This window comes from Pseudoalteromonas sp. G4, from assembly GCF_028875915.1.
GTDB lineage: Bacteria > Pseudomonadota > Gammaproteobacteria > Enterobacterales > Alteromonadaceae > Pseudoalteromonas.
Genome location: NZ_JAPEHW010000022.1, coordinates 1 through 46,738 on the forward strand (window position 1 = coordinate 1; position 46,738 = coordinate 46,738).

The following is a 46,738-nucleotide window of genomic DNA, read 5'->3' on the forward strand; positions in this document are numbered from 1 at the left end:
GCCATTTCTCTGTCGCAATAAATGACCAGCTAATTAATGCAATTGGTATCAATCTGCCAGTTAGCTTGGCATAGCCGTTCAATAAACCATTGAAAGGCTTTGCCTTGATTATCTTTATGCCACGCAATGTATAAGTCTTGTTTTGGTCTTGGAATGGTGCACTCTTTTTGTACTAGCTCGCCATTTGCAAGATACGGTTTAGCAATATGACTTGGCAAAAATCCCACACCAATGCCGGCAAGTTGGGCTGCGAGTTTTGCCTGCATTGAATTAACATTGATTACTTGCTTGGCACTAAATAGCCCTGTACTTCGCTCTGGCAGCAAAGTGGAAGTGTCTGATACCACAATCGCGGGGTAGTGTTTTAAGTTATCGTCGTCCAGTGGCGTAGTAACCTTTGCCAATGGGTGCGATGCTGCCACAGCAAATATAAAGCTTAGCTCTGCGATTTTGTGGGTGCGATACACGCCTTTTGGCAATTCGCCTGTTGCACCAATAACAATATCGGCACGCTTACTATGTAAGGCATCCCAGCCGCCACCTAAAGCCTCTACGCTTAGTTGAATATCAACTTGCTCAGGCCGTTTGGTGAACTCTTTTAATAACTCAAAAATGACATCTTCTGGGATCACGGTATCACGGGCGATGCGCAGCCGTTTTTCCCAGCCCGATTCTAATTGGCTTACAGCATCGAGCATTTTGCTGGTGGAATGCAAAATTTGCCTGCCATGTTCTAACACCAGCTTACCCGCGGGGGTAAGTACAGCACGCTGCTTTGAACGGTCAAACAGTGGCGTGCCAATGTCTTCTTCAAGTTTTTTGATAGTGTAGCTTAGCGCCGAAGGCACTTTATAAAGTGACTCGGCTGCGGCGGCAAAACTGCCTTTTTTATCGATAGCATCGAGTGCTTTTAGGGCGTCAATAGTGATGGCTTGATACATATTTTTCTATTCAAAAAATTTGAACTAAGGGTTCAAAATGTTCCGGTTTTTTATTGAGTTTAGCATGCTTATACTTAATTTCATCAGTTAAGCAGATGCTTTAACAAATTAGATAAGTTTAAAATTTTTGAGGAATAAATTATGAAAACACTATTAACAACACTTACATCAAGCCAAGCAGGTTACGCAGCACTGGCGTTAAGATTACCTATCGGCATTATTTTTATGGCACATGGTGCGCAAAAATTATTTGCTTGGTTTGGTGGTTATGGCCTTGAGGGCACGGGTGCATGGATGGAGTCTATTGGCTTAGCACCAGGCTATTTAATGGCGCTAATGGCAGGCAGTGCAGAGTTTTTTGGCGGTTTATTTATTTTACTTGGCTTATTAACTCGCCCTGCGGCATTGGCACTTGCAGGCACTATGATTGTTGCAATCTTTACTGTGCACTTTGAAAACGGACTGTTTATGTCTAACAATGGCTATGAGTTTGGCTTAGCATTATTGGCGGCAAGTATTTCTTTGGTGTTCTCGGGTGCGGGTAAAACCTCACTGGATGCGCTTATTTCAGATAAATTGACACAACACGCTTAATTAGGGAGAAAGTACGATGATCACACTTAGAAAAGCAAATGAGCGCGGCGGCGCTGACTATGGCTGGCTTAAGAGCAAACATACTTTCTCTTTTGCAAATTACTACGACCCAAAACACATGGGCTTTTCAGCCCTTCGTGTTATCAATGATGATGTTGTGGCACCGGGCGCTGGGTTTGATACCCATGGCCACCGCGATATGGAAATTATTAGCTATGTATTGTCAGGCATCATTGAACATAAAGACAGTGCGGGCAATATCAAAACGCTTCCAGCGGGTGAATTTCAGTTAATGTCGGCAGGCAAAGGTATTTTTCACAGTGAATACAATGCATCAAATGAAGAAGAGCTTAGATTTTTACAAATCTGGATTGAGCCGAATAGCTTTGGCGACAAACCAGGCTATCAACAAAAAGATTTTGGTAAAGATGTTGGTTTAACGACGATTGTGACGCCAAATGGCGAAAATGGCACGCTTGCGATAAAACAGGATGCAAAGCTACATCAACTGATCCTTGAGCCAAAACAGCAGTATCTATTTGAATCAAATAATGCACCTGTGTATGTACATCAGGTTTCAGGCAGCAGTCTAGTGAATGCTATTCAAATTGAAAGTGGTGATGGTGCAAAAGTGTTAGATGAAACTGAATTAGTATTTGAAAACGTATCTAACACCCCAGCAACATTAATTATTTTTGAATTACCAAAGGTTTAAGGAGCAGAACATGGGATTATTAGTGGAAGGTAAATGGCACGATAAGTGGTACGACACCAAAAACAGTAAAGGTAAGTTTGAACGTGAAGCTGCGCAATTGCGTAACTGGGTAACAAAAGACGGTGAAGCGGGACCTTCAGGTACAAGTGGGTTTGTCGCAGAGTCTGGCCGATACCATTTATATGTGTCACTGGCATGCCCTTGGGCGCACCGCACCCTTATTTTTCGCGCATTAAAAGGGCTAGAACAGCATATTTCTGTATCAGTTGTAAGCCCAGACATGTTAGAGCATGGTTGGACATTTGATAAAACACAGCACAGCACGGGCGATGCATTATTTGATTTTGATTATATGCATCAAATATATACGCGTAATAACGCAAACTACAGCGGCCGTGTTACTGTGCCGGTGCTGTGGGATAAAAAACAAAACTGTATCGTCAGCAATGAGTCATCAGAGATTATTCGCATGTTTAATACCGCCTTTAATCATTTAACAGGCAACGAGCATGACTATTACCCTGAACATTTACGTGCTGAAATTGATGAAATTAACGAATTTGTTTATCACAATATTAATAATGGGGTATACAAAGCAGGTTTTGCGACCACACAAGACGCATATGAAGGGGCTTATAATGCGCTTTTTAATGCCCTTGATAAAGTTGAAGCTATTTTGGCTAAACAACGCTACTTGGTGGGTACACAAATTACCGAGGCAGACTGGCGTTTGTTCACTACCTTAATTCGATTTGATGCGGTTTATTTCTCACACTTTAAATGTAATCAACGTATGCTTGAGTCGTATCCGAACATAGCAAATTATATCCGCGAGCTATATCAAGTTAAGGGCGTGGCTGAAACGGTCGATTTTTATCATATTAAACGCCATTACTATTTTAGCCATACCATGATTAACCCAACGCAAGTGGTACCCGTTGGGCCAAAAGTGGATTACAGCAGCGCACATAATCGTTCATCACTTTAAAAAATTACAGGCAATAAAAAAGGCAGCGAAAGCTGCCTTTTTTAATTAATAACGAATTTGTTATTAAACAACACCGCGCGGAAGACGTGTGTCATGCTCACGCTCAGCAAGCTCTTTAATCCAGAACTCTTCAGCAGTGAAGCCTTCTGGGTTTGGCTTAGTAACTGTGTATTCTTTTTCTTTAGTTGCAGTTACTGGAGCTGCTTTTTTAGTAGCTGCTTTCTTAGCCGGTGCTTTTTTAGCAGCAGGCTTAGCTGGTGCTTCTTCTTTTGCTGCTGGAGCAGAGCCAGATGAAAGTTCCTCTGCAAGCGTTACTAAATCAGCAAGGCGAACGTTTTTACCGCCATCTACACTGTACCAACCACTTTTAGCTGTGATCTCAGGTTTTTTACCATTTGCTGCTTCATACGCTTTTTCAAACGCAGCTAGCACTTCAGTTTTATCGAGTTTACTCATCGTATATCCCGTTTATTTGATACGAAGATTACTGTTAAAAATACATTTATACCTAGTTTCACGTCATTTTTCAATTTTTTGCGAATTTTCTTTATTTTTGACGGTAGGTTAAGGACAATTCAGTGATCAAAAACAACTTATAGGTAAGCATAATGCAACTTTCTAAATTACTCCAAGAATTAGATAGTTTACTAGCCCCCCATAAGGTAAAAGACTTTAGTCCAAACGGCCTTCAGGTAGAAGGAAAAGACACCGTTAGCAAAATTATTACTGGCGTAACAGCAAGCCAAGCGTTAATTGATGCGGCAATAGAAAAAAGTGCGGATGCCATTTTAGTTCACCATGGTTATTTTTGGAAAGGAGAGGCCTATCCAATTACGGGCATGAAAAAACGCCGTATCGGCGCGTTAATTAAAAATGACATCAGCTTAATTGGCTATCATTTGCCGATTGATGTGCATCCAACCCTTGGTAACAATGCAAAACTCGCAGAGCTATTAGATATTGACTATGAAGCAGGCCTTGATCCATTCAGTGAGCCAAGCATTGCGGTGAAAGGGCGCTTAAAAACACCACTGAGCGCCGAAGAGTTTGCCGCTAAAATAGAGCATGTACTTAATCGCAAACCGTTAGTTGAAAGTGTGCGCGGCAAAAAAATAGAAACCATTGCGTGGTGCACCGGCGGTGGTCAAGGTTATATTGATTTAGCTGCAAGCCAAGGCATTGATGCTTACCTTACCGGTGAAGCGTCAGAGCAAACTATTCACAGTGCCCGCGAGCAAAATATAGACTTTTTTGCAGCGGGGCATCACGCCACTGAGCGCTATGGTGTGAAAGCTGTTGGCGAGTATTTAGCTGAGCAATTCGGCTTAGATGTTGAGTTTATTGATATAGATAATCCAGTCTAAACAACAAATAAAAAAGCAGCGATTACGCTGCTTTTTTATTTGGATCTATTTACTGATCCCCATGTACTACTGAGAATGCAGTTTATGCGCTAGTAACCACCTTTTAAAATGGTAATTTGCTGGTCAATCACAGCAAGTTCGCATCGCTTGTATTTTAATGCAGCTTGCTGAGAGTTAGGTAACTCATTGAGATAACGCCATTGGCAGTTATCGGAAATATAGCTATCAAAACTGTTTTTACTGCGTTGAAAACTTAGAAATAATTGGGTATTACCCGTGTTATTTTGCTTTATTTCCACTTCTTTTTCTAATTTAGTGAGCCAAGTTTGACGTGTACGTTTGTGGTCAATAATGGCTTGATCTAAGCATTGTAGCTGTAACACCACTTTGCCTTTGCTACAGGGCTTTTCATCGTTTTGAGCAAATGCATTAATACTCAGCAGCATTAACACGATGTAAAAAAGAGTGTATTTATTCATAATCAAATACCAAAGTGAAAAGGGCGCCACCAAGATTACTGGTGCCAATTGTCATTGTGCCGTTATAGGCATCTACTAAATCACCAACAATGGCCATACCAACACCGTGTCCGTGTTCATAAGTATCTAAGCGTTTGCCACGAATTGTTAGCTCTTCTATTTTATCGGCAGGTATGCCAGGTCCATCATCAGCAATATCAATAATCAGTTTTTGGCCTGATTGCTTAACTTTTATTTCAATTAAAGCATCACACGCTTTACAGGCATTGTCGAGAATATTGCCAAGCAATTCCATTAAATCAGTTTTATCGCCCATAAACACACTTTCTGCATCAATTGACTGAATAAACTGAATATCTTTATCACGATACACTTTGCTCATGGCGTTTAAAATAGAATCGAGTACCGGTTTTACCTTGGTTTGCTTTTTCCATGTGTCAGTGCCACCTGAAGCGGCTTTTTTCAGCTGATGCTCAATCATGTTGCTAATGCGGTCGAGTTGTTCTTGTCCATCGCCATGGCTTGCAAGGTCGCTTGACTTTAAAACCGCAAGCGGCGTTTTGAGTGCATGAGCAAGATCACTTAAAGACGCGCGATATTTATCTTTTTGCCGTTGTTGGGTTGCTAATAATAAGTTGAGATCTTGCTGTATTTTTTCCAGTTCTTCTGGGTACTCACCTGTAATTTGGTCGGCTTTGCCACTTTCAATTGCAACAATTTCTTTATCAAGACGTTTAAGTGGGTGACTGCTCCATAAAAAGCCGAGCATAATCAGTAAGCCCATTACCAAGGCGATAATTGCTAACCAATAGCGCAAGGTTTCGCGGAAATCTTGCATCTGTGAGCGTATTGACTCTTCGTCTTTTAAAACAAGCACAGTGACTTGGTATTCAATGCCATCGGCATCCATAAAAAACAAAAAGCTGAGTTGCCGAAAATCCTTTTCGAGCTCTTCTATTTTTGAAAAGTCCATTACCCCTGGGGCACTGGCAGCATGTTTAGGAATGTATTGATAACCTAAAGTAGATTCAGATTGCCAAGCGATTTCTTTATTTAAATAAATGTACGCAAAGGTGTCGGAAACCGCACGGGTGAGTTCGGGGGCAATTAAATTAATTGGGGCAAGCTGCCCTTGTTCAATTTCAACTTTTGCCATTAACGAATAGAGGTGCGCTTCAAGGGTGCGTTCGGTGTTATCAACTAAGCTTGCGTAAAGAGCCTTACCAATTGAAAAAAACATGGCAGGCATTAGCACTAGAAGCAAAAAGACAAGGATAAATCCTTGCCTAATTTTGAGCGATATACGATGGATCACAATTTACCGCTTAAGCGATAGCCACGGCCACGCAAAGTTTCAATGGGCGCAATAGAGCCATCAGGATCAAGCTTTTTACGTAAGCGAAGCACAAACACTTCAATTACGTTTGAATCAAGGTCGAAATCTTGATCGTAAATATGCTCGGTTAATTCAGATTTTGAAATTACTTTCTCAGGGTTAACCATTAAGTATTCAAGTACTTTGTATTCGTATGCTGTAAGCATTAGCTCTTTTTCGTTTACCCATACTTGTTGCGAACGGGTATGAATACGAATAGGGCCTGCAGTAATGGTTGGGTCGGCTTTTCCGGCGCTGCGTCTAATTAGTGCATTACAACGGGCGATTAACTCTTCGTTATGAAACGGTTTGGTAAGGTAATCGTCAGCACCTGCATCTAAGCCTTCTACTTTATCTTGCCAGCGGTCGCGCGCAGTTAAAATAAGAATTGGAATATCAATGCCTGCCTTACGCGCCTGACTAATTACTTCAATACCATCCATTTTTGGTAAGCCAAGGTCAACAACGGCTAAATCGAGAGGGTATTCAGTTAAGTGAAAAAGGCCGGCTTCGCCATCGTTACACATATCAACACTGTAACGGGTTTTTTCAAGAGCATGTTTTAGGTTATCAGCAAGTTGAAGATCATCTTCAATTATTAAAATACGCATTAGTTTTTGCTTTCCTTTTTTATAGCGCCGTTAGATTTCAAGACTTTAAAATCAACGACCTTGCCTTGTGGTTGTAACATTCTCACTTTATAAAACTGCGAGTTTTCTTTTACGTTTAATACTTTGCCCGGATATTCTTGGGATACTTTTCTTGCAGCACTGCGCTTGTTAAGTCCTAAAGTATTTACATTTTTTAGGGCAGGATTATGCATTCGTTTATGCTGAGGCTGTTTTTGTGCAGGAATATTATTGGCAGCACCATGCGCGTTAAATAACGCCAAAAAACTAAAAAGGCCGATTAAATATTTCATTCTATACTCGCCACAACGTTGAATAAGCTCAATGTAGCAGCGCAACACTGAACTTATTCTGAACCAACTAGGGTAAAACCAATTTAAATGGTTTAACGATAGACTCTTTATAGATGCCTGCTTCAATATATGGGTCATCAGCAGCCCAGCTGCGTGCATCTTCTAACGAATCAAACTTAGCAATTACAAGTGAGCCTGTAAAACCAGCTTCTCCAGGATCTTCGCTATCAATCGCTGGCAATGGGCCGGCAGATAAAAGGCGTTCTTCTGCTTTAAGTGCTTCTAATCGCGCTAAGTGAGCAGGGCGTGCTTCTTTTCGCATTGCCAAGCTGTTTTCAACATCTATTGAGTAAATCATGTACCACATACAGCACCTGTTTGGTTATTTTATTGAATATAAAAATAATTCTATCAACAGAAAGGATAAAACTAAAAATCATTTTTCGCGAAAACTTGAAACAGTACGTTTAACACTGTTAGCATCCAGAACTGAAAATAATAATACTAAGGTTCAGCATGAGTGCATCGAGAGAGCATTTTAGCTCCAAACTCGGATTTATTTTAGCCGCTGCAGGTAGTGCAGTGGGCATTGGAAACCTCGTTGGTTTCCCTGTATCTGCAACCAAAAATGGCGGTGGTGCATTTTTAGTTGTTTATGCATTATTTGTAATTTTTGTTTGTTTACCTGTAATGATGGCCGAAATGGCTATGGGGCGCAGTGCGCAAAAAGACCCGCTAGGCGCATACAATAAATTATCGGGTAACAGCAGTAAGTGGCGATACCCTGGGTTTCTAGCGGTACTTACGCCATTTATGATTGGCGTGTTCTACATGGTGATCACAGTGTGGATCTTTGGTTACCTTGTGCAGGCAGCCATTGGTAATTTAGATGCACTTGCTGAACCCAGCAACTTTGGCCAGTTTATAAACCAAACCAGCGTGTTTTATTACATGGTAGGAGTGGGTGTGCTGGTTAATCTAATTCTACTTGGCGGTGTAAAGCAGGGCATTGAAAAAGCAGCAAAACTACTTATGCCAGCGCTATTTGTGCTGCTAATTGGCCTTGTTGTGTATGTACTGACATTAGATAATGCGATTGCTGGTCTTCGTTATTACGTTGTGCCAGATTTTAGTAAAGTGAATGCTAGTGTGTTAAACGGCGCACTGTCGCAAGCGTTTTTCTCACTGTCACTCGGTATGGGTATTTTAATGACTTACGCCTCGTATATTTCTAAGAAAGAAAATATTGTAGGCAGTGCAAAAATGGTTGCAGTTACAGACTCATTGGTTGCATTTATTGCGGGTTTAATGGTCCTACCAGCGATTTTCAGCTTTAACCCAAACACCAATCCTGCGGAGTTATCGGACTCATCTGTTTCGATGATTTTTGTTTATTTACCAAAAATCTTCCTCGCGATGCAACAAGATATCGGCTACGTAGGCGCAAGCGCGATCGCAGTTATTTTCTTTCTGTTAGTGTTTTTTGCGGCAATTACCTCCCTTGTTTCAATTATTGAAGTACCAACAGCGACCTTAATTGAAGAAAAGGGCGTATCACGTTTTAAAGCATTGCTATTACTTGCAGGTAGCATGGGTATTTTAACCATTTTATGTACCATGTCGTTTGGTATGAGTGAGTGGTTAAGCACAATGTTTAACTATGGTGACCATGACCCTGCAACTAAGAAGAGCCTGTTTGATTTCATTTATGATGTGTTTTACGACACCATCTTGCCGTTAAATGGTTTAATGGTGTGTTTATTCGTAATGTACCGTTGGAAGAAAGCAAAGCTTACAGAAGAGCTTAGCCAAGGCGCACCTGAGTACGCAGGTAGCTTTACCGAGAAGTATGTAAACTTCTCACTATCTACGTTCATTCCATTTATTTTAGCGCTGATTTTTATTAATACAGTTGCTAATAAGTTCTTTGCATATAACTTATTAGGGTTCTAAATAGTTATAAATAAAAGAATAAACTAAATCAGCGGAGCAATTGCTCCGCTTTTTTGTGTCTATCGGCAAAATAAGAGGATGGAAGGTCGAATTATAAAAGTCATAAAATGTAGAATAGTTAATAGAATTAGCTAGTTAGATAGAGTCGAAGAATGGTCAAAATTAATAGTGAACAAAGCAAGCGAAGTGCGCAATTTAAGTTGATTGCTTACACACTTTCTGTGGTTTTAATTACTGGTTGTCTACTTGCACTTACATTAAACAATACATTCAATTGGCTGCTTATTGTGATTGTGGCGCTGTGTATTATTGGCTTTCTAGTTGCTTCACAAGCAGTAGATAATCGCTTTTTGGTGTTGGGTAAAGCGCCTTTAATGCTCGATAGTAAAATTGTGATGTTAGGCGTTGAAACAAAAGGGCAAATAGTCATTAATCAGCCGCATTTTAAGAAGTTTAATACAGCGATACTTCAAATACTCGCCCCCGGTTATGAAAGCGGATTAAATGAAATTTGGTCAGATACCTTGCCGTTAAATCGTTCGTATGAGGGTGATACTACCTTACTTGATTTTACCTTTACATTCCCCACACAAATAAAGCTTCATTCAGGCACACGTTGTTACTTAGAAATAAGTTATGTTGAGAATATGCAAGAAGTGAAGCGTACCTATCGTTTAAACGTACGGGATCCGAAAGTAAGGATGTTGTAGGAGTGTGTTTCTTTTTTACGTATTGTCATTATTAATGATGCTTTATAAGAGTTGATTAAGTTAGAGGGAAATAAGTTAAATCTCAGCTAATGTAAATTAATTAAGATTGGTTTGTTGCGCTGGCGATGGCAGCGTCCGTGATTTTATCTAGCGCCATCCATCGCGCTCTCTTGTTCATTTTTATTACACGAAAAAAACGAACTACAAATTTATCTGGAATAAAAAAAGTCAATAACGCAATTAAATTTACAACCGTAAAACCAGCGTGTATGAAACTCCATTTTATGAGTAGCGCCATCGAAAACTAATGCCTCGTTAGTATTCTTTTAATTTGTTGATAGTTGAATCCAGAGCCTTTGACATGTGCTTTCCTCTTGGATCAGTATGCTCACCATATTCAAATTTCATGAGCTCTAAAACTGGAATACTGGCAAATGCAAACTTAGTAAATGCTTGTAATTGATAGATAGCAGCAATTTGTTGAACCATTTTTACTGTTTTACCATTTTCGTCTATACCAGATGCAATGAGTACCATTTTGTGAAATGCATCATAATGCTTTTGTTCTTGTTCACGGTTTCTTTGGTCTATCCACTTTACCAGCCCAATCATAAATGAAATTGCAGCACCACAAAGGGTAATTAATGATGCATACTTTAATAATTCTTCCACGATATATCCTTAACGTATAACAACTTATTAGCGAGATCTTTCAAGTTAGATGTCCATTAACCTTAAGTTTCGCTTTTTGATTATTAAAAACTCATATTAAATCAGATAGTAAGATAAATAAACTGGTTATGTGCGGGTGGTTGAGAGGGGCTATATATTTTTTATAAAAAAGGCGCTTATAAGCGCCCTTTAAATATTGTAGAAAGTTATAGTTGTTTAATGCGGGGTGCAATCAAACTTTTCATTGGTGTAAAAAGCGGCGTAGGCGATGCCACTAAGGGTAAAGTACATGGTGAGTACAAAGAGTAAGAAGGTGCCTACATTTAAGCCTGAATTATTAAATGCGCTCATCATAAATACGGCAAAGCCAATCCCTATAGGTAAGCACAGTAATGTTTTAAATAGGTTTTCGTTTTTAATTTCGTATTCTTTTTCTTGTTGGTTATCTGTGTTCATTAAAGCCTCGACTAAGATTTTTGTTGTAACCACTTAAGTGGCTGAGTTTTAGTTTTTCTTCGGGCCTGTTTATCTCGATATAATTCTTTGAGAAAACGCAACAGGTTATTAAACGTTCAATTTAATACTAGATCGATTTAAAAAATTTTCCTAATTATCAAAGTTCAAAGAGTTATATTTGTGGTTTTGCAGTGCATGAGCTGCTAACTAGAGGCGTCAATTAACCTTTGTTAGTGCAAATATAAGGTAAGTAAATCGTGAGTATTTCAGCATAAAATTAAATGGGCGAGGGAGAGCGTAACAAGGAAATTTAGGCGTAATGTTTTGACTTTTTGGGGTTGTAAAACAGCAATTTACTAAAAAAGGAGCGATTGTCGCTCCTTTTTATATTTAAACCATACTAACAATTATTATGGTTATTCGCTTTTTTGTTCTTCATCGTCAGGCAAATATTGATAAAGCATGGCGATGGTAACGATAAGTGCAATAAAAGTGGCAGCGGTAATACCAAACACTTTGAAATTAACCCAAAAATCGAGTGAAAATGCATAGGCAACGTAAATATTAACAGCTGCGATTAGGTATAAAAATAGGCTCCAAAATAGATTTATCCTGTCCCAAAGCGGTTCTGGAATTTCTATTTTTTGCTCGGAGTCATTTGCTGAAGCTAGAATTGAGCCCAACATTTTCGCTATCAGATTTTTTTGAAATAAGTAACGAGATACCAATAAAATGGTAGCAAAGCCCGCATAAACTACGGTGGCTTTCCACTTAATAAACTGCTCATCTTGGAAAAGAATAGTGAGTGAGCCAAGGCCAACCGCTAAACCAAACAATACCCAATGTTTTGTCGCCACTTTCTTTTCGATAAAGAAGTAATAGGCAATTTGTAAGATAGACGCACTGATAAGTACACCCGTTGCCCAAAAGATATCCATGGTTTTATAGAGAATGAAAAATAAAATCAGGGGAGCATATTCAAATAACGCGAGCATTGTTTACCTCATAACTGATGCTGAACATTTACCTTACACCAGAATTAATACGTAACACCAGAGTTTGGCTTTAAAAAAAGGGCGCTTAGCGCCCTTATTATTTAACTTAAACGTTATTTTTGTGTTGCAGCTTTCATATTGCGTACAAAGCTTTCAAGCTCGTTTAGCATGGTTTCAGGTGCATCAAGATTATTCTCGATGATCCTCACCACAGCAGAGCCTGAAATGGCACCTGCAGCACCTGAGGCAATTGCTGCTTGTACATCTTCCGGTGTTGAAATGCCAAAACCCAGTAATGCTGGTGCAGCATGGAAGTTTAATAACTTTTTGATCATAGAATCCGCAGGCATTTGCGCTTTGGTTTCAGTACCCGTAACACCTGCGCGCGATAGCAAATAGGTATAGCCACGGCCGTAAGATGCGCATTGGCGAAGTGTATCGTCATCGGCATTTGGCGTGGCAATAAAAATAGGCTCTATCTCAGCTTGCATAGCCGCTTGTCTAAACATTTTTGACTCATGTAGTGGCACATCAGCAACTAAAATTGAATCTACGCCCACTTCTTTTGCTGTGCGATAAAAGTTATCAATGCCTTGCGCTAACACTAGGTTTGAATAAAGCAGTAAACCAATTGGAATATCTGCGTTGTACTCACGTACTTTGCGAATGATTTCAAAGCTCTCAGCTGTAGTGATGTGATTTTCAAGGGCACGAATATTTGCCGCCTGAATCACCGAGCCATCAGCGATTGGATCAGAGAATGCAATACCAAGCTCGAGTGCATCAGCGCCGCCGTCAATTAGGCGTTTAATAATCTCAAAGCTTAACTCTTTGTTTGGGTCGCCAATGGTAACGAATGGTACAAACGCACCTTGGTTAACTTCATTTAATGCGTGAAATGCTTGTTGATAGCGGCTCATAGTTTGCCTCCTTGATTTAACACTGTATGCACGTGTGCTAAATCTTTGTCACCACGGCCACTTAAATTCACTACAATAATGGTTTCTTCACTTTGTTCTTCAGCCAGCTTTAATGCGTAAGCAAGGGCATGGCTTGATTCAAGCGCCGGAATAATCCCTTCGTTTTTCGCAAGTAGCTGGAATGCTTCTAACGCTTCATCATCGGTGATGCCAACGTATTGTGCTCGGCCTGTTTCTGCAAGATGTGCATGCTGAGGGCCAACCGCTGGGTAATCAAGACCTGCAGATACAGAGTAAGACTCTTCGATTTGGCCGTTGCTGTCTTGCATAATAAAGGTGTATGCACCGTGCAAAATGCCTTTTGTACCTTTACAAATTGCAGCACCATGCTCTTCTGTATCAAGGCCTTTACCTGCTGGCTCTACACCAACCAGTTTTACACTTTCTTCCTTGATAAAGTCATTAAACATACCAATTGCGTTAGAGCCACCACCAACACACGCAATCACGTAATCTGGTAGGCGGCCTTCTGTATCAAGCACTTGTTGTTTTGCCTCTTCACCGATCATTTTTTGGAAGTCGCGTACAAGTGTTGGGAATGGGTGCGGGCCTGCTGCTGTACCAAGTAAGTAGTGAGCCGTATCGTAGTTTGCTGACCAGTCACGCATTGCTTCGTTAACCGCATCTTTTAATGTGCCAGAACCTGCAGTTACAGGAATGACTTCTGCGCCCATTAGTTTCATTCTAAATACGTTTGGTTGCTGGCGTTCTACGTCTTTTGCACCCATGTAAACGCGGCATTTTAAGCCAAGTAGTGCGCAAGCTAGGGCTGTAGCTACACCGTGCTGACCAGCACCGGTTTCCGCAATAACTTCTTTTTTGCCCATACGTTTTGTTAGTAATGCCTGACCTAACACTTGGTTGGTTTTATGTGCGCCACCGTGCAGTAAATCTTCACGTTTTAGGTAAAGTTTTACTTTAGGGTTTTTCACTAAGTTGCGTGTAAGCGTCAGTGGCGTAGGGCGACCGGCATATTCATTAAGCAGCTTTTCAAACTCTGCATGAAAGCTTGAGTCGTTCTTTGCTTTATTAAATTCACTTTCAAGTTGTTTTAAGGCGGGTACCAGAAGTTCTGGTACGTACATGCCGCCAAAATCGCCGAAATAGGCTGGGTTTTTATTTTCCACCTCAAGATTCCTTTATCTTAGAAAACACAGAATTAATTTGTTGATGACATTTTTTACCTGGGCTTGTTTCAATGCCCGAATTTAAATCAAGGCCAATAGCTTGGGTTGCAAGTGCGTCTTGAATATTGTCGTTATTTAAACCGCCTGCAAGCATGTAGTTGCGCTCGTTAATCAGCACATCCCAATTAAAGGTTTGCCCCGTACCACCGCTTTGGTTGCCGACTTTGGTATCAAATAAATAGCGGTCAGCACCTTGGCTCTTATGTTCAATCACATCGCTTACCGCAACGGCTTTCCATACTTGCACGCTTGCTGGTAGCGCTTTTTTAAGCGCAGCAATGTACGCTTCGTCTTCATCGCCATGTAACTGTACTGCAACCAGTTTTAGCTCAACGGCAATATGTACGATGGTGTCGATTGTTTCGTTTACAAATACGCCAACAAAGCCTAAGTCGCAGCTATCGGCAATTGGTTTTGCGCAGTCAATATCAACATAACGCGGCGATTTTGCATAAAAAATTAGGCCACCAAATACCGCGCCCGCATTATATGCGGCAATCGCATCTTGCGAGCGCGTTAAGCCGCAAATTTTATTTTCACCTAAAATCAGCTTACGACAAGCTAAGTCAAGGTTCTGTTCAGCCATCAGTGAGCTGCCAACTAAAAAGCCGTTACACAGTGATTTTAAGCGTTTTACATCAGCGTGAGTGTAAATGCCTGACTCTGAAATAACCACTTTCCCTGCAGGGATTAACGCACGAAGAGCTTCTGTAGTGGCAAGATCGGTACTTAAGTCACGTAGGTTACGGTTATTAATACCAATAATCTCAGCGTCGAGTGCTAATGCGCGGTGTACTTCTTCTTCATTACTCACTTCGGTCAAAATTGCCATATTGAGCGATTTTGCCACTTTAGCAAGCGCGCAGTACTCTTCATCATTTAGCACACTTAGCATCAATAAAATTGCATCACCACCGTGCAGGCGCGCTAAATACACTTGGTATTCATCGATGAAGAAATCTTTACAAATAAGCGGTTGATTCACCAATGAGCGAACTTTAGTTAAGTAATCAAAACTGCCTTGAAAGTATTTCTCGTCAGTAAGTACGCTAATACACGCAGCGTAGTGCTTGTAAGCACCAGTAATTTCGTCAAGATTAAAATCATCGCGAATAAGCCCTTTTGAAGGTGAGGCTTTTTTACACTCTAAAATAAAGTTAGTGCCGGGTTTTGCCAGCTCGCCGTAAAAATCACGCTCGGTTGGTACCACCTCATCAATAAAGCTTTCAAGTGGCTTATTGGCTTTACGCGATTCAAGCTCAATTCGTTTATCAGCAACAATTTTTTCTAATACATTAGCCATGAGACACCTCGATAATGCGTGATAAGTGTGAAAATGCTGCGCCACTTGCCAAGTGGTTTTGTACCGCCTGTGTTGCGTCTTTAAAATTGCTGTAGTCGCCTTGCATTACCAGCACGGCTGCAACATTTGCGGCAATCGCTGCATTATGCGCAGGCTTGCCTTCACCTTTTAAAATCGCAAGGCTTGCCGCTGCATTATATTCTGGCTCGCCGCCTTCAATCTCTGATAGGGCATAGTTATCAAGACCAAAATCTTGCGGCTGTAAGGTGTACTCGGTAATTTCGCCGTCTTTTAGCTCGGCAACTTGTGTTTCACCGTGCAGGGCAATTTCATCGGTACCTGCGCCGTGTACTACCATAACACGCTCACAGCCAAGTAGTTTAAGCGTTTGCGCCATTGGGCGCAGTAATTCAGGGGTGTAAACACCAAGCAGTTGATGGCTTGGTTTTGCAGGGTTTGCCAAAGGCCCCAAAATATTAAATAAGGTGCGTGTTTTAAGTGCGGTACGCACTGGCATCGCATATTTCACACCAGCATGGTAAAGCGGTGCAAATAAAAAGGTAAAATGGGTTTTTGCGAGGCAGTTTTCTGCTTGTGCCACGCTCATATTAATATTGATACCAAGGGCATTAAGTAAGTCAGACGAGCCCGATTTACTTGAAACACTGCGGTTACCGTGTTTTACCATATTAACGCCCATACTTGCGGCAACAATGGCAGCGGTTGTTGATACGTTAATCGAATTGGCACCATCACCACCGGTGCCACATGAATCAAAACTAATGGCACTTGGGTTAGTAAATGTCACTGCATTATCGCGCATGGCTTTGGCAGCACCTGCAATTTCATTGTCGGTCTCGCCTTTAATTTTAAGCGCAGTCAATGCTGCTGCAAGCTCGATTTCGCTTACTTGGCCTGTCATTACAAGATTAAAAAACTCGCTGCTTTGCTCAAACGTTAAATCTTGTTGTTCGATTAAGAGATTAACAAGTGGTTGCATTATGCGCCCTCCACATTGGCTAAATAAGCTAGGCTTTGCTTTAACAGCTGTGAGCCATTTGGCGTTAAAATTGATTCAGGGTGAAACTGAAACCCAATAACTTTATCTTGCTCTTGAATAATTGCCATAGGAATTGTGTCGTAGCTGGCAATAACATCAAGGCTATCTGGTACTTCGGTTGCCATGAGTGAATGGTAACGCGCCACTGGTATTTGCGAATGTAAGCCACTAAATACTGCGTGCTCTTTAAGTTCTATAAGTGATGATTTGCCATGCACTGTTTCACCTGCATGACCAACCACACCACCGTAACACTCCACAATGGCTTGGTGGCCTAAACAAATACCCAGCATAGGGTAGTGGCCTTTCGCTTTATTGATTAGCTCAATTAAATTGCCCGCTTGTTTTGGCGTGCCAGGGCCAGGTGAAAGCACTAACGTTACAGGGCAAGTTTCCTCTGCCATTTTGCTTAAAATGGTGTCAGCCGGAACATGATTACGATAAACCACCAGTTCAAAGCCTAATTGCTCAAATTCATCCACCAAGTTGTAGCTAAACGAATCAAAATTATCGATAAAATAAATTTTTGCCTGCGCCATTAGGCTTCTCCTTGATAGATAGACTTAATTGCACGAATAACTGCTTGTGCTTTTTGGCGAGTTTCGTTTGCTTCGAGTTGCGGCACAGAGTCATATACGACGCCCGCACCAGCTTGTACGTATGCCATATTATCTTTAACAAAGGCACTACGAATAACAATGCAGCTGTCCATTGCACCATCACCAGTTAGATAACCCACAGCACCACCGTAGCTGCCTCGGCGTTTTTTTACTTTTGGTGAGCCAACCAAGGTGCCCATATTCATGCACGCTTGGTAGGCATGTAGTGCATCCAGCTCAGGTTTTAATTGGCCCACCACGCGCGACACTAGATGCATTACTTGTGAGTAGCGGTCAACTTTTAATAATTCTTTTACATAGCGCGACCCCGGCGTTGAAATACGGGCAATGTCGTTGCGCGCTAAATCAACTAGCATAATGTGTTCGGCGCGCTCTTTTTTATCATCGCGCAAATCCAGTTCAATTTTGCTATCAAGGTCAAAGTTAATGCTGCCATCTGCATTTTTACCACGGGCACGCGTACCGGCAATTGGATAGACCTCTACTTGATTGGTGCTTTGGCAATATTTAAGCGCAGATTCGGGTGATGCACCAAATAACACAAAGTTTTCATCTTTCATGTAGAACATGTAAGGGCTTGGGTTTTGTGTTTTAAGTTGGTGATATGCTGCAAGCGAGTCAGCACAGGGTAATGAAAAACAGCGAGACGGCACTACTTGGAAAATGTCGCCATCAACAATGTGCTTTTTAAGGGTTTCGACTTGCTGACAAAAGGTTTCGTCGTCAATATCTACAGACTCAGTGACATCACCCGGAAAGGTAGCGGCATTATAAGCGGGTAAATCGTCACACAGTTTATTAAGTGCTTCTAGCTTTTGGCCTACTTCAAAACAGTTGGCGTGTGCGTCGGGGCCGCTAAATACATTACCAATTAGTTCTGTGGTATTTGCTTGATGGTCGATAACAATCAGTGTTTCTGCTAAATAAAAAACAAAATCAGGGGTTGTGTTATCACCGTTTGGTACGTCTGGCAGTGACTCAAAATTCGCTACCATATCGTAGGCAAAAGTACCGCCTAAAAATACTGCAAAATGAGACTCTGTGGTGCTTTCAATATTATTGACACATTGTCTTAATGCGGTAAATGCATTGTCTGCCACTAATCGACTGGCTTCATCCATTAAGCTGGTATCGCGTTCAAATATAACACGTAGGCTTGAATCTGTAAGTTCAACGTTGTGTTCTTTAAAAAAGCCAGCTAAATGGGGTAGTAGCTGTTTGCCGTTATTGCTTTTTGCATCAAACGTTACCGTGTCACCATTACATTCAATACGAATAGCAGCATCAGCTAAAATTAAACTTTTTACATTATCTTTTGAATCAATTTCCGCTGATTCTAACAATAAGCTATTAAAGTTAGTCGGGTTGTTACATACCGCGCTGTAAAGTGCCAGTGGACTTTCAATGTAGTCCCGCGCCAGCGAAATGCTGGTAACTTTACCGACCTCGGTTGATATATGACTAAATATCACGCCTCATTCCTTATACAAAAAAGCCCGCTTAGAAGGCGGGCTGAATAATAGACAAACAGAATCCTCCCGCGTTAATTACAGGAACCACCACCATTGGATTAGTTGTTTGTTATTACTCATTATTCACCTCAAATTAGACATAAAAAAACCCGCACATTGTGCGGGTTTTAAGAATAGTTTAGATACAATTATTCCCACCCGCGATTACGAGTGCCACCACCATACTGTTTTGATTTGTGAAGTTACTAATTGCATTTAAACGATTCCTAAAATGTTTCAGCCATAGTAAACCCCAGATTGTATACATGAGTCAACACAAAACCGCCATTTTTTATAACTAATCGGATTTGTTAGTGTTTATTGGTTATAAGCAGTGTTTAAACAGTTATAAAATCAAGATTTTAGTGGCTTTTTACCGAGTACAACTAGCAAAATTCCGATTAGAATAATAGCTCCAGAAATTGCGAGGCGTTCACTGATAGGTTCGGATAAAAACAAAAAGCCACCAATACCGGCAATAATGGGTACCGAGAGCTGTGATACAGCTGCTTGCACTGAAGTTAAATGTTTTAGTGCAACATACCAAATGGCGTAACCAATACCTGACGTCACACTGCCGGCTATCACGGCGAGTAAAACCCCTGTGGTTGAGGCAGTAATTGAGTTGAGTGTCATCAGGCTTAGTAACGTTATAAAAGGTAAGGTGCGCATAAAATTAAAGGCGGTATCGGCAAGGGGATTAGATGATTTTTTGCCAACTAAGGTATAGCCCGCCCACGCCATACCCGAGAGCACCATAAGCACAAAACCAATCAGTGAAGGTGATGAAATATCTGGCAGCACTAAATAGCTAAAACCAATAAACGCAATTAGCGCGCCGCACCATTCGATAGGATAAATTTTGGTACCAGAAAAAAAGGTATAAGCAAACATGCTAAATTGTACCGATGAAAAAAGCACAAGCGCGCCAATAGCGGTTTCAAGTGAAATATAGGCATAGGAAAAGGTTACGGCGTAAATAAACAAATAAACAGCGCCAAGCCATGAACCTTTGCTCGCTGTTTGTTTATTTTTATGAAATAGGGCGTAAAGAATAAAAAGCGTTATCGCTCCTGAGAATAAACGAATTGAGGTAAAACTGGCTGCATCAATTTGCCCTTGCCCAAGGGCTATTCGGCAAAGAATAGAGTTTCCCGCAAAGGCGATAAGTGACAAAACAGTTATTAACAGTATTTTCATAAATTAAAGCGCGCTGTTTATTATTAATCGAGTTTAAACAGATACAGACCTTTGTTGGCAAATTTCTAAGTTAAATAGCAATAAATCAGCAAGAGTAATTAACGGCTGAATTTGGTATGATTACACACAATCCCAACGAAAGCCGCAATTATGAAATTTGATTTACACAGCCATACGTATTTTTCCGATGGTAAACTTTCCCCAGAAGAGCTAGTAGAACGCGCTGTTGAAAAAGGCGTAGATATTTTGGCTATTACGGATCACGATACCGTTAAAGGGCTTTCAATTGCTGAGCAACATATTAATACTAAGGCGTTACCACTCACGCTAGTTAAAGGCATAGAATTTTCAACAAAGTGGGAAACGTTTGAAGTACACATTGTTGGGTTAAACATCGACACAGATAATGACCTACTTAAATCGCTGATTGACGAGCAAACTGAAAAACGTGCGACCCGTGCAGGGAAAATGGCTGAAAAACTCGAAAAACGCGGGTTTGAAAATGTATTAGCAGAAGCCAAATCCTTAGCAAACAAAGGGCAGCTTACCCGCGCTCATTTTGCACAAGTGATCCAAGCACAAGGGGCAGCTAACACCTTACAAGGGGTGTTTAAAAAATTTTTAGTGCGCGGTAAACCGGGATATGTAACCAGCGAATGGTGTGATATTGCAACTGCCGTGAAGGCAATTAAAGCCGCAGGTGGTCAAGCGGTATTAGCACATCCAAGTCGTTATAAGCTTTCTAATAAATGGTTACGCCGTTTACTGCAAGAATTTAAAGATGCTGGTGGCGATGGCATTGAAGTGGCACTGCCACAACAAGCACCAAGTGATCGTCAATTTTTAGCGCAGCTTGCAGAAGAATATCAGCTGCTTTCATCGCAAGGTTCGGATTTTCATTTTGCAACCAACTGGTTAGAACTTGGAAAGAACTTATACTTACCTAAAGCCAGTGTGCCAATTTGGCAGGATTGGGCGATTGCCAAAGAACAAGAATTAAATTAAGGATATCTAATGAGCCAGTTTTTCCATATTCACCCAGAAAACCCGCAGGCGCGTTTAGTGCGTCAAGCGGTTGATATGATCCAGCAAGGCAAGGTAATTGTGTTTCCAACCGATTCAGGTTATGCAATCGGCTGTAGCATAGGTAATAAAAATGCAATGGAGCGTATAGCGCGTATTCGTGGTTTAGAAAAACACCATAACTTTACCCTTGTTTGCCGTGATTTATCGGAACTTGCCACTTACGCCCGTGTAGATAACAGTTTGTTTCGATTAATTAAAAATAATACGCCAGGGCAATACACTTTTATTTTTAAAGGCACTAAAGAAGTGCCGCGTCGTTTGCTTAATGAGAAAAAGAAAACCATTGGTATTCGCGTACCTGATCACATTATTACTCAAGCGATTTTGGCTGAACTTGGCGAGCCGTTAATGTCTTGCTCGTTAATTCTACCTGGTGAACAATTTGCAGAAGCGGATCCAGAAGAAATTCGCTTTCAACTAGAAAAACAAGTGGATTTGATTATTCACGGTGGTTATCTCTCTGAGCAGCCAACAACCGTTGTAGATTTCTCGGAAGACACCGTTGAGATTATTCGTGTGGGCGCTGGCGACCCAGCACCATTTGAATAAAACACAGAGCATTAAGTAACCGTAATGAGCGAAATGCAGCAGCAAAAGTTACCGCTTGGCTTTTTACATGGCAAAGCAGTTACTGATAAGCCTGAGGATCTTTATATTCCGCCCGATGCACTTGAAGTGGCACTTGAGGCATTTGAAGGTCCGCTTGATTTATTGCTGTATTTAATTAAAAAGCACAAACTCGATATTCTTGATGTTTCGATTGCCAAAATAACCGGGCAATACATGCAGTATGTTGAGATGATGAAAGAGTTTAAGTTAGAGCTTGCCGCAGAATATTTGGTGATGGCAGCGTTACTTGCGCAAATAAAATCGCGTTTACTATTACCTGTGCATAAAGAGCTTGAACAAGAGGAAGAAGATCCGCGGGCATTACTTATTAGGCGCTTACAAGAATACGAACAATTTAGAAAGGCGGCCGAAAACCTTGACGCGTTATCACGGGTAGAACGCGATATTTATATTGCCCATGCGCTGTTAGATGAAACACAGTCGCAAGATGTTGAACTGCCTGATCTCTGTGTGAAAGAGCTACTTCTGGCGCTAAGTGATGTAATGGCGAGAGCGCAAGCATTAACCCATCACCAAGTCAGTGCCGAAGTGCTTTCAACCCGTGCGCGGATGTCACATATTTTATCGCTTTTAACAGAAAATGATGGCTTTTTGCCATTTTCTCAGGCGTTTGAACATATTGAAGGCAAAGCCGCGGTTGTGGTGAGTTTTATCGCCATTTTAGAGCTGGTGAAGGAAAGCTTGATTGTGGTTCAGCAAAGCGATATAAACTCGTTGATTTACCTTAAATTAAAATAACAACGAAACAAGGTGCTATGGCAAAGCGACTTTCAGACGAACAGTTAATTGAGCTTATAGAAGCTGCAATTTTTGTGGCAAATACGCCGCTTAGCAAAGATAAATTGCGTGACACCGTACTCAGTGACTTTCAGATATCACTTAAACGAATTCAAACTGCAATTGATGCTATTATGGCGCACTACGCGACGCGTGGTGTGCGTTTAGTCAAAGTGGGATCAGGTTATCGTTTTCAAGCATGCAGTAGTTTATCTCCATGGCTTAATAAGCTATGGCAAGAAAAAGCACCTAAATATTCCCGTGCATTTTTAGAAACATTAAGTTTAATTGCCTATCGTCAGCCAATTACCCGTGGTGAAATAGAACAAGTACGTGGGGTAACGGTAAGCAGCCAAACTATTAAAACCATGTTAGAGCATAATTGGGTAAAAGTGGTTGGCTACAAAGAGGTACCGGGTAAACCGGCGCTTTATGGCACCACAAAACAATTTTTAGATCACTTCTCGTTGTCATCATTGAATGAATTACCGCCATTACCAGTAGCGCAAGACGAAAAAATATCACAAATCCTCAGTGAGCCTGCGCAACTTGATTAGCTCTGTGCTAGAATAGCCAACAATTCCTAGCTGCGAAGTTACATGAGAAAATAATGAGCGAAAAGTTACAAAAAGTATTAGCACGTGCTGGTAAAGGTTCACGTCGTGAATGTGAAAAATTCATTGAAGCAGGCCGTGTTAGTATCGATGGCAAGGTTGCCCGATTAGGTGATCGTGTCGAGCCAACACAACGCATTCGACTTGATGGACACGTTGTTAAAATTGAAGCGTCAAACGAACGTGTTTGCCGTGTATTAATGTACCATAAGCCAGAAGGCGAGCTGTGTACACGTAAAGATCCTGAAGGTCGTCGCACCGTATTTGACCGTTTACCACCGCTTGAAAATGACCGCTGGATTGCCATTGGTCGTTTAGATATCAATACCTCAGGCTTACTCCTATTTACCAATGATGGTGAATTGGCCAACCGTTTAATGCACCCAAGTTATGAAGTGGAACGTGAATACGCAGTGCGCGTGTTTGGTGAAGTGACACAGCAAACACTTAATAACGTGACCAATGGTGTTGAACTAGACGATGGCTTTGCCAAATTCTTATCAGTAGTACCGCAAGGCGGAAGCGGCTTAAACAATTGGTTTAACGTTACCTTAACCGAAGGTCGTAACCGAGAAGTACGCCGTTTATGGCAATCACAGGAAGTAGAAGTGTCACGCCTAATTCGTGTTCGCTATGGTGACTTACTACTGAATAAACGTTTACCACAAGGTGGTTGGGAAGAACTTAACCTAAAAGATGTAAACTATTTACGTCAAACGGTTGGTCTTCGCCGCGAAACCGAAACAAAACTATCGGTAATGCCTGAGAAGCGTAAAGATCGCCGCGCGAAAATTAATAAAATTCGCAAAGCGGTTAAAAAGCACAATCAACGCGTTACTACAGGTAATAAACGCCGTGCACCAAAAAAGTAATTCGGTGAATGACTGAATTACAGACATAAAAAAAGCGCCAATCGGCGCTTTTTTTAATTAGAGATACTGCTTTTAATTAAGCATTTTCTTTTAAGTAATCAATCACTACTTGGTGGTGATCTTTGGTTTTAAACTTATTAAAGAAATGTTCAATTGTACCGTCTTGGCCAACAAGGAAAGATAAACGATGAATACCGTCATATTCTTTGCCCATAAACTTCTTTAAGCCCCACACACCGAAAGCATCTGCAATTGCATGATCTTCATCAGATAAAAGAGGGAAGTTAAGCTCTTTTTTGGTTTCAAAGTTCTTTAGGCGCTTTACCGGATCTGGGCTAATACCAACCGCTACTGTGTTAAGAGCAGCTAGCTCTTCTTTATGATCGCGCAAATTTTCAGCTTGCACTGTACAGCCCGGTGTTGACGCCTTTGGGTAAAAATAAACAAGTACTTTGTTTTCTTTTAGTAATTCAGCAAGTTCTACGATATCGCCGTTTTGATCGGCTAATTTAAAAAGAGGTGCTTTGTCGCCTGCTTTTAGCGTGTTCATATTACAATTTCCTATCGAATACGTTTTAAAATGTGTTCTACGTTAGACTTTGAGAAAATGATCTCAAGCTGATGTTTAAATTCAGCTTCATCCACATCACGCGAGAAATTTATGTCAATTTCTGAGCGCATTATTAACTCACCATCTTGCTCTAAGCTGTCTGATTTTAAAGCCGCAATATTCACGTGATAGTCAGCCATTAACTGCGTTACTTTACTTAATGTGCCAGGTGTATCAGGGCCGTGGTAAGTAAGTTTGTAACCTGCTTTATATTCTTTCTCTTGGTGTTGGCTAGTACGTTTCATCATGGTCAAGAGACCGAGCTCAACACTTTTCGTTGGAATGTTGTATTCAACACGACTAATGGCGGCCATATCGCCTTCAAGCAACATGATAAAGGTGAATTCATTGCCGAGAATTGCAATACGGCTGTCGATAATATTGCAATTGGTCTCACTAACCAGTTTGGTTAGTTGACTTACAATGCCAGGACGATCTTCGCCAATGGCAGTGACAACAAGTTGATTTCCAGTGTTTAACGTCATTTTTAGTCTCAACGGGTTAATAACGTGGCCGCGAATTTTAGCAAATATATCGCTGTTCAACCATTGTAAATATATGATGTGGTGAAAATTATAGCGAATTGTGCGTTTTTAATTAAAGTTAACGCGGCGCTTCCTTGTGTTTACCCTTGAGGAAAAGTAACATAGGCGGCAATTTGAGAAAAAAATTATGAACCAAACAGTGTGTGCTTCATCAAAGCATGAAAATAAGAAAAAGCACACCAAGGAGAAATTTGTGCAGTATTGGATCCGAAATTCATTGGTGGTCGCTATTTCAATGGCGATTACAGCGTGTTCAGTGTTTACCAATGATTCGCATCATAAACGCAATTACCGTGTTAATGATGAACTTAAAGTGCCTAGTCACCTATCTAAACCATATCAAGATCCCGCATATGATCTTACCGTTGCGCAGTACCAATCAGCAGAAGAAAGTGCTGAGTATCTTGTAAAAGCGCCTGCTCAAGTACTTACTTTTGCTCAGGGTTCATGGATTAATGAAGGCGACAAAGAAGCGCGAATTTTCTTTGATAAAAACGAAGGTATTCAAGATTTAGAAAGCTTTATTTGGCAAGCAATTGATGATTTGTTTATTGAACGCCAAGTAACAGCTGAGAACAAAGCCGAAAACTATATTACCACTAACTGGCATTCAATTGAGAAGCCAGTCGATGTTTGGTGGTGGCAAGAAGAGCGCGAATTATCTCGCCAAAAATTCAAGTTTATTGTTGAGTCTGAAGAGCATAAACGTACCGCATCGGTAAAAGTAGAACTTGCTGATTTTGCATCGAAATATGATGACTTAACTGGCGTATTGCAACAGCGTTTAGAAGTAGCAGCACTGAATGCATTTATTGAACAGTTTGACTTTAACTACCGTCAATTACTGGTAGAGCTTAACAAAGCTCGCGGCATTGTATCGCTGCAAATGGGCTTTGATGATAAAGGTAACGCGGCATTTGTAACTGAGCAAAAAACGCGTGATATTTTTGAACGCTTTCCAGGTTTCCTTGAGCGAGTTGGCTTCAACATTGATGAGATTGAACAATCGCGCAATGTTATTTTCGCAACGTATGAGTCACCAGATGAAAGTGTTTGGGATTCAATTTGGGGTGATGATGTACGTAAATTACCACTTGAAGCTGGACAATATCAGCTAGTCGTTTCAGAGACTAAAACAGGTGGCACATCAATCACTTGGCTTGATTCAGAAGGCGAAACGCTTGAACCAGGTACGCTAAGCGATACCTTGCAGGTGATTCTTGCAATGCTGAAAGAGCGTGGTGTTGACGTTCAATAAATATTTTTGAAGGTTGAGTAAAAAAGAGCCATTGGCTCTTTTTTGCTTTTAATCGGTAGTTAAAAATAGCGAATGTAATAGAAATTAAGTAAATGGTTATGCATATTGTTGGCACAGTTATGCAAATCGATTACCGCTATCACTTTAAAGGTAACAAGTATGAGTTTGGAAGCTAATAACACCACTGCACCTCGCAGTAATTTTGCGACCATAATGATTTTCCTCATTCCCTCATTAATTGGTGTGTTTTTATTTATGACACCCATTAATCATGGCGGTGAATTTACTATTCCAATTGCTATTTTAGCGAAGCTTTTAAAAGGCTTATTGGCTGAACACATCACATTAATTGTGACAACGGTGATTGTGTTGATGGCGGTGGTGTCGATTCTGGCTACAGCTCTCAAGCCTAAGTTTTTAAAAGAAGGCAGCTTTATTCGTCATTTGCTCATTGTTAGCCCAATTTGGTTAGTAGCGCGCACTCTCGGTGCAATTTTTGTGCTGATGACCTATTTGAAAGCGGGTGCTTTTACTATTGGCAATACAACCGTTGAAATCTACTCTGATTCTGTTGGTGGCCTAGTACTGCATGAGCTAATGCCAATTCTATTTTCAGTATTTATTCTTGCGGGAATGTTACTGCCATTATTACTGAATTTTGGTTTGCTTGAATTAGTGGGTACTTTGCTTACTAAAGTTATGCGCCCACTATTTGGTGTGCCGGGACGCAGTGCAGTTAACTGTGTTGCATCTTGGTTAGGCGATGGCAGTGTCGGTATTTTAATGACCGCAAAGCAGTACGAAGAAAAACACTATACCCAGCGAGAAGCTGCAATTATTGGTACAACGTTTTCAGCAGTTTCGATTACTTTCTGTTTAGTGGTAATTGGCCAAGTGAAACTGGCTCACTTATTTGCACCGTTTTATTTGACTGTTTGTATGGCTGGTATTGCTGCTGCATTGATTGTGCCGCGTTTACCTCCACTTAGATACAAAAAAGATATCTACATTGATGGTGAAGAAGTAAAGGGTAACCCAGAAGCATTGCCAGAGGGCAAAACGCTTTTTAAACATTCACTTGATGTTGCGCTTGATAAAGCGCGTCATGCTCAAACTATCAGAGAAACCATGATTGACGGTGTTAAAAATGCAGTTGATATGGTGTTTGCAGTACTTCCTGTGGTGATGGCGATTGGTACTATCGCTTTAGTAATCGCTGAATATACGCCAGTATTTCAATGGTTAGGTACACCATTTATTCCATTGTTTGAATTAATGCAAATTCCAGAAGCAGAAAAAGCGGCACAAACAGTGGTTGTTGGTTTTGCTGATATGTTTATTCCGTCAATTTTAGCGGCACAAAATATCAGTAGTGAGCTGACACGCTTTGTGGTTGCAGCAATGAGTGTTACTCAACTTATTTATATGTCTGAGGTTGGAGCACTGTTACTTGGTAGCAAAATTCCAGTAAATATCTTTGAGTTATTTATAATTTTTATCTTGCGTACCTTAGTAACATTACCAGTGATTGCTTTAATGGGTCATTGGCTAGTAGGTTAATTTTCTTGATCTTTTTCGGCTCGTTGTTTTTCTTCTAAAGAACGGCGAGCCTTTTCAATTGGGTCTTGATTAAAGTTCTTCATATCCATCTTTGCTGAATGTTTTAACAGCGCAATATTGCTCCATACAACTCCAAGCACGATTGCAATTATTAAGATAGTGGCCCAGATACTCATTAAATTACCCCTTTATAGTGGTTTTCTTTAATTTTAACCCAGTAAATGGAACTTAATAAGTTCTTTTTCATCAATTAAATAGTTGTTACTATTAGCGCGTTTCGCGTAATTTAAATTCTTATGGAGCACGGCGTTGTCACTTGAGCGAGTATTAGTTTGGCCTGAGGCTTATCCACTTTTATTAAAAGGCTTATTGGAGCAAAATGGCGCGTTTATTTTAGACGCACTTGAAGCTTGGCCAAAGTGTGAAGTGACCAAAGATGCGCAGGGCATCAGCACAAGTGTTTTACCCCCTTTGTACTACCTGTTATGGCAAAAACCGGCAGAGCCTTTTGAGCAGTGTTTTTATCAGCATATTTTTGAATATGATGATACTGCCCAGCAATACATTGAATCGGCATTACAGCATTTGCAGCAACAACTAGGTAGTAAAGAAGCTACCAGTGAATTGCTTTTATCACGTATTGATCAATATGCGTCAATAGGGCAACAAGTTGCAATGCAAAGCGAGTTGACACTGACTTCTCTGTGCATGCATTTAAGATTGTTTAAACTGTTTCAGCAATTTTTGAAGCTGGGCATGCCGCTAAGCCAAGATGATGTTTTAGCGATTTGGGCCGATGACGATTTTCGTGAAGTTGCACTTCCTTTTATCAAAAGTAACTTGAGCGATGATACAAACCTATTAGCAGAAGAAATTGCCGACAGATTAAGGCAAGGTGAAGACTTTTTTGATTTGTTACTTGCACTTTCAGATGGCGAAGTAGATAACCGTTTATTAGAGCGTGCGCTGTTGTCTCATATTTCTCAAGAAGATGCGAAGCAGAGCTTATGTATGCGCTTTATTGAGCAAGGTGCAAAAGGGCAGATCACAGATGAAGACGGCTTAACAGCGTTAATTTGGTCTGCAAAGCAAGGATTCGCCAATGTGTTTGATGCACTCCTTACCAAAGAGCGCGCAGGCGAGTGTGATTTAAAAGGTAATAACTTACTGCATTTTGCCGTACGTGCACGCAGCTTAGATATTATCAGCAAAGCACTCAACGGTGGTGTTAACTATCAGCAAAAAGACGCTGAGGGCCTTACGCCGTATCGCTTAGCGGTTGAGCTAGAATTACCTGAGGTGATTAAACACTTTGAGCATAAATTTGGCATCAAAGAACTAAGTGAAGAAGGACAGCTAAAGCTGATCCAGATGGTGCATTTATTACATGCTTTGGTATGTTTTATGTTGCCACTACAGATCTTTTTAATTTTCTCAGACTCAATTTCAATCAAAACAGAAATAAGCATTGTTTCAACGCTAATTTCGTTAGGTGCATTTGCGTATGCACTTTCGCTCAAGCGCAGTAATTTATATCCCAATATTAAACACCCATTTGCATTAAGTGTTATTCGTTTTTTATCACCTGTGTGCTTGATTCTGGCACTGTTATTATTATTGATTATTCTTACAACTGTACTGAGCTAGCCGTTATATTTATTCCGAAAAAGGCCACTGTGAAAGTGGCCTTTTTTGTTTTTACTAAAAGCTTTATAAAAAGTGGCCACTTCAAAACGAAATATTATTAGCCTTTAAAGAGGATGTTTGAAATAATGTTATAAGATATTCCATTAAGTAATAAAGCAGTAAGTATGAGCCAGTCGTTAATTTATTTAGACGCCAACGCAACTACACCGGTTTACAGTGATATTGCCAAAGAGGTAATGCATTGTATGGAAGTTGAATTTGGCAACCCATCATCGTCACACATTACTGGCTTAAAAGCTAAGCGTTTAATGGAAGACACGCGTAACTTAGGAAAAAAACTTATCGGCACAGAAAAAGGCCGATTGTTATTTACATCTGGCGCTACAGAAGGCATTCAAACGTCGGTTGTGTCTGCATTAATTGCTGCTAAATCTCATAATATTGAAAAACCGGTTTTACTTTATGGTGCAACAGAACACAAAGCGGTACCCAACACTTTAAAACATTGGAATGAATTACTCGAAATTAATGCTGAGGTAATTGCAATCCCTGTGGATAGCAAAGGTATTTTAGATCATGATTTTATTGCTCAGCACATCGAAAATGCGCTGATGATCTGCACCATGATCGTAAATAATGAAACGGGTGCCACACAGGACATCGCAGCGCTAGACAAAGTGATCCGTGATAATAATCCAAATGTGTTTTGGATGGTGGATTGTGTACAAGGCCTTGGTAAGCAAGCGCTGAATCTTGATAAAACCAGCATTAACTACGCGCCGTTTTCTGGTCATAAACTGTATGCGCCAAAAGGTATTGGCTTTTTATACTTAAGCGAAAATGCACCATTAACACCGTTTATTGCAGGTGGTGGTCAAGAAAGTGGTGCGCGCTCTGGCACCGAAAATTTACCGGGCATTGCAGGACTGAAAAAATTATTTGAACTGATGCTGGATAATACAAACAACGTATTCAAACCATTAGAAACATTAAAACGCTACCGCGCAGACCTTGCCGAAGCGCTTTCATATACTTTTGATGAAATTGTGTTTAACAATGACTTTGATGTTTCTGTACCGACGACGCTTAATTTTAGTGTTGCAAATATTGCGGGCAGTGAAGTGATGAACTTATTTGATGCTGCTAGTATTCGTGTAAGTGCAGGTTCTGCATGCAGTTCGGGGGCAGCGAGTAGCTTTGTATTAGATGCGATGAATTTAGCGCCTTGGCAAAGTGAAAATGCTATTCGCTTATCGTTTGGCCCCATGGCAACAGAGCAAGAAATTAATAATGCGTGTGAGCGTATTCGCTCGTTAAAAGACAAGTTAGCAAACGCCTGTATGCTATTTGAGAGAAGCAAAGAAACCCCGTGTGCTGTTGGTGTAAATCAGTATGTACTGAATAACGAAATCATGTATGTGATTGTCAATGAGTCTCTAAATGCTCTTTTGATTAACGCAAAAACAAGCGAGCTGGGAAAGATTGAACGATTAATTAAAAATCAAGGGTTAAGAGTAACGGGATTAGTTAATGTCGATACTGACGTTGCTGCTATTTTTGCTAACGCGAAGCAATATGACTTAAAACATGACGCGCACTTGCTTGATTTTGGTGTTGAAATTAATCAAGGCATGCTTTACAAACATAGTAATAACCAGCGCATTGAAATGCCATTACAATTTTTGCCTTGCGAGACTATTACTGAAATTAACAGTGCATCACTTAAACAGGCGCTGGTTGCCGAGCAAGTAGATGGGATTGTGGATATTCGTGAAAATTACGAACATCAAGAAGGTGAATTAGGGGACTTCTTAAATATTCCAAGTGATATGATAAGTAATATCCCAAGTCACCGCTTATTTAATGAAATGATAGAAGGGCGATTAGCGCAATCAAAGCGTTATGTTTTGGTGTGCAGAAGTGGTCGCCGCTCAAAAGCCTGTTGTGCATTATTGAATGAATTTGGCTTTACTAACCTGACCAATCTTGCAGGTGGCGTTGCGTTTATCTAAAAAGGCTTTAACACCCATAAAAAAGCAGCGAAATCGCTGCTTTTTATTAGAGCGTGTTGACCTTATAGTCATCACGCTTTGGTCAAATATAACGTTAGGCAATGTGCCCTGTTGAATCACGAACAACTAATTCTGGCGTAAAACAAACAGCCATTTTTTCTTCTTTGATTTTAGTCGGGCGACTATTTGCAAATAAAAGTTTAGCGGCTTGTGTTGCAATATCTTGGTTTGACTGATGTGCTGTTGTCAGCTTTGGCCATGTCTGTTTTGAGAAGGGTGAATCCTCAAATCCAGTAATAGATAATTGTTCTGGGATTTTAATGTCCATCAAGCGAGATGCAAATAATGCACCCGCTGCGATTTCATCGTTACAAGCAAAAATGGCAGTCACTTTACTGTTTTTAGCCATGATTGCTTTTGCACCTTCCACACCTGATTCGAATGAATATTTGCCTGGGAAAATCAGAGATTCATCAAGGGAAATATTATGTTCGCTCAAAGCGGCCTTGTATCCTGCTAAACGTTCAAGTGTTGATTTGTGCTCTTCTTCACCGGTAATAAATGCAATGTGTTTATGTCCGAGTGAAATAAGATGTTCAGTAATTTGGTATGCGGCATCGTGGTCATTTACAAAGATGGCATTTGACTTACCTTCTTGTTCAGTTGGTTCACGACCTGACAAAATACGTACGTAGTTAATGTTCAGTGAATCAAGTAACTCAATGACATCCTCACGCTCCGATAGGGGAGGCGTTAATACTAAGCCTGACAAGCGAGAACGCTCAATCATGGTTTGTATTTCGTCTAATACGTTTTCATCAGTGCTACTGCAAGGGTGAATAAGCAGTTCATAGCCTTCTTCTTTGCAGCGCGATAAGATCCCATTTTGCATATCAATAACATAATAAGCGTTAGGGTTGCTGTACACTAAGCCAATGGCAAATGATTTGGTTCCCGCTAAACTACGCGCTGCTAAATTCGGCTTGTAGTTGAGTTCTTTTACCGCAGCCATAACCTTATCTGAGGTTTTTTTTCTAACCGATGGCTCGTTATTCATAACACGAGACACAGTTTTCATTGATACGCCAGCGAGGCGAGCAACATCGTTTATGGTGACTTTCATATTGTTATTATTTCTTTTGCTGATGGTTCCTGCATAACGCATAGGAGAAATAGCACACAAGTTGCCATTCTAACTGTTTTTTTTTCAAGTCTGTAGTTATGTTTCATATTTTATACAGAATCGAGCTGATTGATACCGGTGTCAAAAAGTTGAAATTGTCAATTGACAGCGTTGTCATTTTTACTTATTGTTAACGTACAAAATTTAACAAGTAGTAACTTTAGCAAGTGTTTGACTAAATTCAAGGTTCAAATACATGCATAAGTATAAATAGAGTAAAGGTAAAATATGAGTGGTCGTTCTTCTTTAGCAAGTTGGCAAACACTAGCAGGTCTAGCAAGTGAGTTAAAACAACAACACTTAGTTGATTTGTTTGCTAATGATGCAGAGCGATTTGAACGCTTTTCAACGCACATTGACGGTGTTTTCTTTGATTACTCAAAAAACCTCATTACTCAAGATGTTAAAAAAGCGTTATTAGAACTGGCAAATGAAGTTGATTTGGCTTCGTGGCGCGACAAAATGTTTTCAGGTGAAAAAATTAACTTCACTGAAAATCGTGCGGTGTTACATACAGCACTTCGCAAACGTAATAACCAAGCTGTTTATGTGGATGGTGAAAACGTTGTTGACGCGGTGAATAGCGAACTTGCAAAAATTAAAGCATTTACTGAAAAAGTACGCAGTGGTGAGTGGTTAGGCTATACCGGAAAACGTATCACTGATGTGGTTAGTATTGGTGTAGGTGGCTCTAACTTAGGTCCGCAAATGGCGACTGAAGCGTTAGCTGCTTATGCAGATAACACAATTGATGTGCACTACGCATCAAATGCTGACGGTATGCAAATCGCAAGCGTGCTCGCTAAGGTAGACCCAGAAACGACCTTATTTGTTATTTCGAGTAAAACATTTACAACCTCTGAAACCATGGCAAACGCAAAAACTGCGGTTGCGTGGTTAAAAAATGCAGCAGGTTGTGACTCAGCCGTTGCCAAACATTTTGCTGCGGTAAGTACCAACTTAGAAAAAACATCTGAATTTGGTATTAATCCTGACAATGTATTTACCATGTGGGATTGGGTTGGTGGTCGTTTCTCGATGTGGTCAGCAATTGGTTTACCAATCGCCCTTTACCTCGGTTTTGATATTTTTGTTGAACTACTTGAAGGCGCCTTTGAAGTAGACGAGCACTTTTTAAATGCAAAATTTGAAGACAACATTCCAGTGTTAATGGCGCTTTTAAGCGTGTGGAATACCAGCTTTTTAAATGCGCGAGCGCAAGCTATTTTGCCATATGACCAAAGCATGCATATGTTACCGGCATATTTACAGCAAGCGGAAATGGAAAGTAATGGTAAGTCAGTGACATTTGATGGCAAAGCGATTGATTATACTAGCGTGCCACTGATTTGGGGTATGACAGGAATTAATGGTCAGCATGCGTTTTATCAGTATCTTCACCAAGGTACTACGATTGTGCCAGCAGACTTTATTGGTTCAATCACACCTGTGACAGACGTTAATAATCATCATGAAATTCTAATGGCAAACTTTTTTGCGCAAACAGAAGCCATGATGACTGGTGTTACAAAAGAGCAAGTTATTGCTGACTTGGCAGACAAAGGATTATCTCAAGCGCAAATAGATGCATTGGTTGAACATAAAGTTCATAAAGGCAATCGCCCAACGACTTCAATTTTACTCGATAAAATTGATGCGAAACATCTAGGTCGATTAATTGCGCTATACGAACACAAAATTTTCTGCCAAGGCATTATTTTAGAGATTTGCTCATTTGATCAATGGGGTGTTGAGCTTGGTAAAGGCCTGGCAAACGCGATTCAAAAAGAATTAGAGACAGACGAGCGCTTTGAGCACGATAGTTCAACCGCGGGTTTAATCGCTTTATATAAAAATAAGCGTCAAAAATAGGATAAATGTCAGGGTTTATAGCCTGATATTAAGATAAACTGCGCGGCTTTTCTGCTAGCAGCAGTTGCTCAAAATACCTTTGAACGGGTAGCGCTGAGTTAATGGGAGCGTCAATTGGTGAGAGAGTTGCCGCTTCCAAAACTCTTATCCGTTTAAACTGAATGTGAGAATGCGCATTCGGCAACAGAATATAAAAAGCGATAGGTCGCTTTTAAAAGAATACCTTTGAACGGGTAGCGCTGAGTTATTTGGGACTTCAATTGGTGAGAGAGTTGATGTTCCCAAAACTCCTTTCTACCAACAGCTGTTGAGCCACAAAAACAGCACAAATTTGCACACAATACACTTTGAAGAGCACTCTTTTAGATTTTCAAAGTAAACAAATACCTTTGAACGGGTAGCGCTGAGTCGATTGGGACGTCAATTGGTGAGAGAGTTGACGTTTCCAATGCTCATATCCGTTTAACTAAGTGAACTGAGTAGCGCTGAGTATTCAGGGGTAACGGTGGGTGAGAGCATCGTTACTCCTGAAAACTCTTTTTCAGATTACATTTCAATCGTTAATCAGTTACATACGAATTCATTATAAATTAGCATGTATAAATTGCTTACCCAAATCGCAATTAGTGCTAACATAGCGAACTAAAACAACTTCTATTTTGTACTTAACAACAAGTTATTAAAACCAAGAGAACAAATATGCTAAACCCATTCGATATAGTTATTTTTGGTGGTGGCGGTGATTTATCACTTAGAAAACTGCTACCTGCGATGTACCGTGCTTATCAAGAAGGAAATTTACCGGAAGGGACACGAATTGTGCCAACGGTTAGGGCATTAGCAAACGAACAAGAATTTATTGATAAAGTGCAAGAAAGCCTAAAATCATTTCTTGGCAAAGGTGAATACAACAGCAAAGACTGGAAGGCATTTGCTACCTTTTTAAAACCAATCGTCGTTAACGTTACCGAGCAAGATGATAATTGGCTTGTATTAAAAGAGTTTTTAGAAGCCGACGCAGAAGACAAGGCTCGCGTTTTTTATTATTCATTACCACCTGCTGTTTATGGCCGCTGTAGTGAGCTACTTTCAGATAACCAATTGATTACTGAATCAACACGTGTTGTTGTTGAAAAGCCAATTGGTTATTGTGGCGCCTCTGCAGAAGAAATTAACGCGAAGATTGCAGAATACTTCAAAGAAAGCCAAATCTACCGTATTGACCACTATTTAGGTAAAGAAACGGTTCAAAACTTAATGGCACTGCGTTTTTCAAATGTGATGTTTGAAAACATGTGGGACGCGAAAACCATTGATAATATCCAAATTAGTATTTCTGAGACGGTTGGTCTAGAAAGCCGTGCTGGTTTCTACGATAAAGCTGGTGCACTTCGCGATATGGTGCAAAACCACTTATTACAATTACTATGCTTGGTGGCAATGGAGTCACCGAATAAACTTTCAGCTAAAAGCATTCGCACTGAGAAGTTAAAAGTATTAGAAGCATTGCGTCCGCTTGTAGATGCCGATGTTGAAGCAAATACAGTGCGCGGCCAATATGTGCCAGGTCAGTTAGATGATAAATTAGTACCAGGTTATCTAGAAGAACTTGGTGAAAACAGCGAAACTGAAACCTTTGTTGCTATCCGTGCGCACATTGATAACTGGCGTTGGTCAGGCGTTCCTTTCTATCTAAGAACAGGTAAACGTATGAAAAAGCGTTGTGCTGAAATTATCGTTGAATACAAAAATGTATCGCACAATGTATATGATGAAACAGTAGGTGGTATTCAACCAAACCGTTTGGTTATTCGCCTGCAGCCAGAAGAAAGCATTCAATTAACGTTAATGTCTAAGCGCTTAGACAACTTAGAAATGCAATTAGAGCCTGTGACGCTTGATTTAGATTTATCGAAAAACTACGAGAACGGTTTCCATTCTGATGCTTATAAGCGCTTAATGCTAGATGCAGCTGCGGGTAATGCGTCTCTATTTATTCACCGTGATGAAGTACGTCAAGCATGGGCGTGGATTGATCCAATTATTAACCACTGGAAAACAGCGGGCATGCCAGCACTATACCGTGCAGGTACTTGGGGGCCTGATGATGCCGATGAACTGTTAGCCGAGAATAACCATACTTGGTACAACGCAGGGAGCAAAGACTAATGTCAGCCAATATTATTGAAAAGTTTTTTGATTCAAAAGATGCTTACAATAAAGCACTTGGTGAAGACTTAGCTGCATGTTTAGCACAGGGTATTGAACAAGACGGCCGTGCTGTACTGATGGTTTCTGGTGGTTCATCACCGGCGCCTGCTTATCGCTATTTAAGCGGTTTAGATATGGCATGGGATAAAATCGATATTGCCATGGTAGATGAGCGATGGGTGGATGCGGATCACGATAAAAGCAATGAAGCATTTATCAAATCAACGTTATTACAAGATAAAGCGGCTGTTGCAAATTTAGTTACGATGAAAAATGAAGCTGAGTCGGCACAGTTAGGTCAGCCTGAGTGTCAAAAAGCGTATGCGGAACTTAAACCGAGCTTTGATGTAACTATATTAGGTATGGGACCTGATGGTCACACTGCATCATTATTCCCGCACGCTGAAGGTCTTGATAATGCGCTTACAACATCAGATTTGGTTGCTGCAATTGAAGCTATTAAAAGTGAAGTAACAGGTGATATTACTGAACGCATGACATTAACACGTGCTGCAATTTTACAATCGAAAGTGATCAAGCTACTTATCAGCGGCGAAGAAAAGCTGGCTGTTTATAAAGAAGCAAAAGCAGGTGGGGAAGTTGCTGATATGCCGCTTCGTGCTATTTTACAGCAAACCGATGTCCCTGTTGAAGTGTATTGGACAGCTTAAAGTAAAACTGTTTTATATAACTGAAATGCCCAAACCTAGGTTTGGGCATTTTTTTTGCTCTGAATACTGTGAGCCATTCTTTAATTAAAATTGGGTAATGCATTTCGGCTAAAATAGGGCAGGCGCCCCTTTAGTGTATAAAACATCATTTCTTCAACTCAAATTAGCTATTACAAGAAAGTTTCTTTTTTTGGTTCGTCAGGGCAAAAACTAAAATTTGCGCACTTATTGAATCACTTTTTGATTTTTTAATCACAGATAACGTCGTTTTTACAGTTTTAAAATCAAAATTACCTTAAAACCGTATAAAAAAATAAAATAACGCTAGACAAATGACACCGGTGTCTTTATTATCCTTGTTAACAAATGACAGCGCTGTCATTTGTGTTTCCCCTAAATTAAATGAATTAAGATTTGAGGGCTCCACTTCTATCATTCTGCCCAGTGATAGGGGCCCTCAATTAGCTAACTAGGTTTAACCAACTAAGTTGAGCAAAGCGCTTAATCAGGCAATAAAAAATTATTGCCTGAACTTTTTTGTTACTACTTTGTAGTCGCACTTATCAGATCCGACCTCTCGAATAATAAACTTTTCTTACATATTTAACTTTACAGATATTATTTACCCTGTGTTATAGTATTTCTATCGCGAGCCCTTTAATTACAAGGGGTTATGTTGTTTTTTTATTGCGTTTGTAAATAAATTGTTCTCTTTTGTTATATATGAAAGGGTGAAATTGTTTAAAAAATGCAAAAAAAATTGTAGCGATATTGTAATTTTACGTGTAAGGTTTGTTAGTAGATGACAACGCTGTCATCCTCACTGGGCAGAAAGTGAATTAAACCAAAACAAAATGATTCAAGGGGAATCCTGTGTTAGCTAAAAATTTCAAAAAAAGCTTATTAGCAGTTAACATCGGTTTAGCAATGGGCGCTGGTTTTTCAGGCGTTGCTGTTGCAGCTGATTCAGAAGTTCAAGCAAAAGAAGATGTAGAAGTAATTGAAGTACGCGGTATTCGCCGTTCACTAGAAGCTTCTCTTAATACAAAACGTTTCTCTGACTCTGTAGTAGATGCAGTTTCAGCAGAAGATGTTGGTAAATTTCCAGATAGCGATGTAGGTGAAGCACTTGGTCGTATTTCTGGTATCGCTGTTAACCGTGCATTCGGTCAAGGTCAGCAGGTTTCAATTCGTGGTGCATCTGCACAATTAACACGTACACTTCTTAACGGTCACTCAGTTGCTTCAACTGGTTGGTACGACCAACAAGCTATCGACCGTAGCTTTAACTACACACTTCTTCCACCTGAAATGGTTGGCGGTATCGAAGTATACAAGTCGTCACAAGCTGACGTTGTAGAAGGTGGTATTGGTGGTACTGTTATCGTTAATACACGTAAGCCGTTAGATTTAGATGCAAACACTATCTACGGTAGCGTTAAAGCTGACTACGGTACAATTTCTGAAGAGACAGATCCTGAAGTTTCTGGTTTATACAGCTGGAAAAACGACAACGAGACATTTGGTGCATTAGTTGCTGCTGCTTACTCAGAAACTAATTACCAACGTAACGGTATCGAATCACTTGTTGGTTGGGGTGACATCGTTCCTACAACTTTCCAACAAGAGCGTGAGCGCACAGCAATCAATGCTGCGTTCCAATACCGTCCAACTGACAACCTAGAGTTCGGCTTAAACATCATGAGCCTTGAGCTTTCAGCAAACAACGCAAACACGTCGTTATTTGCTATTTTCCCAGATGATAAAGAAGCTGCATGTGAATCAGTAAATGCTGATGGTACATGTACTTTCTACCGTCGTACAGGTACTGGTGCAAACCCTGGTTGGGCGCAAACATGGGGCCGTGCAGGCTCGATGACATCTGACACTGTTGACTTCGACTTTAAATATGTTGGCGAAAACTTTGAACTTGAAGGTCGTGTAGGTAATACACAATCTGACGGTGGTACAGATCTTACTTCAAACTACGGTTTCTGGTTAGGTACACCAGCTGATTACGCGGGTACTTATGATGCAACTGGTGATGTAATTAAGATTGATATTGCTAACAAACACTTCACTGCAGATGACTTCCAAGGTCAGTTATCTTCTGCTGGTTGGGCACTTAAAAAGCAACCTAACTCTGATGAAGAAACATATGCACAGTTTGACTTAAAATTCCCAGTTGATTTTGGTGCTATCACTGCAATCAAAACAGGTTTCCGTTGGGCTGATCACGATGTTAAACAAGAAACTTACACTGCAAACTTAGTTGATAGCATCCCAGCATACGATGCGTCACACTACTATTCAGGCACAGTTTCTTCAGGTGCAGGTTTCACTCTACCTAACCCTAACCTAGACCAAATGTTAGCAGATGGTTATGCAGCAATTACTAGCTTCGATAACACATCAATTGCTTACAAGTCTGGTTACGGTACAGTAAACGAAGAAAATATTTCACTTTACGCTATGGCTGATTTCTCAGGTGAAGGTGTACGTGGTAACTTCGGTATTCGTTATGTTTCAACTGATGCATCATCTGATTACTATGCACTTGATGCGCAAGGTAACTATGCAAATAGCTTAAGCACTGATACTGCTGATTACAGTGAAGTATTACCAAGTGTTAACGTTGCATTTGACCTAACGCAAGACGTAATCTTACGTTTCTCAGCAGCGCAAGTAATGTCACGTGCTAATTACACTGATATGTTTGCAGCTTCTACATTAGCTGGTTATGAAGATGGTACGTTAGGTAACGAAGTTATTACTACTGGTAATATCGGTCTTGAGCCATTCAAAGCAACTCAAGCAGACTTAGGTGTTGAATACTACTTTGATGGCGACGGCATGATCAGTGCTACTTACTTCATCAAAGATATCTCATCATTCACTAAGGTTGACCAAAAGCTTAACCAAAGTGTTGGTATCATCGACCCTGATACAGGTCTAGATAACTGGACTGTTGCAACTAAAGGCACTGGTTCTGGTGGTGAAATCCAAGGTCTAGAGCTACAAATTCAAGATGGCTTCGAAAATGGTTTTGGTTACCAAGCTAACTATACTTACGTAGATTCAGAAGCGCCTGCGGAAAACTTCCCAGACCGTATCGAACTATTCTCTGATTCTTCAGATCACACAGTTAACTTAGTTGGTTACTATGAGACTGAAACATACAGTGTACGTTTAGCGTATAACTGGCGTTCAGAGTACATGGTACGTGAATTACCTGGTTTCTACGGTAACCGTGAGCACCAAGACTACGGTACACTTGACCTAACAGCTAAGTACTCTGTTACTGATTACCTAGACCTAACATTTGAAGCTGTTAACATCACTGAAGAAGACAGCATCCAAATTGGTACTGCGACAGGTGATGCAGAAGTTAAAGCTGACCTTCGTAACGGTTACCCAGCGTGGAGCTTCGAAGGTGAAGCACGCTATAAAGTGGGTGTTGCTTTCCGCTTCTAAGCTAAAAGTTAATGCTTATAAAAAGTTTTTTATGTTCTAAACTTTGGTTTGCTGGCTTATACCAAAGTGATGTGCTGAGCCTTTTTCCTAGTCTTATAGCAATACAAAAGATTAATTTAAACGTTTAAAAAACGAATTAATCGAGGTACGACTATTCGGACTTTTTTTATCGAATTCAACACGCGCAGTAACAGATGGACTGTGTAAAATATTGCCAGAGTAAATAACGACACGGTTAGGCTTGGCTTCTACACTGTGCACTTTCTCAAATACCTCGTTAGACTGCTCAATGTATCCTTTTGCCTTCGATGATTGATGCTGTTTTAACATCTCCAAAATTATTGGTTCATCATTTTTCGAAAGCATTAGGTTCTTACTATTCCGATAGCGATAAAAATTGGTGCCACCTAACTCATTGCCGGATAAATAGTGCACCGCTGCCATATCTTCACGTAGCAGAGAATCATAGTGTGGCATGGTTTGCATGGGTGAAAGTTGGTCAGGTTTAACCGTAATTTTTGATAACCAGCAGCGAGCAACTTGATGTTCTACACTCGATGGAAAAACTCGCGATAAAAGCGACGAGAACGCGTGATAGTAGGGGGCTGGCATTTCGTCGCGACTGCCAGGATAGAGCGTCCCGTCTTTTCCTGGAGGCTGATAATAAGCGGTGTTGTTAGCATAGTTAATGATTTTATCTAATTCATTAAATGCATCATCAATTATTATAATTTTATGGTCTGTGCCTGAAATATATGATTCAGACACAACAAATTGTGTGTTGATAGAGAACAAAATAATCCTTTATTAAATAAATAGTCAGGTCCCTTGACTAATAATTAACAATTAATGATTAATCACTGTTAAGGGCATGAGAGTGCGGTTTGAAATGTGTTGATTGTTGCTCACAGTAATTATCAATATCAGCCACATTTGCGGTTTTAACTGATTGGGGCAGTGCGTGAGCTGATTGGGTAAATCTTCCCTTACCTGCAAGCAAACAATACCAACTTGGTGAAAAATACATTACTTCCGCATTTAACTTTTGTAATGTACTTTCGAACTGGCTAGATGGATCATCCCAAGACATGAGAATTTTTGATAATTTTTCTGGAGATTCAGCAGCTCGGTTGTCTCGCCAATAAGCGCTGTCATCTCGGGTGTTTAATCGATAATGGGCACTGATATAGTCCCGAATCGCGTCATAAACAGTATTGATCTGCTGGTTAAATGGTTCTTGCAGTGTTGTTATATCAGCGCCTGTTTCTATAGTTTCAATAAAATGTTCAACAGTGTATTGAATACAGCTTAATGCTGTGGCTTCTAACGGTTCAATAAATCCTTGTGATAATCCGACACCGAGCACATTTAAATGCCAGTGTTTGGCAACACGCCCTAAACGCATTTTAATATGACGTGCTTTAATATCATCGCGCTCACTAATACCTAAATAAGCACGTAATTCTGCTTCAGCATCTTCAGGCGAAATATATTTACTACTATACACATAGCCATTACCGTTTCGGTTTCTAAGCGGAATTGTCCATGCCCAACCAGCACTTAATGCGCGAGAAACCGTTTGTGGAGAAATATCGTCATCTGTTAACGTTTCGGTTGGAATAGCAATAGCACTATCATTCAATAAATAATCTTCGTAAGAAATAAAAGGCACCTTAAGCGTTTTTTGTAGCAATAAACTGGCAAAACCTGTGGCATCGATAAATAAATCGCCGTTGATGGTTTTACCACAGCTTAATGTTAGGCTTTGTACACCCTTATTATCATTATTAACAACGTCTACGGTGCCAATAATGTGCTTTATACCTAGCTTAATAGCGCGATTTTTTAAAAATTCCCCTAACTTTTGCGAATCAAAATGATAGCCATAATCTAGCTCTTTATTTTGCGGTTTTTTGAGTTTAGGGCTGAGATTATTTTTAGCTAGTTTAGCTTGTAACCAGTAATGATTTGGCCTTGTTTGAATGTCATACCCTTGGCGTCTTACGTTACAGTTATGGATAAACGCTTGGCCTGTCTTCCAATCGTGATCAGAGTAAAAGGGATGAAAATATTCGTTTTCTTCTAAATGTGAAGTCCAATTTGGGAAGCTTATGCCACACTTATAAGTCGCATTACAAAATGGCATCCATTCATTTTCGGCGATTTGTAGCTTTTCAAAAAAATATTTTAACGAGGGAGTAGAGCCTTCACCAACGCCAACAACGCCAATCATGTCGGATTCAATCAGGGTGATTTCAACCCCTTTACTTGCCCAGCTGTGATGTAAAAGACTTGCTGCCATCCACCCAGCTGAGCCACCGCCAAGTACTACTATTTTCTTTGGAATTGCCATACCGTATTTACACCTTGCTTAAGCCAAATTGCTTGATTTTGTTAATAACTGTTAGGTTATCTTCCAAATAATCAGATAACTTCAAAGCGTGGTTTTGAATTAACTCAAATTGTTTTGAAGCGTTTTCAGGTGCTTGATAACGATAAGCGGTATCCCCAATCTCGGTCGGGTAATTCATCCCGTATAAAACGTATAAATAATTTTCTAAACGAAACGCATCAAAACCGCGTTCAAAATCATATAAGCTTGGAATATGTGTGCGCCAATGCTCAAGCTTTTCTTGTAATTCTAAGGGCCAACTAACCGTATCACGATTATCACGCCAAAATGCGGTATCGTCTCTGTCTGATACGGCATAATGCATTTTTATAAAGTTAATGACGCCTTGCCATAAACCATCTACATAGGAGTTATAGCGTTTTTCAGCTGCGGCTAATTGTGATGTATTGGTAGGGAAGGATTTAGCAAGTAATTTAGCGGTCGCATCAAAAGCGAGCAAGCCAGTTGCTTCAAGTGGTTCAACAAACCCTTGAGATAATCCAATTGCAACACAGTTTTTATGCCAAAACTTTTCACGATGACCAATTTTCATATCGATTAAGCGTGGATTTATTTCATCTACTGATGTGTTTAAATATTTGGCAAGCGTGGCTTTTGCTTTATCTAAAGTGCAATGCTTTGATGAAAATACATGACCTATGCCGCGTCTGGTTGGCAGCGCTATATCCCATATCCAACCAGCATCACATGCCGTTGCAATAGTCGAAGAGGGAAGTTTAGGTTGTTCGCTGTCATATGGGACTTGAATAGCAAGTGCTTTATCGACAAACAGCACATCACTTTTTTCAATAAACGGAATATTTAATGCTTGCCCTAATAATCGGCTGCAAAAGCCTGAACAATCAAGGTAAAAATCAGCGTTAAATACGTCACCTTGTAAACTAATTAGGCTGTTAATTTCGCCGCTATCGGTAAGTGTCACATCTTCAATATGTGACACAAGATGCTCCACACCGAGATTCTCAATCGCATGGTGTTTAAGTAAATCAGAAAATTTATAGGCATCTAAGTGGTAACCATAAGCTGCTTGCCCAGCATACTCTGGGTCGGTAATGGCCTTAGGAGATTTATGATTATCACACAACAGTGCTTGGCGACTCATGGCATGAGCAAATGGCATTACAGGGTTTTGTAACCAAGCCGCAACACTATCATTATCTAAGATAGGGTAGTCGAAAGGGTGGTAGTAAGAGTGCATTTTGCCATCGACTGGCTTCATCCAGTTATCAAATTGAATGCCTTGTTTAAAGGAAACATCGCACTCTTTAATAAATTTTTCTTCACTGATACCAAATTCTTTTAGTGTATTTCGCATCAAAGGCACAGTACCTTCGCCCACGCCAATGGTTGGGGTGTCGGGAGATTCAATCACGGTAATCTTAACACCTTGTCGCTCTTTAGGTTTTAGATTAATTGCGAGATGATTAGCAGCCAGCCAACCGGCTGTACCACCACCTAATATAATAATTGATTGAATCGGCTTTGTTTGCATTTTGACACTACTTAATAAATGACAGCGCTGTTTTATTGTTATCAATTAGACACAAATTGTCGCTTTTTGTCACCCGTTCCCTTGAAAAATAATTGTTCGTCCTTATATCGTTTTGTAATGAAATGTTAGGTAAAGAATAGACGTTTACATACATTAAAAAGAAACGAGGTTTTTACTTTCTTTTTACAATCAAAACCGCTAGCCTAGCAGCACTATTATAAATAATTAGAATCCTATTGGAGCAGTAAGATGACGGACGTAGTAAAGCCTCTTCATAATGTTGAACACAAAGATGTTAAAATTAAAAATGGTTTCAACACAGACCTAGTTAAAGATCAACATTTAGTACCAGTTGTTGCACACGAATTTGCGCGTGTAGCTAACGAATACCCAATTGTTTTTGTTAAAAACAACGAAACAGGTGAATTCCAGCCAGTTGCAATGCTTGGTTTAGAGCCAAACGAAAACTTATTTGTTAAGGATGGGAAATGGCAGGGTGCTTACCTTCCACACGCACTTACGCGTTACCCATTAGTACTAAGCAAAAACCCAGAAAACGAAGAGCAACTATTTGTTGGTATCAATGAGTCAAGTGACCTTGTAAACAAAGACGAAGGTAATGCCCTTTTCGATGAGAAAGGTGAAGAGACAGATTACCTTAAGCGTCGTAAAGAAGGTTTAATTGCTTTTGTTGAATTCTCGCAAGTAACAGCGGCATTCACAAAATTCTTAGCAGATAAAGAGCTACTTATCGCACAAACTCTAACGCTAGAAATCAAAGGCGAGAAACGCGATATCAACGGTATTTACCTAATCGATGAGAAGAAGCTAAATGAAATGGCTGATGAAGAGTTCTTAGAGCTTCGTAAGCGTGGCTACTTACCACCAATCTACTCATTCTTAACGTCAATGCCTCAAGTTAACCGTCTTGCACGTCTTAAAGCAGAGCAAGAAGCTTAATTGAGCTTATGAAACGTTAATAAAAAAAGCGCCCATTGGCGCTTTTTTTTATGCGTGTGTATTTAGTTTTCTTTATGCGCTTTAAGCATTGAATAAAGTTCATCTTTTAAGTGTAAACGACGTAGTTTCTGCTTTTCTAAGTACGCATCCGTGGTATTTTCAACCCCTTCCTCGATGCGGATCACTTCATGATCCAGCTCATGATACTCTTTGAATAGTTTAGAAAAGTGCGCATTTGTCATTTTTAATTCGCGAATTTCTTCATTAAATTCAGGGAATTCATGGTGCATGTCGTGTTTTTCGATAAACATGGTTGTTAATCCTTATTGGGCACAGTTAATACAAGTTTGTACATAGGGTAATGCGTTTAAACGCTCGCTTGATATTGGGTTATCGCAACGGCTACAGATGCCATAGCTGTCATTTTCTAAGCGAGTGATGGCCGCATTGACCTGTTGAAGTTCTAAATTTGCTTCGTGACGAATACCATCGAGCACTTGGTCGTTTTCACTTTCAGTGGCTTGTTCAGCAAAATCTTGCGAACGACCTTTTTTAAAGTCAGAACCAATAGCATTAATGCGTTTACTTAGTTCGATTTGCTTTTCTTTAAGCTCAATTAAAATCGCGTTTTTGTTCATAACGCCTCCTATTCTTTAATTATTAATCTACGCTGCTGTGATGCAATTGCGTTGATCTAGAACAAAAAAACACTGTGTTTATGCGGTTCATCGAAAATGCTTGAAATTGACGCGTTTGCCTTGCAAATTGCCTAGAGCGTGTTGACCTTTGCTGTCTATTTCTGCAGCAGCTTGTTTGGTATTTAGAC

At 40.2% G+C, this 46,738-nt stretch carries 46 protein-coding genes; 20 read left to right on the forward strand and 26 right to left on the reverse strand.

Annotated features, from left to right (window positions below; translation table 11 throughout):
* Positions 1-29 precede the first annotated feature (29 nt).
* The gene (locus tag ON073_RS08745; protein ID WP_274761505.1) at positions 30-941 is read right to left on the reverse strand and encodes a LysR substrate-binding domain-containing protein; all 912 of its coding nucleotides are present in this window, start codon (positions 939-941) and stop codon (positions 30-32) included.
* A 141-nt stretch (positions 942-1,082) separates the two neighbouring features.
* Between ON073_RS08745 and ON073_RS08750 the strand changes: the two genes are divergently transcribed.
* From ON073_RS08750 to ON073_RS08760, 3 genes are read left to right on the forward strand one after another with little or no spacing between them, the layout of a single operon-like run.
* Positions 1,083-1,535 (forward strand): DoxX family protein, encoded by a 453-nt coding sequence (locus ON073_RS08750; protein WP_274761506.1) that lies wholly within the window; start codon positions 1,083-1,085, stop codon positions 1,533-1,535.
* Between the two features lie 16 nt (positions 1,536-1,551).
* Positions 1,552-2,250 (forward strand): pirin family protein, encoded by a 699-nt coding sequence (locus ON073_RS08755; protein WP_274761507.1) that lies wholly within the window; start codon positions 1,552-1,554, stop codon positions 2,248-2,250.
* Positions 2,251-2,260: 10 nt separating this feature from the next.
* Complete coding sequence (locus ON073_RS08760) at positions 2,261-3,238, forward strand: glutathione S-transferase family protein (protein WP_274761508.1); 978 nt, start codon at positions 2,261-2,263, stop codon at positions 3,236-3,238.
* A 63-nt stretch (positions 3,239-3,301) separates the two neighbouring features.
* Here the strand turns inward: ON073_RS08760 and ON073_RS08765 are convergent, their stop codons facing one another.
* Positions 3,302-3,694 (reverse strand): hypothetical protein, encoded by a 393-nt coding sequence (locus tag ON073_RS08765; RefSeq protein ID WP_010560357.1) that lies wholly within the window; start codon positions 3,692-3,694, stop codon positions 3,302-3,304.
* 152 nt (positions 3,695-3,846) lie between these two features.
* On the opposite strand from ON073_RS08765, the gene ON073_RS08770 reads away from it, so the two are divergent.
* Positions 3,847-4,602: a Nif3-like dinuclear metal center hexameric protein gene (locus ON073_RS08770; protein ID WP_274761509.1), complete on the forward strand. Its 756-nt coding sequence runs from the start codon at positions 3,847-3,849 to the stop codon at positions 4,600-4,602.
* A gap of 89 nt (positions 4,603-4,691) precedes the next feature.
* Here the strand turns inward: ON073_RS08770 and ON073_RS08775 are convergent, their stop codons facing one another.
* The 5 genes from ON073_RS08775 to ON073_RS08795 form a co-directional block, all read right to left on the reverse strand.
* Complete coding sequence (locus tag ON073_RS08775; RefSeq protein ID WP_274761510.1) at positions 4,692-5,081, reverse strand: hypothetical protein; 390 nt, start codon at positions 5,079-5,081, stop codon at positions 4,692-4,694.
* On the reverse strand, positions 5,074-6,399 hold the full coding sequence (locus tag ON073_RS08780; RefSeq protein ID WP_274761547.1) for an ATP-binding protein: 1,326 nt from the start codon (positions 6,397-6,399) through the stop codon (positions 5,074-5,076). The genes ON073_RS08775 and ON073_RS08780 overlap by 8 nt, the downstream gene beginning before the upstream one ends.
* Entirely contained in the window at positions 6,393-7,067 is a 675-nt protein-coding gene (locus ON073_RS08785; RefSeq protein WP_274761511.1) for a response regulator transcription factor, read from the reverse strand. Before ON073_RS08785 ends, ON073_RS08780 begins: the two co-directional genes overlap by 7 nt.
* Positions 7,067-7,378 (reverse strand): PepSY domain-containing protein, encoded by a 312-nt coding sequence (locus ON073_RS08790; RefSeq protein WP_274761512.1) that lies wholly within the window; start codon positions 7,376-7,378, stop codon positions 7,067-7,069. The genes ON073_RS08785 and ON073_RS08790 overlap by 1 nt, the downstream gene beginning before the upstream one ends.
* 67 nt (positions 7,379-7,445) lie before the next feature.
* Positions 7,446-7,745 (reverse strand): YciI family protein, encoded by a 300-nt coding sequence (locus ON073_RS08795; RefSeq protein WP_274761513.1) that lies wholly within the window; start codon positions 7,743-7,745, stop codon positions 7,446-7,448.
* Between the two features lie 149 nt (positions 7,746-7,894).
* Between ON073_RS08795 and ON073_RS08800 the strand changes: the two genes are divergently transcribed.
* A complete protein-coding gene (locus tag ON073_RS08800) occupies positions 7,895-9,331 on the forward strand; it encodes a sodium-dependent transporter (protein WP_274761514.1) in 1,437 nt (478 codons plus the stop codon).
* Between the two features lie 152 nt (positions 9,332-9,483).
* Entirely contained in the window at positions 9,484-10,041 is a 558-nt protein-coding gene (locus ON073_RS08805) for a hypothetical protein (protein ID WP_274761516.1), read from the forward strand.
* Positions 10,042-10,356: 315 nt separating this feature from the next.
* On the opposite strand, the gene ON073_RS08810 is transcribed toward ON073_RS08805, so the two are convergent.
* The 10 genes from ON073_RS08810 to ON073_RS08855 form a co-directional block, all read right to left on the reverse strand.
* Positions 10,357-10,713: a hypothetical protein gene (locus ON073_RS08810; RefSeq protein ID WP_274761518.1), complete on the reverse strand. Its 357-nt coding sequence runs from the start codon at positions 10,711-10,713 to the stop codon at positions 10,357-10,359.
* Positions 10,714-10,929: 216 nt separating this feature from the next.
* Positions 10,930-11,169 carry a hypothetical protein gene (locus ON073_RS08815; protein WP_274761519.1) on the reverse strand — a complete coding sequence of 80 codons (240 nt, stop codon included), beginning with the start codon at positions 11,167-11,169 and terminating at the stop codon, positions 10,930-10,932.
* 416 nt (positions 11,170-11,585) lie between these two features.
* Positions 11,586-12,164, reverse strand: coding sequence for an inner membrane-spanning protein YciB (locus ON073_RS08820; RefSeq protein WP_274761520.1), 579 nt, complete (start codon positions 12,162-12,164; stop codon positions 11,586-11,588).
* 113 nt (positions 12,165-12,277) lie between these two features.
* The gene (gene trpA / locus ON073_RS08825; RefSeq protein WP_274761521.1) at positions 12,278-13,084 is read right to left on the reverse strand and encodes a tryptophan synthase subunit alpha; all 807 of its coding nucleotides are present in this window, start codon (positions 13,082-13,084) and stop codon (positions 12,278-12,280) included.
* The gene (gene trpB, locus ON073_RS08830) at positions 13,081-14,271 is read right to left on the reverse strand and encodes a tryptophan synthase subunit beta (RefSeq protein WP_274761522.1); all 1,191 of its coding nucleotides are present in this window, start codon (positions 14,269-14,271) and stop codon (positions 13,081-13,083) included. Before trpB ends, trpA begins: the two co-directional genes overlap by 4 nt.
* 1 nt (position 14,272) lies before the next feature.
* Entirely contained in the window at positions 14,273-15,634 is a 1,362-nt protein-coding gene (gene trpCF / locus ON073_RS08835) for a bifunctional indole-3-glycerol-phosphate synthase TrpC/phosphoribosylanthranilate isomerase TrpF (protein ID WP_274761523.1), read from the reverse strand.
* Complete coding sequence (trpD, locus tag ON073_RS08840; protein WP_274761524.1) at positions 15,627-16,634, reverse strand: anthranilate phosphoribosyltransferase; 1,008 nt, start codon at positions 16,632-16,634, stop codon at positions 15,627-15,629. Before trpD ends, trpCF begins: the two co-directional genes overlap by 8 nt.
* On the reverse strand, positions 16,634-17,233 hold the full coding sequence (locus ON073_RS08845; protein ID WP_274761525.1) for an aminodeoxychorismate/anthranilate synthase component II: 600 nt from the start codon (positions 17,231-17,233) through the stop codon (positions 16,634-16,636). The genes trpD and ON073_RS08845 overlap by 1 nt, the downstream gene beginning before the upstream one ends.
* Entirely contained in the window at positions 17,233-18,786 is a 1,554-nt protein-coding gene (locus ON073_RS08850) for an anthranilate synthase component 1 (protein ID WP_274761526.1), read from the reverse strand. Before ON073_RS08850 ends, ON073_RS08845 begins: the two co-directional genes overlap by 1 nt.
* 393 nt (positions 18,787-19,179) lie before the next feature.
* Positions 19,180-20,025, reverse strand: a complete 846-nt coding sequence (locus ON073_RS08855; protein WP_274761527.1) for a DMT family transporter — start codon at positions 20,023-20,025, stop codon at positions 19,180-19,182.
* Positions 20,026-20,172: 147 nt separating this feature from the next.
* Here ON073_RS08855 and rnm point away from each other — a divergent pair, with 147 nt between their 5' ends.
* The 5 genes from rnm to rluB are packed head-to-tail and all read left to right on the forward strand — an operon-like array spanning position 20,173 to position 24,004.
* Complete coding sequence (gene rnm / locus ON073_RS08860; protein ID WP_274761548.1) at positions 20,173-21,030, forward strand: RNase RNM; 858 nt, start codon at positions 20,173-20,175, stop codon at positions 21,028-21,030.
* 9 nt (positions 21,031-21,039) lie between these two features.
* Positions 21,040-21,660 carry an L-threonylcarbamoyladenylate synthase gene (locus ON073_RS08865; RefSeq protein ID WP_010560336.1) on the forward strand — a complete coding sequence of 207 codons (621 nt, stop codon included), beginning with the start codon at positions 21,040-21,042 and terminating at the stop codon, positions 21,658-21,660.
* A gap of 24 nt (positions 21,661-21,684) precedes the next feature.
* Positions 21,685-22,479 carry a segregation and condensation protein A gene (locus ON073_RS08870; RefSeq protein ID WP_274761528.1) on the forward strand — a complete coding sequence of 265 codons (795 nt, stop codon included), beginning with the start codon at positions 21,685-21,687 and terminating at the stop codon, positions 22,477-22,479.
* A gap of 17 nt (positions 22,480-22,496) precedes the next feature.
* Complete coding sequence (gene scpB, locus ON073_RS08875; protein ID WP_274761529.1) at positions 22,497-23,075, forward strand: SMC-Scp complex subunit ScpB; 579 nt, start codon at positions 22,497-22,499, stop codon at positions 23,073-23,075.
* A 53-nt stretch (positions 23,076-23,128) separates the two neighbouring features.
* A complete protein-coding gene (gene rluB / locus ON073_RS08880; protein WP_274761530.1) occupies positions 23,129-24,004 on the forward strand; it encodes a 23S rRNA pseudouridine(2605) synthase RluB in 876 nt (291 codons plus the stop codon).
* A 76-nt stretch (positions 24,005-24,080) separates the two neighbouring features.
* Here the strand turns inward: rluB and bcp are convergent, their stop codons facing one another.
* On the reverse strand, positions 24,081-24,554 hold the full coding sequence (gene bcp, locus ON073_RS08885; RefSeq protein WP_038641170.1) for a thioredoxin-dependent thiol peroxidase: 474 nt from the start codon (positions 24,552-24,554) through the stop codon (positions 24,081-24,083).
* 11 nt (positions 24,555-24,565) lie between these two features.
* Complete coding sequence (locus tag ON073_RS08890; protein WP_274761531.1) at positions 24,566-25,099, reverse strand: glycine cleavage system protein R; 534 nt, start codon at positions 25,097-25,099, stop codon at positions 24,566-24,568.
* Between the two features lie 253 nt (positions 25,100-25,352).
* On the opposite strand from ON073_RS08890, the gene bamC reads away from it, so the two are divergent.
* Positions 25,353-26,417 (forward strand): outer membrane protein assembly factor BamC, encoded by a 1,065-nt coding sequence (gene bamC / locus ON073_RS08895; RefSeq protein ID WP_274761532.1) that lies wholly within the window; start codon positions 25,353-25,355, stop codon positions 26,415-26,417.
* 159 nt (positions 26,418-26,576) lie between these two features.
* A complete protein-coding gene (locus tag ON073_RS08900; RefSeq protein ID WP_274761533.1) occupies positions 26,577-27,977 on the forward strand; it encodes a YjiH family protein in 1,401 nt (466 codons plus the stop codon).
* On the opposite strand, the gene ON073_RS08905 is transcribed toward ON073_RS08900, so the two are convergent.
* The gene (locus ON073_RS08905) at positions 27,974-28,153 is read right to left on the reverse strand and encodes a DUF2897 family protein (RefSeq protein WP_274761534.1); all 180 of its coding nucleotides are present in this window, start codon (positions 28,151-28,153) and stop codon (positions 27,974-27,976) included. The genes ON073_RS08900 and ON073_RS08905 overlap by 4 nt on opposite strands.
* A 133-nt stretch (positions 28,154-28,286) precedes the next feature.
* On the opposite strand from ON073_RS08905, the gene ON073_RS08910 reads away from it, so the two are divergent.
* Together ON073_RS08910 and ON073_RS08915 are read left to right on the forward strand one after the other, a co-directional pair.
* On the forward strand, positions 28,287-29,624 hold the full coding sequence (locus ON073_RS08910) for an ankyrin repeat domain-containing protein (protein ID WP_274761535.1): 1,338 nt from the start codon (positions 28,287-28,289) through the stop codon (positions 29,622-29,624).
* 164 nt (positions 29,625-29,788) lie between these two features.
* Entirely contained in the window at positions 29,789-31,636 is a 1,848-nt protein-coding gene (locus ON073_RS08915; RefSeq protein WP_274761536.1) for an aminotransferase class V-fold PLP-dependent enzyme, read from the forward strand.
* A gap of 94 nt (positions 31,637-31,730) precedes the next feature.
* On the opposite strand, the gene ON073_RS08920 is transcribed toward ON073_RS08915, so the two are convergent.
* Positions 31,731-32,759 (reverse strand): LacI family DNA-binding transcriptional regulator, encoded by a 1,029-nt coding sequence (locus ON073_RS08920; RefSeq protein ID WP_274761537.1) that lies wholly within the window; start codon positions 32,757-32,759, stop codon positions 31,731-31,733.
* A 288-nt stretch (positions 32,760-33,047) separates the two neighbouring features.
* On the opposite strand from ON073_RS08920, the gene pgi reads away from it, so the two are divergent.
* The 4 genes from pgi to ON073_RS08940 all read left to right on the forward strand — a co-directional run bounded on the left by pgi (position 33,048) and on the right by ON073_RS08940 (position 41,047).
* Complete coding sequence (gene pgi, locus ON073_RS08925) at positions 33,048-34,691, forward strand: glucose-6-phosphate isomerase (protein ID WP_274761538.1); 1,644 nt, start codon at positions 33,048-33,050, stop codon at positions 34,689-34,691.
* A gap of 699 nt (positions 34,692-35,390) precedes the next feature.
* Positions 35,391-36,860: a glucose-6-phosphate dehydrogenase gene (zwf, locus tag ON073_RS08930; RefSeq protein ID WP_274761539.1), complete on the forward strand. Its 1,470-nt coding sequence runs from the start codon at positions 35,391-35,393 to the stop codon at positions 36,858-36,860.
* The gene (gene pgl / locus ON073_RS08935) at positions 36,860-37,573 is read left to right on the forward strand and encodes a 6-phosphogluconolactonase (protein ID WP_274761540.1); all 714 of its coding nucleotides are present in this window, start codon (positions 36,860-36,862) and stop codon (positions 37,571-37,573) included. The genes zwf and pgl overlap by 1 nt, the downstream gene beginning before the upstream one ends.
* An 873-nt stretch (positions 37,574-38,446) precedes the next feature.
* The gene (locus ON073_RS08940) at positions 38,447-41,047 is read left to right on the forward strand and encodes a TonB-dependent receptor (RefSeq protein WP_274761541.1); all 2,601 of its coding nucleotides are present in this window, start codon (positions 38,447-38,449) and stop codon (positions 41,045-41,047) included.
* A gap of 111 nt (positions 41,048-41,158) precedes the next feature.
* Here the strand turns inward: ON073_RS08940 and ON073_RS08945 are convergent, their stop codons facing one another.
* The 3 genes from ON073_RS08945 to ON073_RS08955 are packed head-to-tail and all read right to left on the reverse strand — an operon-like array spanning position 41,159 to position 44,952.
* The gene (locus tag ON073_RS08945; protein WP_274761542.1) at positions 41,159-41,842 is read right to left on the reverse strand and encodes a DUF6445 family protein; all 684 of its coding nucleotides are present in this window, start codon (positions 41,840-41,842) and stop codon (positions 41,159-41,161) included.
* A gap of 58 nt (positions 41,843-41,900) precedes the next feature.
* A complete protein-coding gene (locus ON073_RS08950; RefSeq protein WP_274761543.1) occupies positions 41,901-43,400 on the reverse strand; it encodes a tryptophan halogenase family protein in 1,500 nt (499 codons plus the stop codon).
* A 7-nt stretch (positions 43,401-43,407) separates the two neighbouring features.
* Positions 43,408-44,952, reverse strand: a complete 1,545-nt coding sequence (locus ON073_RS08955) for a tryptophan halogenase family protein (protein ID WP_274761544.1) — start codon at positions 44,950-44,952, stop codon at positions 43,408-43,410.
* A 249-nt stretch (positions 44,953-45,201) separates the two neighbouring features.
* Between ON073_RS08955 and ON073_RS08960 the strand changes: the two genes are divergently transcribed.
* Positions 45,202-45,912 (forward strand): SapC family protein, encoded by a 711-nt coding sequence (locus ON073_RS08960; protein WP_274761545.1) that lies wholly within the window; start codon positions 45,202-45,204, stop codon positions 45,910-45,912.
* 62 nt (positions 45,913-45,974) lie between these two features.
* Here the strand turns inward: ON073_RS08960 and ON073_RS08965 are convergent, their stop codons facing one another.
* Both ON073_RS08965 and ON073_RS08970 read right to left on the reverse strand, forming a co-directional pair.
* Complete coding sequence (locus ON073_RS08965) at positions 45,975-46,223, reverse strand: YdcH family protein (RefSeq protein WP_038641193.1); 249 nt, start codon at positions 46,221-46,223, stop codon at positions 45,975-45,977.
* A 12-nt stretch (positions 46,224-46,235) separates the two neighbouring features.
* The gene (locus ON073_RS08970; protein WP_274761546.1) at positions 46,236-46,550 is read right to left on the reverse strand and encodes a TraR/DksA family transcriptional regulator; all 315 of its coding nucleotides are present in this window, start codon (positions 46,548-46,550) and stop codon (positions 46,236-46,238) included.
* Between the last annotated feature and the right edge of the window lie 188 nt (positions 46,551-46,738).

Excerpts from the sequence above, each read along its gene's own strand:
- ON073_RS08745 (WP_274761505.1), bottom strand. The coding sequence starts at position 941 with ATGTATCAAGCCATCACTATTGACGCCCTAAAAGCACTCGATGCTATC.
- ON073_RS08750 (WP_274761506.1), top strand. The coding sequence starts at position 1,083 with ATGAAAACACTATTAACAACACTTACATCAAGCCAAGCAGGTTACGCA.
- ON073_RS08755 (WP_274761507.1), top strand. The coding sequence starts at position 1,552 with ATGATCACACTTAGAAAAGCAAATGAGCGCGGCGGCGCTGACTATGGC.
- ON073_RS08760 (WP_274761508.1), top strand. The coding sequence starts at position 2,261 with ATGGGATTATTAGTGGAAGGTAAATGGCACGATAAGTGGTACGACACC.
- ON073_RS08765 (WP_010560357.1), bottom strand. The coding sequence starts at position 3,694 with ATGAGTAAACTCGATAAAACTGAAGTGCTAGCTGCGTTTGAAAAAGCG.
- ON073_RS08770 (WP_274761509.1), top strand. The coding sequence starts at position 3,847 with ATGCAACTTTCTAAATTACTCCAAGAATTAGATAGTTTACTAGCCCCC.
- ON073_RS08775 (WP_274761510.1), bottom strand. The coding sequence starts at position 5,081 with ATGAATAAATACACTCTTTTTTACATCGTGTTAATGCTGCTGAGTATT.
- ON073_RS08785 (WP_274761511.1), bottom strand. The coding sequence starts at position 7,067 with ATGCGTATTTTAATAATTGAAGATGATCTTCAACTTGCTGATAACCTA.
- ON073_RS08790 (WP_274761512.1), bottom strand. The coding sequence starts at position 7,378 with ATGAAATATTTAATCGGCCTTTTTAGTTTTTTGGCGTTATTTAACGCG.
- ON073_RS08795 (WP_274761513.1), bottom strand. The coding sequence starts at position 7,745 with ATGTGGTACATGATTTACTCAATAGATGTTGAAAACAGCTTGGCAATG.
- ON073_RS08800 (WP_274761514.1), top strand. The coding sequence starts at position 7,895 with ATGAGTGCATCGAGAGAGCATTTTAGCTCCAAACTCGGATTTATTTTA.
- ON073_RS08805 (WP_274761516.1), top strand. The coding sequence starts at position 9,484 with ATGGTCAAAATTAATAGTGAACAAAGCAAGCGAAGTGCGCAATTTAAG.
- ON073_RS08815 (WP_274761519.1), bottom strand. The coding sequence starts at position 11,169 with ATGAACACAGATAACCAACAAGAAAAAGAATACGAAATTAAAAACGAA.
- ON073_RS08820 (WP_274761520.1), bottom strand. The coding sequence starts at position 12,164 with ATGCTCGCGTTATTTGAATATGCTCCCCTGATTTTATTTTTCATTCTC.
- trpA (WP_274761521.1), bottom strand. The coding sequence starts at position 13,084 with ATGAGCCGCTATCAACAAGCATTTCACGCATTAAATGAAGTTAACCAA.
- trpCF (WP_274761523.1), bottom strand. The coding sequence starts at position 15,634 with ATGGCTAATGTATTAGAAAAAATTGTTGCTGATAAACGAATTGAGCTT.
- trpD (WP_274761524.1), bottom strand. The coding sequence starts at position 16,634 with ATGCAACCACTTGTTAATCTCTTAATCGAACAACAAGATTTAACGTTT.
- ON073_RS08845 (WP_274761525.1), bottom strand. The coding sequence starts at position 17,233 with ATGGCGCAGGCAAAAATTTATTTTATCGATAATTTTGATTCGTTTAGC.
- ON073_RS08855 (WP_274761527.1), bottom strand. The coding sequence starts at position 20,025 with ATGAAAATACTGTTAATAACTGTTTTGTCACTTATCGCCTTTGCGGGA.
- ON073_RS08865 (WP_010560336.1), top strand. The coding sequence starts at position 21,040 with ATGAGCCAGTTTTTCCATATTCACCCAGAAAACCCGCAGGCGCGTTTA.
- ON073_RS08870 (WP_274761528.1), top strand. The coding sequence starts at position 21,685 with ATGAGCGAAATGCAGCAGCAAAAGTTACCGCTTGGCTTTTTACATGGC.
- scpB (WP_274761529.1), top strand. The coding sequence starts at position 22,497 with ATGGCAAAGCGACTTTCAGACGAACAGTTAATTGAGCTTATAGAAGCT.
- rluB (WP_274761530.1), top strand. The coding sequence starts at position 23,129 with ATGAGCGAAAAGTTACAAAAAGTATTAGCACGTGCTGGTAAAGGTTCA.
- bcp (WP_038641170.1), bottom strand. The coding sequence starts at position 24,554 with ATGAACACGCTAAAAGCAGGCGACAAAGCACCTCTTTTTAAATTAGCC.
- ON073_RS08890 (WP_274761531.1), bottom strand. The coding sequence starts at position 25,099 with ATGACGTTAAACACTGGAAATCAACTTGTTGTCACTGCCATTGGCGAA.
- ON073_RS08900 (WP_274761533.1), top strand. The coding sequence starts at position 26,577 with ATGAGTTTGGAAGCTAATAACACCACTGCACCTCGCAGTAATTTTGCG.
- ON073_RS08905 (WP_274761534.1), bottom strand. The coding sequence starts at position 28,153 with ATGAGTATCTGGGCCACTATCTTAATAATTGCAATCGTGCTTGGAGTT.
- ON073_RS08915 (WP_274761536.1), top strand. The coding sequence starts at position 29,789 with ATGAGCCAGTCGTTAATTTATTTAGACGCCAACGCAACTACACCGGTT.
- ON073_RS08920 (WP_274761537.1), bottom strand. The coding sequence starts at position 32,759 with ATGAAAGTCACCATAAACGATGTTGCTCGCCTCGCTGGCGTATCAATG.
- pgi (WP_274761538.1), top strand. The coding sequence starts at position 33,048 with ATGAGTGGTCGTTCTTCTTTAGCAAGTTGGCAAACACTAGCAGGTCTA.
- zwf (WP_274761539.1), top strand. The coding sequence starts at position 35,391 with ATGCTAAACCCATTCGATATAGTTATTTTTGGTGGTGGCGGTGATTTA.
- pgl (WP_274761540.1), top strand. The coding sequence starts at position 36,860 with ATGTCAGCCAATATTATTGAAAAGTTTTTTGATTCAAAAGATGCTTAC.
- ON073_RS08950 (WP_274761543.1), bottom strand. The coding sequence starts at position 43,400 with ATGGCAATTCCAAAGAAAATAGTAGTACTTGGCGGTGGCTCAGCTGGG.
- ON073_RS08955 (WP_274761544.1), bottom strand. The coding sequence starts at position 44,952 with ATGCAAACAAAGCCGATTCAATCAATTATTATATTAGGTGGTGGTACA.
- ON073_RS08960 (WP_274761545.1), top strand. The coding sequence starts at position 45,202 with ATGACGGACGTAGTAAAGCCTCTTCATAATGTTGAACACAAAGATGTT.
- ON073_RS08965 (WP_038641193.1), bottom strand. The coding sequence starts at position 46,223 with ATGTTTATCGAAAAACACGACATGCACCATGAATTCCCTGAATTTAAT.
- ON073_RS08970 (WP_274761546.1), bottom strand. The coding sequence starts at position 46,550 with ATGAACAAAAACGCGATTTTAATTGAGCTTAAAGAAAAGCAAATCGAA.